Source organism: Pseudarthrobacter sp. Hb11, assembly GCF_059383655.1.
In genome coordinates this window covers 55,343-110,172 of sequence record NZ_JBWZCM010000003.1, presented here as the reverse complement: position 1 = coordinate 110,172, position 54,830 = coordinate 55,343, and the positions used below count along the sequence as shown (strand labels likewise).

Below are 54,830 nucleotides of genomic sequence, written 5' to 3'. Positions count from 1 at the left end.
AACCCCGTGCCCGCCCCGCCGTTCTGGGGCACGCGCATCGTGCGCGGCGTCTCGCTCCACGACTACTCGGCGTTCCTCGACGAGCGCGCCACCTTCATGGGGCAATGGGGGCTCAAGCCCGGCCGCGGCGAGGACGGCGCCTCCTATGAGGAGTTGGTGGAACGCGAAGGCCGGCCGCGCCTGCGCTACTGGCTGGACCGCATCCTCGGCGAGGGCATGCTGGACGCGTCCGTCGCCTACGGCTACTTCCCGGTGGTCTCCGAAGGGGAGCAGGTGGTGGTGCTGCACCACGATACGGATCCCGACGGCGTCCTTGGCACCGCGGGTTTGCTCGCCCCCGACGGTGGTTCAGGCGGTCCGATCGGCACCGACCGGCTGCGCTTCGACTTCCCGCGCCAGCGCCGCGACCGGCACCTGTGCCTCGCAGACTTCGTGAAGTCCCGCGAATCCGGCCAGATCGACGTCCTGCCGGTGCAGCTGGTCACGGCCGGCTCGAAGATCGAAGAGTTCACCTCCAAGATGTTCGCCGCCAACCAGTACCGCGACTACTACGAGCTCAACGGCCTGGTCATGCAGCTCACCGAGGCGCTTGCGGAGTTCTGGCACGCCCGGATCCGCAAGGAGCTGGGCTTCGCGGCCGAGGAGCCGAAGGACACGGCAGGGTATTTCAAGCTGGACTACCGCGGTGCCCGGTTCTCGCTCGGCTACCCCGCGTGCCCGGACATGGAGGACCGCCGCAAGGTGACGGAGCTGCTCAAGCCCGAGCGGATGGGTGTGGTCCTGAGCGACGAGCTGATGCTGCACCCCGAACAGTCCACCGACGCGTTCGTGTTCCACCACCCGGAGGCGAAGTACTTCAAGGTGTGAGCTGAAGCCGGTCCGTGGCCTGGGGGGAGTCTGCCTCCGGGCGCGGCCGGCTCTACCTACGCATTCGAGGACGGCGCGCGTGGGTCTTGCCCCCGACAGGGTGTCGCCTGAGCACTATCAACGAAAAGTCCAACAACCTGTTGGATGCGCTATTTCACCGGCCGCGGCAGGTTTCGGGCCCTCCGTAGTTTCTCCGCCTTGCGTTCCTTGAAATAGCCGGCCCAGCCGCCAAGCAGGGGCACCAGGATGAGCAGGAACATCCACCATGTACGCCCCAGGATGTCCCACTGACCGGTTATGGCGATCTGGACTAAGCCGTAAAGCATCCCGCCGAAGCAAATGCTTACGAGAATGGCGAGAAAGAGCAGCCCGCCTGCGCTGTTGATCGGTTTGACCACGCCCCCACCGTCGTCTTTGCGCACTCCGTATTCGGCAGGGGTATAACTCACCACTTGGCCGTTCTCCGCCCTGCGATGTAGCAGATGTTCGCCGGGCGGGGGCGGCACGTAGCCCGATTCTCGGGGAATGCCTTCGCTGCGCTTACCCACAGCCAGCCTCGAACCTTGGGTATTCGGAGTTATTCATGGCCACAGCCTAAACGACCGTTGAGGCCTGAACGGTCATGAAGTGGGAACACAGAGTGGCAGTATGTGCGGCAGATACGTGGTGTCCAATCACCTCCGCAGTGGTGGCTTAAATCTGCACGGATGCAGGCCGGAGGTGCGAAAATGCAGGTTGCTGAAGCTTCTACTTACCAGTAGTTTTGCTTCTCGGTTGTTTCGCGAATCCCCCAAATTGCGAAACGACCAGGAAGGCCCCGCGGCGTCCCCCCATGTTGCGGGGCCTTTCGCGCAATAGCGCCCGGCCAGCGGACGCGGCTACTCCCGCTGAGAAACGCCGACAAGGGATCTCCGGGCTCATGCCGGAAGGCCGGTGCAGCCAGTGTCAGCGGACGCCGAGGTCGCTGTCAACATACGAATCCGGGCGGTGGTTGCACGCCGGTGGCCAGGAAGGCCCGTGAGGTAAGAATTCACTGAAAGGTGGGGCCGGGGACCGCGAGACCTGCACCAGGTGGTGTTTGCTTCACAATCTCCGGGCCCCACCGTTTGCGGTTCTACGCCTTGACGTATCCGTTCGGATTCAGCACGAATTTCGTTGCCGAACCGGCGTCAAATTCGGCGTAACCGCGCGGTGCATCCTCAAGTGGAATCGCTGTGGCGTTTACTGCCTTGGCGATCTGGACCTTGTCGTGCAGGATGGCCATCATCAGCTGGCGGTTGTACGACATGACAGGGCACTGTCCAGTGGTAAACGACAGGGACTTTGCCCATCCGGTACCCAAGGACAGCGACAGGGAGCCATGCTTGGCGGCGTCGTCGATTCCACCGGGGTCACCGGTGACATACAAGCCGGGAATGCCAAGAGCCCCGCCCGCAGCGGTGATGTCCATAAGAGAGTTCAGCACGGTGGCCGGTGCTTCATGTGAGGCGTCCTTGCCGTGTCCCCGGGCTTCGAACCCTACGGCGTCGACGCCGCAATCCACTTCGGGGACGCCCAGGATTTGCTCGATCTGGTCCTTCGGATCACCGTTGGAGACGTTCACCGTTTCACAGCCGAAGGAGCGGGCCTGAGCGAGGCGGTCCTCGTTCATGTCACCGACAACCACCACGGCTGCACCGAGCAGCTGCGCGCCGACGGCGGCCGCGAGCCCCACCGGGCCTGCACCGGCAATGTAAACGGTGGATCCGACGCCCACTCCGGCAGTGACGGCGCCGTGGAAGCCGGTGGGGAAGATGTCGGAAAGCATGGTCAGGTCCATGATCTTTTCCAAGGCTTGGTCGCGATCCGGGAACTTGAGCAGGTTCCAGTCAGCGTAGGGGACCAGCACGTATTCCGCCTGGCCGCCCACCCAGCCGCCCATGTCCACATAACCGTAGGCGCTGCCCGGGCGGTCCGGGTTGACGTTCAGGCAGATTCCGGTCTTGCGCTCCTTGCAGTTCCGGCAACGGCCGCAGGAGATGTTGAATGGTACGGAGACGATGTCACCCACCTTGATGAACTCCACGTCCGGACCGACTTCCACCACTTCACCGGTGATTTCGTGGCCGAGGACGAGGTCCGTGGGAGCCGTGGTCCGGCCCCGCACCATGTGCTGGTCCGAGCCGCAGATATTGGTGGTCACCGTGCGCAGGATCGCGCCGTGGGGTACTTTTCTGCCCACATTGGCGGGATTGACGCCCGGCCCATCTTTGAGTTCCAACGTCGGGTAGTCGGTGTTGATGATTTCGACGACACCGGGTTCTTTGTAAACTACGGCTCTGTTTCCTGACATGGATACTCCTTTTGGTAGGGGTAGTTGGTGCCGGGCCTTCCAATCAGATGGCCCTGCACTGGTCCGGCAAAGTTGCAGGCGCTGCCCCAAGCCCGAAAGCGGTGCTTCGATCGGGATACCTCCCCAGGTTTCAGGCCACCGAAGCACCCTTCACGGGCACGGGACAACTCCGATGAGACTAGGGTCACAGGAGCTGCAATAAAAGCGTAAGATTTTGGACATAACCCTGCGGAATGAGTGCAAGATTAACCCGCGGCAGGCCCGGCCACTATTTTTGGCAGCACTCAGGCCCTGAGTTGAAACCGATCCCTGGCCGGGGCGGAACGCGCCTTCGCGGCCTGCCCGCTCGCGCTGGAGACCGGCTTCACGCGCCGGAGTGCGGCGAGAATGGCCCGCCCCACCAAGACGATTCCGATTATTGTGGTGACGGTACGCAGGGTGTCCCAGCCCGCCGTCGACGTCACCAGCGAGTAGATCACGAAGCTGCTGAGGTTGGTACCCAGCGGCGCGCCGGCCACGTACGAGATTCCAGTGCCCCCGCCCACCGCAAACGGCCAGAACCACAGGTTCATCAACAGGCCGAACAGGTAGGACGCCGCGGCGCCATAGCCGCACAGCATCCACAGTTCAGCCTTGCCGCGCACCCGGCGGGGGAGCAGCCCCGCTCCTGCGCCCACCCAGGCGCAGGCGAAGAGCTGGAATGGCGTCCAGGGCCCGACCCCTCCCCACAAGACGCTTGAGACGGCGATGGTGGCGGCGCCGAGAAGTAGGCCAAAACGGGGACCGTAAGCCCGGCCGGCAAGAATCAGGAGGATAAAGACCGCTTCAACACCTCCGACGCCGGTACTCGCCACCCGCACCGCCGATCCGATGGCCGCCAGGACGCCGAGCAACGCCACAGTGTGTGCCGATCGGACCGAGCCGTCGAGGGACACCGCGACGAGGACGGCGGCCAGGGGCGCCATCGCCAGCGCCGCGTAGGGAACGGCTGCTGCGGCATCCTGCGGGAGGGCCGTGGCGAGCAGCGGCCAGCAGAATGCCGCCAGCGCCAGGAGGTTTGCAGCTGCGAGAACGGCGAGCTCGACGCCCCGCGGCATCTGGATGCGGGGCTTTCTTGAAGCGTTTACTGAGGCTGTTGGTTCGTCCATAAACCGTGGTGCCGGGACCCGTGAGGCTGCAAAGGGCTCTGCCGCGGGGACGGTTGCCGGGGCAGCTTCTGTTGGGGAAGAGGGCGCGACGCCGTCACGCATCGGGAGGATCCGGGCGCCGAGGCCATGGGCAAAGTCGAGGTCATGGGTGGCGATCAGCACCGCCGTGCCTGAGTCCGCTGCCGCCCGCAGCGCCGCCGACACTGCTGTACGGGCCGCAGGATCGAGTCCGCGCGTGGGCTCATCGATCAGGAGCACCTGGGGGTGGTCCATGGTCTGCAGTGCGATGGCCAGGACCCTGCGCTCGCCGGCAGAGAGGTCCCGGGGATGCTCGTGTCCTATGGGAATCCGGACGTCTCCGCGCAGCCGGGCCAGGTGTGACGCCGCAAAACCGGTCGCTGGCTGTCCGCCGTTCTTTCGACGCGCAAGGCGCCGTTCGGCCGCGCGAAGCTCTGCCGTGACCGTATCCCTGGTGAAAAGGTCGTCCGAGGCGTCCGGCACCAGGGCGACCCTACCGCCGTCGGCCGTGACGCCGTCGACCATTTTTGCGCCGCCCACGCCTTCGCTACCCGTGCCTTCACCGAGGGCGAGCGCCACCAGGAGGGACGACTTCCCGGCTCCGTTAGGCCCCACCAGCGCCACCACTTCGCCGCGGTGCAGGGTCAGGGACGCTTCGTGCACGAGTGGCGTGCCCTTGCGGTGCACCGAGAATTTTGTCGCCGTCAGTACGGGGGCCTGATCGGTGGCCGGAACGGGCGTTGGAAGGGCAGCCGCAGGTGACGAAGGCGGGGACGGCGCAACACCCGGCACCAGGGCACTGTCGTCGATGGTCCACCACGAATCGGCATCCGATACGAGCGCTTCCGCCCGGTGTTCCGCCACGATGATGCAGACATCTTCATCGCGGGCCAGGGCGTGCAGCGCGGCGATGACGCGTGCTCGTGCCGCTGTGTCGAGGTCGGCCAACGGTTCATCCACTAGGAGTAAAGCCGGGTAATCCACGACGGCGGCGGCGATGGCTACGAGCGTTGCTTCACCTGCTGAGAGGGTGCTGGGATCGCGATCCAGGAGCGCGGACACCCCGACGCGCTCCGCCACTTCGAACACACGGGCCTTAGCGGCACCGGACTGCAGGCCCCGCAGTTCCAGGGCGAGGGAGATTTCATCACGGACCCGCGTGGAGGCGAAGGCGGCGCGGGGGTTCTGCAGGACGACGCCGATGAGTCGGGCGGTATCGCGTGGCGGAGTGGTGGCCCGGTCCTTTCCACCGACGCGCAGGGTGCCGGAAATTTTTCCACCGTCAACGTGTGAGAGGAGACCGGCCATGCCGCGCAGGATGGTCGACTTGCCGGAGCCTGTTGGCCCGGTGATCACCGTGATTGAACCACTTGCCGGTGCGAAGGTATCGACCCGCACCTGTGCGTTGCCGATGCGGAAGAGGGCGTCCCGGATGAGGACCGGTGCTTCGTTACTTCGGCTGGGCTGGTGCGTTGCCCTGCTTCCGAAGCCGCGCAGTTCCAGGGCCGCGGCCACCCTGCCCGCGTGCTCAAGGGTTCGCTCAAGTACGGGCACCAGGGCGCGTGGGCCGAAGCGTTCACCCCTTAACCGGAAAGCCAGGCGCACGGAGGTCACGGCGTCGGCAAGAGCAGGGAGCGCTGCCCACGCCACCACAAGCATGCGGGCGATGCCTTGTAGGGGACCGCGCCGGGCCAGGACCACGAAGCCGCGGGACACATCCACCCAGGCGTTAAGGAGCCCGAAACCCAGGATCATGCCGGCAATTGGCACGGCGGACAGAACCGCCGCCCACAGCCCTTCTGCCGTGACTGGCCCGAGGAAGACCACATGCGCGAACGGGGCAGGCAGCCGTAGCGCCGGAAGGTCCAGCAGGAGCGCTTCGCCGGCACCCGTCCCGTTGAAAAAAATACGGTAAATGACCCGCGCCGCGATGAACACGACGGCGAGTGCCGCCGCTGCGCGTAACGGCGCGGGTCGAAAGGTCATGCGGTGGGTGCGGCCGGTTCGCCGTCGACCGCGAAGAGCAGCTCCAGGCTTTCTCCGGGGTTAACCTTCAGGGTGCCAAGGCCTTCCTGGGCGTAGGCCCAGTCGCCAGCGGCGGGCTTAACCCAGAGGGACCAGTAGGCGAAGGCGGCGGGCATGTCCTTGCACTCTTCCCGATACGTGCCGGCCTTGTGAGTGATGTCGAAGTCCGCGGCGGGAACACCGTTCACACGGCACACTACGTCCTTGGGATACTTCGGAGTGCCCTCGGTTTTCACCTCTGCTTCGGCGAGTACCTCCGACGCGAGAGTCGCCGCGTCCACGGCAACGCAGACGGACTTGTCGGCGGCTGACTGCTTCAAGGCGCCGGAATCGACGATGACCTTCACGCCGGCGCAGGGCTCGGAGGCGCTGGTTGAGGCTGCTGCCGTGGAGGCGGGTGCAGAAGTGGTTGGCTGGGGGGTTGCCGGCGCAGAACACGCGGCGAGGGTAAACAGGAGACCGGCGGCGGCGAGCGAGCTCGCGGCGGCGGTGCGGATCTTAGTCAAAGTCACCTGTTAAGGGTAGGGCGTGGCCTGTCTGGATGGGGTTGCCGTCGCGTTGTGTGACGTCAGGTCTCCCGCCGTCGTAGGCCTTTCCCGGGGATTTCCGAGGCACTGGACACCGGTAGCCGCCGGACTTATCGTGCAGAGGTGGCGGCTGCCTGATTGGCAGGATGGCAAGTGCTGCCGGTCTGTCGTTGCGGCCGTCCGATGACAGGAGGAAGCAGATGGAACACGTTGAAGAGACCGTTGATGTCGCAGTTCCAGTGCGGACCGCGTACAACCAGTGGACGCAGTTCGAATCCTTTCCGCAGTTCATGTCCGGTGTGGAATCCGTAACCCAGCTGACAGATACCACCAACCACTGGGTTACCAAGGTGGGTGGTGTTCAGCGGGAGTTCGATACTGAAATAGTTGACCAGGAACCGGACGACCGGATCGCCTGGCGGAGCACCGACGGCAAGTCCCATGCCGGCATCATCCGGTTTACGCCCCTGGATGCCAACCACACGAAGGTCAAGGTCCATTTCGAGTGGGCGCCGGAAACCCTGACTGAAAAAGCAGGCGCGGCACTGAAGATCGACGAGATGCAGGTAAAGGCCGACATGCGCAAGTTCAAGGAGTTCATTGAATCGCGCGGTACCGAAACCGGCGGCTGGCGCGGCGACGTCAAGGACAGCGGTCCCACCGGGCAGTTCTAGGGTGGGCGTTGCCGGCTCCGGACAGAGTGAAGCGGACGACGGCGGGTGGGCGCCCGCCGTCGTCCGCTTCAGGAAGTCTTCCGCCTACAGGCGAAGTTCCATGAACACGCTGTTGGGATCCAGGACGTAGTCGGCAAACGGCGGGCACTCAGTGAAGCCGTTCCGGGCGTACAGGCGCCGCGCGGGAGCAAAGTAGTCCTCGGTGCCGGTCTCAAGATAGACGCGTTCGAAGTTTCGGATCTTAGCGTCGTCGAGGATATGCCTGAGCATGCGGGTGGCCACGCCACGTCCCCTTGCCGTGGCATTGGTGCGCATGGCCTTTATCTCGCCGTGCATGGCTGAGCCGGGCGGGGATTCCAGGAGCTTCAGTGCGCCGCAGCCCAGCAGGCGGCCGTCGTCGCGGGCGGTCCAAAACGTGATGGACGGCGCGGACAGCGCGGAGTGGTCCAGGGCATGGACGCTTTCGGCCGGCGAGGTGGCAAACATGTCTGCCAGGTGCTCACTCAGGAGCTGGTGAACATCGCCCCGTGCGGGATCGTCCCGGTCAATGGAAATCATTGCCATAATTTACCCGCTTGGCGGGACAGGCCACAGCCGGAAGCGTTCGACGGCGGAAGGTTCGGCCGTCGCGCAGGTTCCCACGCTCACAGGGCACCGCGGGCAGCGTCTAGGTGCTGAGTCGCCAGTGGACCTGAATTGCCTCTGCAATGGGGCCAGTGGCGACGTCAACCTGGAAAGCGACGGGCGCGGTTCCTGTTTCTTCAATGACGGTGTCGCGGTACACCCGGCCGCATTTGGGGCACAGGGTGTAGAGATCCTCATCCGCGGGCCAGGCCGCAAGCCCTGCGGGGACTGGGGTGTCTCCTCCCGAGTGAACGGGTACGCCCTGGAAGTTGGCCTGGATCAGTCCGTCCTGGCTGACGGTGTTGCCGCACACGCAGACGATGGTGGTGACATCATGACCGGTCACATCGGCGGTTTCAGTGTCCATGATGACTTCCCGGGTGCTGGAAGGACGTGCTGGTAACAGCTTAAGCCCGCCCGAGTTCCGCAGCATCCATTGCTTGCTTCCACTGCGGGGTTCACCATTAAGGCTGTCGGGAAGGCTGGGGCCTGCTGAAAGCACTCACCGCCCAAGGATCAAGGATTCGAAATGAATAATGGTTCCGTTACGCCGAACCGACGTACGGTGCTCAAAGCGGCCGGGATTGGTGCGGCCGGAGTCGCCTCCATGCCCCTGCTGTCCGCTTGCACCGTCGAATCTGCCCAGCAAGCGTCAGCGACATCGGCACCACTTCTCCCTGCCCCGCCGGGACAGGTTGAACCATTGCTGGACCGGCCGAAGGTCGATAATGCCTTGGGCCGGCTCGACGGACAGATCCAGGGTGCCATGGAGCACACCGGGCTGCCCGGCATGGCTGTCGCCGTGGTGTACCGGGACGAGGTGCTGTACTCCAAAGGCTTTGGGGTGCGGGAGGTCGGGAAGTCCGAGAAGGTCGGTGCTGACACGGTGTTCCAGTTGGCTTCTGTGTCCAAGCCCCTGGCATCCACAGTGGTGGCGGCGTTGGTGGGCCGGGAAGTCTTCAAATGGACCGACGCCGTCGTTGGATATAACAAGAACTTCGCACTCAAGGATGACTACGTCACGCGGAACGCGACCTTTGCGGATCTGCTGGCGCACCGCAGCGGGCTGGAAACGGGTTCGGGTGACCTGCTTGAGGACCTCGGATTCGATCGTGGGTACATCCTCGGCCATCTCAACCAGGAGCCCCTTGATACGTTCCGGTCCAGTTACAACTACAGCAATTTCGGCTTCACGGAGGCCGGCCAGGCAGCAGCCGACGCGATGAAAATGACCTGGGAGGACCTGGCCGACGAGGTCTTGTTCCGGAAACTGGGAATGTCCGCCAGCAGCTACCGCTACTCGGACTACGCTAAAGCCGCAAACAAGGCCATCATCCATGTGCCGCTCGGGAACAAACAGTGGGCGGCGAAATACCAGCGTAACGCCGATGCCGAGGCTCCGGCCGGGGGCGCGAGTTCGTCCGTGCGGGACCTGGCCCAATGGCTCCGGCTGCAGCTCGCCAACGGCAGTTACGAGGGTCAGCCCCTTATTGATGCGGCGGCCCTTCAAACCACCCGCATTCCCCATGCGGTCTCCGGGCCGGCGTCGGCTCCGGCTGCCCGCTCCCGCTTCTATGGGCTCGGCTGGAACGTCTCCTACGACGACCAGGCCCGGGTCCAGCTGGGGCACTCCGGCGCCTTTTATCTTGGCGCCGCCACCGCCGTCTCGATGCTTCCCGGTGAGCAATTGGGCATTGTGGTCCTGACCAACGGACGCCCACAGGGAATTCCTGAAGCAATCGCCGCAGGCTTCCTGGATACAGCCCAGCATGGATCGCCCACGGTTGATTGGCTGGCATTCACCGCCGGCGTATTCAAACAAATAGATGAGTCCGAGAAGCCCAAGGTGGACTACACCAAGATTCCACCCAACCCGGCTCCCGCCAAAGCGATCAGTACTTACACCGGCATTTATGACAACTCCTACTATGGTCCGCTGGTGGTCCTGGAGGAAGGCGGGAAACTGACCATGAGATTGGGACCCACCGGCAGCCCCACCACGTTCCAGCTCACGCACTTTGACGGCGACACGTTCAGTTTCGAATCCATCGGCGAGAACGCCAATGGCCTGGCCGGTGCGCTGTTTGCCGGAGTAAGCGGCGGATCCACGCCAAGCGTCACCCTGGACTTCTACGACAGGACCGGGCTGGGAACTTTCACGCGGGCCTCGTAAGGGTGGGATTCGGACGACGGCGGGACGGCCCGCCGTCGGCCGTTCAAATCATCATTGTGGTGGCTGGCGAACTGCGCCACCATGATGCTATGGATGCTGAAACGCCTCAAACGGTGGAGCTGAACCTTCCCCAGGCCTTCCTGCTTTTGGCCACAAACGACACAAGCGGCAAACCTGAAGTGCCGCTGTTCGCGCTTCGAACCACGGTGGCAGGGGCAATTCTGGCCGAGCTGGACCTGCTCGGTGCTGTGGAGCTGCAGGGGAAGCGCGTCAAAGCAACCGGTGCCACCCCGGCCACTGAGTTCGAGCACGAACTGGAACTCATCCGTGCGAAGTCCCGGCCTCACACTCCCAAGTGGTGGGTGGGCGTGCTGGAGAGCCGCGCCGAAGTGCTGCGTGTCTACGACGGGCTGGTGTCACTGGGCATCGTGGAACACGTGGGTGAAAAGCACCTGGGCCGGTTCCGTGCCGTGCGGTTCCCGGAGAAGGACCATGCTCCTGAGGCGGCGCTGCTGAAAAGGATCGAGGCCGCGCTCAGCGGTCCTGCATCCAACCTCGAGGCGCCGGATACCAGTGAAACTGCTGACGGGACGGGCGTTGTCGGTGGGGCGTCCGGGACGGCCGGGTCCGCGACGCCCGACGCCAAGACGCCTGCTGCCAAGCCCCTAACCAAGGCGCCTGACCCTCGGACCATAGTGCTGATTGCCCTGCTGCAGGCCGCCGGGCTACTCGGCAAGCTTTTCCCCGATGCAGACAGGATCCGGGCCAGCGAGCTGTCGAAGGACTATTGGCCGTCCCGCGCGGTGGAGGACGAGCTTCGCCTGATCAGGCTGGCGGAGGAAGAAACCGCAAACCTGTAACGCTGCCCGAGTCGGATCACCGTCGAGCTCTACGAGCAGGCCAGCATCACGCCGATCAAACTGCCGAAGTAACAGCCGGTCCGTCTCCAGAAATACGAGCATGCCGACATTCCTTGCACCAGGGCGAAGTGACCGGCCGCAACTGCTCCATGAAAACCCGGAAGCCCACCCTGCCCCATGCCAATACTGGCCGGGGTCTTGACCAAACCGACCTGCTGCTGGGATAGTTTGGCACCCGGTGATCAGCACTACACCGGACCGTATCTGCGCAGTATTGGGGGATGACTATGAGCGACCAGATCATCACTGCTGTCACACCTGGTGAGCGGCCAGGCCTGTTCCTTCTGGAGCAAGGCACAACAGCAACGGCTATGCCTGAGTGTGAAGCGGAGCGCCGGAACCGACAGGCGTTACACGCCCTGGAAGTGGATTGGGGCAGAGGTGTGTTCGACTACGGGAAGATTCGGGCGATACTTGCCGGCCCCAGCAGCGAAGAGTGCCACCCTGACCATGCCGTTTGGAGCGCTTGAGGACCTGGCGGATGGTTAGGCCCGAAAACCATGGGGCTGGTACACCAAGTCTCGCGAGTACTGCGTTCGGGTGCTTAGCGGACTGAACGGCCTGGTGCTGGTTTGAAATAGTCAATGAGGAATCCTGCGAGGACGCCTGCCAGGATGACGATGGCTGCCGGCATAAGCGTGACGGGCCCTACGAAGTCGCGGATGTCGATTTTAAAGACAAGCATCAAGAGGGCGACAAGAAGAATGTAAGCAAGCGCCAACGCAGCTCCAAGGGACGTGACATCGCGTCCCAGGGTCTGCCGCTTCTTCTTGGGGAACTGCTTCGCGTACTCCTCAGCTGGGCCGAATTCTGTTGCCGCTGAGGTTCCTGCTGATGCCTGGTGAGCCCGTACCTCGTCGAGAACTTCCGAGATTTCGGGCTCCGACAAGCCGCGGATCCTGAGGTTGAAGGTTAGGTTTCGCTCGTAGGTCATGACTGTTCCTGTCCTGTGAAGCGGGCGCAAGCAGTGCTGGCATCTCCCGGTAAGGAAGCCGCAGCCCCGATTCGGGCAATTTCAGTTTTTGTGCAGCTGCTGACGGAAAATAGAAAAAGCGGGTTTTCGGTCATTATCCAAAAAGCTGCTTGACTGTATCGGTCATTCTTCGGAGCCCTGAACAGTCCGCGCAGTCTCCGGCGGAAGCGGGTTTATCAGGAACTGGATAAATAAATAAAAGTAGGTATGGTATGGGGTAACGCAAAGCATGGAAAGGCGTGATTCCGATGTCAGGAAAATCTCCGAAAAGCAGCGCCGCTAAAAAGGCCGGCAAGTCAATCCTTGAAAAAAGAGCCGACAAAAGAGCAAAAGCCGAAAACAGCGAAATTGCTTTTGTGAAGCCGCGCAAGAACCAGCGCTAAACAAACCAGCGGGCAGCCAAATTTGGGACTCCTAGCCCGGTCGGCTGCCCGCGCCATTCCAACAGAATCCGAAGGCCGCTGCCCCCGCCGCCGGGCCAGGCCGCTTGCTCAGTTACAAGGACCACCGCCATGAACACTTCCTTCAATGCCTTGATTGTCCCTGCCCGCCTCGTCCATCCGGTTCACATCGGACTGGTCCAGTTGGACTTGCCAGCACTGCAACGGCTGGCCGCTGGGGAAGTTGGAGTTGTGGCCGGCGGGGACTGGCACGTGTATCTGGACAGCGGGGGAATCAGATACACGGAGAACCTCCGGGCGGAGGTCCTCATGCGCGAAGCGGGGGTCGAACTGGAAGAAGCCATCCACGGGACGGCCATGTTCCTGGGCCGCGGCGGCCCGGGCGAAGAGGCCGACGCTCCCCGCCACCTCGTCAGGCTGGCCGAGCAGCTGTTCGATCTACCGCTGGCCGCCTGACCGAAGCGCTGCACAGGGCGCGATGGAGGGCCCTGTGCAGGCAGCAGACGGCGGTGGGAAATCCCGCCGTCGGCCGCTGCTGTCCCAGGTACGCAGCGTTACCGCGGGCTCTTGTCAATGACGCAGAAGCGGTTTCCGTCAGGATCGGCCAGGACCGCGAAGTCAAGGTCCTCCGGTAAGGCGTATCCGGGATTTGTTGTCGGGGCTAGGCTGGGGCCATCAAACGTCGGGGGGACGATATGAAACGCCGGATTACCGTAGGTTTTGTCGCTGCCGCCGCCTTCATGCTCGTGTCTTGTGCCGCGCCGCCTCTGCACAGCGCGCCTGGCGCGACGGAGCCCGCAACAGCCGAGTCGCCGCTGGGGCAGGCTACTGAGGATGACATGCCGATGGCCGTCATCACGAGCGCCGCCGGCAAGAAGGCTGTGGTCCACACGGGGGAATCGACCGCGCCCAGGGAACCGGGCCAGCGCCATGGCGTCCTGGAAACCGACGGAGCCGGGTGCATGGTTCTCCGCGACCAGAGTGGCTACGACTACACCCTGATTTTTCCGGCCGGGACCCGCTTCGACGGCAAGGCGGTCGCCCTGCCCGGGGGCACAAACTTTTCGGAGGGGCTCCGGGTGGCAGTAGGCGGGGCACTTGTCCCTGCCAATGTAGGCGTCAGCATGTGTGAGAACTACATGCGGCTCTTCTCTGTAGACACCGCGATACCGACCCCCATGGGTACGGGCGGTGCAACGCCTGTCCCGCGAACCCAACGGCTTTTTCGCCACTGAGGGCGGCCTGGAGTACCCCGCGGTGCTGGGCCTGGCCGCAGCAGCGTTCACCATCGGGGGTTCCGGGCCCTACTCACTGGATGCGCTCACCGGCCATGTCCTGGACCGGCCCTGGATGCGGGTTACCGCGTTGGCTGTGATCCCCGCAGCCATCGGCGCCCAGATCTATCGCCGGCGGAAACCGCTGGCCAGCGACGCTCCTGCACCGGCTCCGGTCGCTGCGACGGAACAAGGCTGAACGCCTGCCGTCCCCGGCGGCGCCTGTGACGCCTTGGTGAGATCACGACGGCGGGACGTCCCGCCGTCGTTCGCCGCCCGGGAACGATGCGTCCGGGTGCGGGGCAGATTTCCGACCCATCGGACGGTAATTTTGCCACTCGGCCCGGAACACGGTAAGGTGTGAGTCGTGTCACCCACCAGTGGCACGTGCTAATGATCTGCGGCGGGAGAGTCCTGCCGGTACGTTCTGCAGGCGCCGTAGGAGCAAATCCTCCCCAGGAATCTCTCAGGCCCACGTACCGCCGCGGCAAGGCAACTCTGGAAAGCAGTCCGGGCAACCGGACTCACCGACGGTGCAAGTGGCGCCCTGCTCAAGAGCAGTGCAACGCAAAACTCTCAGGTCCAATACAGAGCGGGGAGGAACCCGAATCAACGTGGTGCTTAGGCGCCACCTGAATTATGGAGTTCCCCTCATGACGGTTCAATCGTCCCCCACCACCTTCGCAGACCGCCATATCGGCGCACGCCGCCAGTCCGACATCGACACCATGCTCAAGGCCGTTGGCTACGACAGCGTCGATGGCCTGGTAGACAGCGCGGTCCCGGATTCCATCCGCCAGGACAAGCCGCTCAGCCTCGAGAGCGCCCTCAGTGAAGTCCAGGTCCTCGCCGAACTCCGCAAGCTCGCCGGCAAAAACAAGATGGCCGTGCAGATGATCGGCCAGGGCTACTACGACACCGTGACCCCGCCGGTGATCCGCCGAAACATCCTCGAAGCGCCTGCCTGGTACACCGCCTACACCCCGTACCAGCCCGAAATTTCCCAGGGCCGGCTTGAGGCGCTGCTGAACTTCCAGACCATGGTCCAGGACCTCACCGCACTTCCGGTTGCCAACGCCTCCCTGCTCGACGAAGCCACCGCCGTCGCCGAAGCCGTGCTCCTGATGCGCCGCGCCAACAAGGACAAGGCCGCGAAGGACGGCAAGACCGTCCTCGACGCCGACCTCCTCCCGCAGACCATCGCCATCGTCCTCGGCCGCGCCGAAGCCCTCGGCTTCGAGGTGGAGGTCGCGGACCTCACCGACGGACTGCCCGACGGCAGCATCAACGGCGTGGTCCTGCAGCAGCCCGGCGTCTCCGGCCGCGTCTGGGACCAGACCGCCGTCATCGCCGCGGCCAAGGACCGCGGCGCGCTGGTCACCGTCGCCGCCGACCTCCTGGCCCTCACCCTCATCACCCCGCCGGGCGAGCAGGGCGCGGACATCGCCGTAGGCTCCACCCAGCGCCTGGGCGTCCCGCTGTTCTTCGGTGGCCCGCACGCCGCCTACATGGCGGTCCGCCAGGGCATGGAGCGCACCCTCCCCGGCCGCATCGTGGGCGTTTCCAAGGACGACGCCGGCGTCCCCGCCTACCGCCTGGCCCTCCAGACCCGCGAGCAGCACATCCGCCGCGAGAAGGCCACCTCCAACATCTGCACCGCGCAGGCCCTGCTGGCCATCGTCTCCTCCTTCTACGCCGTCTACCACGGCCCCGACGGCCTGAAGGCGATCGCAGAAACGGTCCACAACAACGCCCGCGCCCTGGCCACCACGCTGAAGACCGCCGGCCGCGAACTGGTGTCCGACACCTTCTTCGACACCCTCACCGTCCGTGTGCCCGGCAAGGCCGCCAAGGTGATCACCGCCGCCGAAGCCCGCGGCATCAACCTGCGCCTCATCGATGCGGACACAGTTGGCGTGTCAGTCGATGAAACCACGACGCCGGAGGTCCTGTCCGCGGTTGTTGTCGCCTTTGGCGCCGGCCCCGTTGCGGCGGCTTCCGGGTTCGAGCTGCCTGAGTCCGTGCTGCGCACCTCCACCTACCTGCAGCACCCGGTCTTCAACACGCACCGCTCCGAAACCCAGCTGCTGCGCTACATCCGCCGCCTCTCGGACCGGGACCTGGCGCTGGACCGCACCATGATCCCGTTGGGCTCCTGCACCATGAAGCTGAACGCCACCGCCGAGATGGAAGCCATCTCCTGGCCTGAGTTCGCCTCCATCCACCCGTTTGCCCCGGATTCTCAGACTGCCGGCTGGCGGGAGCTGATTTCCGGGCTCGAAGCCGACCTGGCCGAGATCACCGGGTACGACCAGGTGTCCATCCAGCCCAACGCCGGTTCCCAGGGTGAACTGGCCGGCCTGCTGGCGATCCGCGGTTACCACCACTCCCGAGGCGAGGCTCAGCGCAACGTCTGCCTGATCCCGGCTTCGGCCCACGGCACCAACGCAGCCTCCGCCGTCCTCGCCGGCATGAAGGTGGTGGTGGTGGCTACTGCCGCCGACGGCACCATCGACCACACCGACCTGCACGCCAAGATCGAAGCCAACAAGGACGTCCTCTCGGCGATCATGATCACCTACCCGTCCACCCACGGGGTGTACGACGCCGACGTCCGCGAAGTCTGCGATGCTATCCACGCGGCCGGCGGCCAGGTATACGTCGACGGCGCCAACCTGAACGCACTCGTCGGGCTGGCACAGCCGGGGAAGTTCGGCGGCGACGTGTCCCACCTGAACCTGCACAAGACCTTCTGCATCCCGCACGGTGGCGGCGGACCCGGCGTCGGACCTGTTGCTGCGAAAGCACACCTGGCGCCGTTTATGCCGGGTGATGCCAACAAGGCTGCGCACGAGGCCGGACACGGCGTCGCGATCTCCGCTTCACGCTTCGGCTCCGCCGGCGTGCTGCCCATTTCCTGGGCCTACGTGAAGCTGATGGGCGGACAGGGCCTGACCGAGGCCACCAAGTCCGCGCTGCTCGCTGCGAACTACGTGGCTGCCCGCCTGGACGAGCACTTCCCGGTCCTCTATACCGGGGAGAGCGGCCTCGTGGCACACGAGTGCATCCTGGACCTGCGCGACCTGACCGCCAAGACCGGCGTTACCGCGGAGGACGTGGCCAAGCGCCTCATCGACTTCGGCTTCCACGCACCCACGCTGTCCTTCCCGGTGGCGGGCACACTCATGGTGGAGCCCACCGAGTCCGAGGACCTCGCGGAGATCGACCGCTTCATCGAGGCAATGATCACCATCCGCAAGGAAATCGACCAGGTGGCCGCCGGTGACTACACCGTGGAGAAGTCTCCGCTGCGCAACGCACCCCACACGGCAGCCGCCGTCGTCTCTTCCGACTGGAACCGGACGTATCCGCGTGAGCAGGCCGCTTTCCCGGTGGCCTCGCTCCGGCAGGATAAGTACTTCCCGCCGGTCGGGCGCATCGACGGCGCAGCAGGGGACCGCAACCTGGTCTGCTCCTGCCCGCCCCTCGAAGCGTTCGAGGACAACACTGCATTTGAGAACTAAGGAATTCCGATGACTGAGAACTACACCGCGCTCTACGAGCAGCACAAGATCGCCGGGGCCTCCTTCACCGACTTCGGCGGCTGGCAGATGCCCCTGAAGTACAGCTCCGAACTGGCCGAACACCACGCCGTCCGCAACGCCGCCGGCCTGTTCGACCTCTCCCACATGGGCGAAGTCTGGGTCACCGGCCCCGACGCCGGAGCTTTCCTCGACTACGCCCTGGCCGGCAAGCTGTCCGCCGTGGCTGTGGGCAAGGCCAAGTACTCGCTGATCTGCCAGGAAGACGGCGGCATCATTGATGACCTCATCTCCTACCGCCGCCCGTCTCCTGAAGAAGGAGTGGACAAGTACCTGGTAGTCCCGAACGCGGGCAACGCTGCGGTTGTGGCCGCGGCATTGGCCGAGCGGGCAGCCGGCTTCGATGTCTCCGTGGAAGACGTCTCCGCCGAGACCTCGCTGATTGCCGTGCAGGGCCCGAACGCAGAGGCCATCCTGCTGCAGTTGGTCCCCGCCGGGCAGCACTCGCTGGTGAACGAACTGAAGTACTACGCAGCGGTCGAGGTGGAAATCTCCGGCCAGGAGCTGCTGCTGGCCCGCACCGGGTACACCGGCGAAGACGGCTTCGAAATCTACGTTCCCAATGAGGACGCCGCCCGTTTGTGGGACGCGCTGCTGGAGGTGGGCGCGGGCCACGGACTCATCCCCGCCGGCCTGGCTTGCCGCGACTCGCTCCGCCTGGAAGCCGGCATGCCGCTCTACGGCAACGAGCTCTCCCGCGACGGCAACCCCTACGCCGCAGGCCTGGGCCCGGTTGTCTCGCTCAAGAAGGAGTCCGACTTCATCGGCAAGGCCGTTCTGGCGGAACTCAAGGAACTGGGCGCCGGATCCACGTCCGGCCGTAGGCTCGTGGGCCTCAAGGGCCTCGGCCGCCGCGCCGGCCGCAGCCACTACCCGGTCCTCAAGGACGGCACCGTCGTGGGCGACGTGACCTCCGGCCAGCCCAGCCCCACCCTGGGGTACCCGATCGCTCTGGCCTACGTCGACGTCGAACACACAGAACCCGGCACCAAGCTGGACATCGACCTCCGCGGCAAGCCCGAGCCCTTCGAGGTTGTAGCCCTCCCGTTCTACAGGCGCCAGCAGTAGGCGGACGCTGCCGGCCCGTCGGGTCCGACATCCTCCGCGTGCTCGGTCGCGAAGACGCCCGCTGCGCGGACGTGACGCTCCCTTGGACGCACGCTTCCGGAGGCCGGTCCCGAAGGGGCCAAACGCTCGCTCACTTACTGCGGGGTTTGGGCTAACCCTCTCTCACTTTCAAAACACGAACCTAAGGAAACACACATGGCAAAAGTTGTTGCTGAACTGAAGTACTCCGCCGAGCACGAGTGGGTTGCTGTTGACGGATCCGGGCCTACCAACATCGGCATTTCGGCCGTTGCTGCAGAGGCCCTGGGCGACATTGTGTACGTGGACCTGCCCGAGGTTGGCGCAACCGTGACCGCGGGGGAGACCTGCGGCGAGGTGGAATCCACCAAGTCCGTCTCCGACCTCTACGCCCCGGTGACCGGTGAAGTCGTCGAGATCAACGACGAAGTGGTCTCCGACCCCGCGCTGATCAACAACGATCCCTACGGCGCGGGCTGGCTGTTCAAGGTGGCCGTCACAGAAGAAGGCCCCCTGATGTCCGCTGAAGAGTACGCCGCAGCCAACGGCGGCGAGCTGTGAGCGGCGCGGGCATGACCACCACGGCGGCTTTCGAGCAGGTGGTCTCCCCGTCCCTGGACGCGGACCTCTCCGCGCTGGATCCCGAGGTCGCGGCGAAGATCGACGACGAACTCACCCGCCAGCGCGACGGCCTGGAGATGATCGCCTCAGAGAACCACACCGCCGTCGCCGTGATGCAGGCGCAGGGCTCGGTGCTGACCAACAAGTACGCCGAGGGCTACCCGGGCAAGCGTTACTACGGCGGCTGCGAGCACGTGGACGTCATCGAACAGCTCGCCATCGACCGGATCAAGGCTCTCTTCGGCGCCGGTTTCGCGAACGTGCAGCCGCACTCCGGCGCACAGGCCAACGCCTCGGTGATGCATGCGCTGATCAAGCCCGGCGACACCATCATGGGCCTGAACCTGGCCCACGGCGGCCACCTTACGCACGGCATGAAGATCAACTTCTCCGGCAAGCTCTACAACGTGGTGCCGTACGGCGTCCGCGAGGACACCCACACCGTGGACATGGCCGAGGTGGAGCGCCTGGCGCAGGAAACCAAGCCGGCGCTGATCGTAGCCGGCTGGTCCGCCTACGCCCGCCAGCTGGACTTCGCCGAGTTCCGCCGGATCGCCGACTCTGTGGGCGCCTACCTGATGGTGGACATGGCGCACTTTGCCGGGCTCGTCGCCGCGGGACTGCACCCTTCGCCGGTGCCGCACGCGCACGTCACCACGTCCACCACGCACAAGACCCTGGCCGGTCCGCGCGGCGGCATCATCCTGACGAACGACGCCGACATCGCCAAGAAGATCAATTCGGCTGTGTTTCCCGGCCAGCAGGGCGGCCCGCTGGAGCACGTCATTGCCGGCAAGGCCGTGGCGTTCAAGATCGCAGCGTCGGCCGAGTTCAAGGAGCGCCAGGAGCGCGTTTTGGCCGGTGCCCGGATCCTGGCCGAGCGACTGGTCCAGCCGGACGTCACGGCCAAGGGCATCAGCGTGATTTCCGGCGGCACCGACGTGCACCTGGTCCTGGTGGACCTGCGCAACTGCGAGCTCGACGGCCAGCAGGCCGAGGACCGGCTCGCGGAAATCGACATCACCGTCAACCGCAACGCCGTCCCCTTCGACCCGCGCCCACCTATGGTCACCTCCGGCCTGCGAATCGGCACTCCCGCGCTGGCTACCCGCGGCTTCGGTGAGGCAGCCTTCCACGAGGTTGCAGACATCATCGCCGAAGCATTGACGGCCGACGCCGGCACGGACCTTTCGGGGCTGCGTCACCGCGTTGAGGAGTTGGCGAAAGCCCACCCCCTCTACCCGGGCGTCGCGCCTCTGTCCTGACCTCGGTTGCGTCCGCGACGGCGGACCGGACTTTTCACGCGTGCTGGCTCGTTCCTCGCCTCTGACGCACGCTTTCGAAAAGTCCGGCTCCGCCGGCGCTCGCGGTCCTCTCACTTGGGTGCCGCTCCACCCACCCCACTGTTTTAGTTAGGACAAGTAATGGCTGTTGGAGTCTTCGACCTTTTTTCCATTGGGATTGGGCCCTCTAGTTCGCACACTGTGGGGCCGATGCGGGCTGCTGCTGTCTTTGCGGAGGAGCTCAAGGGCTTCGGCAAGCTCGCGGACGTGGCTTCGCTGCGGGTTGATTTGTACGGGTCGCTCGCGGCGACCGGCCACGGGCACGGGACGATGACAGCGATCCTGCTGGGGCTGGAGGGCTTCCATCCGGAGCTGATCCTGCCCGAAGAGGTGGAGGAACGGCTGGCAACCATCGCCGAAACCGGGGTGCTGCAGCTTGCCGGCGCCGTGCCGCTGCCGTACGGGGTGAAGGACATGGTCCTGCGGCCGCTGACCATCCTCCCGCGGCACACCAACGGCATGACCTTCACCGTGTCCGACGCCGGCGGCAACGTCCTGCACACTGCCACGTTCTTCTCGGTAGGCGGTGGCTTCATCGTCCGCGAAGGTGAGGAGGACGCGGCCCAGCAGGAGCTTGAGGAATCCAAAAAGGAACTGCCGCTGCCTTTCCGCACCGCTGCCGAACTGCTGGAACACTGCCGGGAAACCGGGCTCGGCATAAGCGACGTCATGCGGATCAACGAGGAGGACAGCCGCACCCCTGAGGAGATCCGCGCGGGGCTGCTGCACATCTGGTCCGTCATGGAGGATTGCGTGGCCAGCAGCCTGAAGCGCGAAGGCGTGCTGCCCGGGGGACTGAAGGTCCGGCGTCGCGCCCCGGACTGGTACGACCGGCTGAAAAAGGAAAGTTCACGGCCGGACAGCGAAGGCCAGGACCAGGAGTTCCACGACCCGAAGTATTGGCAGGAGTGGGTTAACTTGATCGCCCTCGCGGTCAATGAGGAGAACGCTACTGGCGGCCGGGTGGTTACCGCGCCCACCAACGGTGCGGCGGGGATCATTCCGGCAGTGCTGTATTACGCGCTGCACTTTGCTCCGGGCATGGAGAACGCCACCCAGGAGGACCGCGACGACGTGGTGGTGAGGTTCCTGCTCGCCGCGGGCGCCGTCGGGGTGCTGTACAAGGAGCAGGCCTCCATCTCGGGTGCTGAGGTTGGGTGCCAGGGCGAGGTGGGGTCGGCATCGTCGATGGCCGCCGCCGGACTGGCCGAAGTGATGGGCGGAACCCCGGCGCAGGTGGAAAACGCCGCCGAAATCGCGATGGAACACAACCTGGGCCTGACGTGTGATCCCATCGGCGGGCTGGTGCAGGTGCCCTGCATCGAACGGAACGCGATCGCCGCCGCGAAGGCGATCAACGCCACGAAGATGGCGCTCTGGGGCGACGGTTCCCACCGCGTCTCCCTGGACGAGGTGATTGTGACCATGCGCGAAACCGGCAGGGACATGAGCTCCAAATACAAGGAAACGGCGATGGGCGGCCTCGCCGTCAACGTCGTCGAATGCTGAAGGAAGAAAACTAATGACATTGGCACCTGATGGCCGGAAGCTTTTGCGCGTTGAACAGCGCAACTCTGCTGTCCCGGTGGAGCGCAAGCCGGAGTGGATCAAGGCCAAGGTCCAGATGGGCCCGGAGTTCGTCCAGCTCAAGAACCTGGTGAAAAAGGAAGGCCTGCACACGGTGTGTGAGGAGGCCGGTTGCCCCAACATCTTCGAGTGCTGGGAGGACAAGGAAGCCACGTTCCTGATCGGCGGCTCCGAGTGCACCCGCCGGTGTGATTTCTGCCAGATCGATACCGGCAAACCGTCCCCGGTGGACCGGTTCGAACCCACCAAGGTGGCCCGCTCCGTGCAGTCCATGCAGCTGCGCTATGCCACCGTCACCGGCGTGGCCCGGGATGACCTCGAGGACGAGGGCGTGTGGCTGTACGCCGAGACGGTCCGCAAGATCCACGAACTGAACCCCGGCACCGGCGTGGAGCTGCTGATCCCGGACTTCTCCGGCAAACCCGAACACATCGCCGCGATCTGCGACTCCAAACCCGAGGTGTTCGCGCACAACGTCGAGACCGTGCCCAGGATTTTCAAGCGGATCCGGCCCGCGTTCCGCTACGAACGGTCCCTGGACGTCATCACGCAGGGCCGGAACCTGGGCATGGTCACCAAGTCCAACCTGATCCTGGGCATGGGCGAAACCCGAGAGGAAATCTCCGAAGCCCTCAAGGACCTGCACGAGGCCGGCTGTGACCTGATTACCATCACCCAGTACCTGCGCCCGTCCGAGCGGCACCTGCCGGTAGACCGCTGGGTCAAGCCGCAGGAATTCGTGGACCTCCAGAACGAGGCCACCGAGCTCGGCTTCCTCGGCGTCATGTCCGGTCCGCTGGTCCGCTCCTCCTACCGCGCCGGCCGGCTCTGGGCCACCGCGATGCGGAAGAAGGGCTGGGAAATCCCCGCCGAACTCGCCCACATCGAGTCCTCCGGCACCACCCGCCAGGAAGCCAGCTCCCTGCTCGCGGCCACGGCCTGAGTTTCCGTACCCGGCTTCCCTGTTGCCCAAGAACCTGATGTTGAGAGAGGACCAATGAAGTTCCCCGTCAGAATCGAAATCATCCCCGTCCAGGGCATCGTTGAGCAAGTCCAGGCCCTCGTGCCCGCGACCACCACGCTGAGCGTCACGTGCCTGCCGCACCACGGCATCGAGCGGACCATGCGTACCGCCGTGGAACTGTCCGACGCCGGCTATAAAGTCATCCCGCACCTGGCCGCGCGGAGCATCCGCACCCGCGCAGAGCTGACAGACATCGTCCGCGGCTGCGATGCGGCCGGAATCCGCGAGGTCTTCGTTATTGGGGGAGACCGGAAACAGCCCGCCGGAGTCTATGACTCGGCCCTTCCGGTCCTCGAGGACATCGCGCAGTACAGCAGCGGAATGATGCGCGCAGGCGTCGCCGGCTACCCCGAGGGGCACCCCCTCGTCAGCCTGGTGGACCTGCTGGACGGGCTGCTGGCCAAGCAGCACCTGGCCTCGCACGTGGTCACCCAGATGTGCTTTTCCGCCGGAAAGATCCATGACTTCGCGGCGCTCCTGCGCCGCGAAGGCGTCCACCTGCCCGTCTGGGCGGGCGTGGCGGGGTCCGTCCCGCGGACCAAGCTTGTGGCACTGTCCACGCAGATCGGCGTCGGAAGTTCCCTGAAGTTCCTGAGCCGCAAGGGCCCTCTGGCCCGCAAGCTCCTGAGCGGGGACCGCTACTCGCCGGACAGCCTGATCACCGGGCTGGAAAGCCAGCCGGGCAATCTCGCCGGTATCCATCTTTACAGCTTCAACAGCCTTGAGTCCGTGCCGGCCGGCCCGGACCAGGCTGCATCTTCAGCACTCCAGACAGCATTGATTCGAGGAGCAGCACGTGACAACTAACCCTGCAACGACGCACCAGGAGCCGCATCTTGAGCGGCAGCTCACCAACAGGCACATCCAGCTGATCGCCATTGGCGGCGCCATCGGCACAGGCCTGTTTATGGGCTCGGGAAAAACCATCTCGGCGGCCGGACCGTCCGTCATTTTCGTCTACATGATTATCGGCTTCATGCTGTTTTTCGTTATGCGGGCAATGGGCGAACTGCTGCTGAGCAACCTGAACTACAAATCCTTCAGTGACTTCGCCGCGGACCTCCTGGGCCCCTGGGCGGGCTTCTTCACCGGCTGGACCTACTGGTTCTGCTGGGTCATCACGGGCATCGCGGACGTCATCGCCATCGCCGGTTATTCAAAGGAACTCTGGCCGGGGCTTCCGCTGTGGATCCCGGGCTTGGCCACCGTGGCCATCCTCCTGCTCCTGAACCTGGTGACGGTGAAGGCGTTCGGCGAGACCGAGTTCTGGTTCGCGCTGATCAAGATCATCGCCATCGCGGCGCTGATCATCGTGGGCATGTTCATGATCTTCACGGGCTTCCAGTCCGACGCCGGCCCTGCCACCTTCTCGAACCTGTGGAGCCATGGCGGGATGTTCCCGAACGAGTTCATGGGTTTTGTTGCCGGCTTCCAGATCGCGGTGTTCGCGTTTGTGGGCATTGAACTGGTGGGCACCACGGCTGCTGAGGCGAAGGACCCGGAGAAGAACCTGCCCAAGGCAATCAACTCCATCCCCATCCGCGTGCTGCTTTTCTACGTGGGCGCCCTCATCATCCTGATGGCCGTCACCCCGTGGACCCAGTTCCAGGCCGGCCACAGCCCGTTCATCGCGATGTTCTCCCTGGCAGGCCTCGGTGCCGCGGCCACCGTGGTGAACCTGGTGGTGCTCAGCTCGGCCATGTCCTCGGCCAACTCCGGCATCTACTCCACGTCCCGCATGGTCTACGGGCTGGCGCAGGAGGGGGACGCGCCGTCGGTCTTCCGCAACCTGTCCAACCGCAAGGTGCCGCAGAACGCCCTGTTCCTCTCCTGCGTGCTGCTGCTCTCCGGCGTCATCCTGATGTACGCGGGCCAGGACATCGGCAAGGCCTTCGAAATGGTGACCACCGTGTCCGCCGTCTGCTTCGTGTTCGTCTGGTCCATCATCCTGGCCAGCTACCTGGCATTCCGACGCCGGCGCCCGCACCTGCACGCGGCGTCCAAGTACCGGATGCCCGGCGGGATTCCCATGGTGTGGGCGGTGTTCGCGTTCTTCGCCTTCGTCCTGTGGGCACTGACCACGCAGCCTGACACCCTGATGGCGCTGCTGGTCACCCCGGTGTGGTTCCTGGTGCTCGGCGCCGCCTGGCTCGTGCTGCGCCGCCGTCCTGCCCACGTGGCCCGTTTCGCGCGGTTCCAGTCGGAGCTGGCGCAGGACATGGACACTGAGGCGTCGGCCATCGGGCGTGACTTTGACGGGGCGAAGAAGTGAGCACGGCACTGGATGCGCCTGTAACCGCCCCTGGACGAGGTGCGACGACGGCGGAGCCGGCCGCCGCCGTCGAGCATGTCCTGACTGTTGACTGTGCAGAGTCGCCGGGCATCATCCACGCGGTGTCGGCATTCCTGCTGGAGCACGGCTGCGACATCATCGACATCAAGCAGTACGGCGACAAGGCGCACGGGCATTTCTTTATGCGCGTGCACTTCTCCTCCGGGTCGTCAGTGTCTCCCACCGGGCAGGAGCCACTCAGCACCGAGGACCTGCGCCGGGACTTCACGCCACTGGCAGAGCAGTGGCAGATGAACTGGCAGCTGGAGCCGCAGGGCCGGAAACGCCGGGTGCTGGTGATGGTGTCCAAGATGGGCCACTGCCTGAACGACCTGCTGTTCCAGGCACGGACGGGCGATATCCCGGTGGAGATCGTCGCCGTCGTCTCCAACCACCGCGACCAGGCGAGCCTGGTGGAGTGGGACGGCATCCCGTTCTTCCACGTGCCGGTCACCAAGGACACCAAGGCCGACGCTGAAGCCCGGCTTCTGGAGCTCGTGGACGAACTCGACGTGGAACTCGTGGTCCTGGCCCGCTACATGCAGGTGCTCAGCGACGAGCTCTCGGCCAAGCTCGCGGGCCGGACCATTAACATCCACCACTCATTCCTGCCCAGCTTCAAGGGTGCCAAGCCGTACCACCAGGCCTACGAGCGGGGAGTGAAAACCGTCGGTGCCACCGCGCACTACGTGAACGCCGAACTGGACGAGGGCCCGATCATCTCGCAGCAGGTTATCGAGGTGGACCACACGTACACCGCCGATGACCTGGTGGCGGCGGGCCGGGATGCCGAGTGCGTCGCGCTGCGCAACGCTGTCCGCTGGCACTGCGAGGGGCGGATCCTGCTGCTGGGCAACCGCACGGTCATCCTGCGGTAAAGCCATGAAGGCAAAGGGCCAGCAGTGGCGCCGGGTGTCGTGGAACGCCCTGTTGATGGGGCAGCCGGTGCGGCTTTCGCAGCACGGGCTGCACATCGGCACGGGTTTTGTTGATGACTCGACGCCTGACGGCTCCATCATCTGGGTTGTACTCGACGGCTGGCAGGAACGGCGGATGTTCCTCAAGGAGGACTATGTACAAGTGGAAATTGCGGCGTAACGGGCCTCAACCTCGAACCAGGCTGCGGCTGGAAGCGTGGGCGGTTGGGGTCACTTTCCTTGTCCTGATCACGGTCACCGTTGCGCAGTCGCTCGCCTTCGGGCGCTGATGGTCCGTGGTTGACCGCACGCCGGCAACGGGCAACGATGAGGTATGACTGACTCAGCTGATATCGCCCGTGCCCCTTTTGATGATGATGACAGCGTGGGGGAGGTTGACGGCGTGGAGACTGCGGAAAGCATTGCGGAAGACGTCAAAGACGAGATCCGCCTGGGCCACGTCCAGGACGACGTGAGCCACGTGCTTGAGGAACGGTTCGACGAAGCCGGCATCAACCTGCGTCCCGAGGCCGTGGACGACCTCGCCGAAGAGATCGAAAGGGACGTGTCGAGCTAGCGGACAGTACTGACGGTGCGGGCCGGAAACGGCAGGCAACAACCTGGATCAGTGCGCTGGCCGTGTTGGGCGCCTGGCTCCCGAAGGAATACCGGGGGAGCAATACCAATGATCCAGGTGGCCCGCACCTTCTTGCCCGCAAACGCAAGCGGGCGACGGCGGGAAGTCCCGGCGTCGCCCGCTGCTTGGCTTAGCTGCTAGTCGTCGTAGGTGTTGGCGATGTAGACATCACAGGGGGCGTTGTGCGCCACGCTGTTGGCGACGCTGCCCAGGAGGCGGCCGATCCCGCGCATCCTGCGGTTACCCACCACGATCAGCCGGGCGTCCAGGCGCATGGCTTCCTTGATCAGGGCATCAGCGGGCTTGCCGCGGGCAGCGGAGTGGGTGATCTCCAAGCCCGGCCCCGTGTTCGAGGCCAGCCAATTGGCGACTCTTTCGGCGCTGTCGGCGTTGGAGATCCGCACCTTGTCCGACCCGACGCCGAAAGTCTCGGCGCTTTCGGTCTCAAACGCGGTCACCACGTGGAGCGACGCTCCCAGCGACGTGGCCAGGTCCTTTGCGGCTTCCGCGGCTTTCCTGGCCGACTCGCTGCCATCAACACCTACAACAACTACTCCGCTCATACCGTGCTCCTTTTGCTGGTATCTGTGATTTAGCGTTCCGTAGCCAGTCTAGGGAACAGGGGCCTGGAAACCCCATGTCATCTTGCGGATAGCCTTGCTTTGCAGTCCGCTTAGCGCCGGGAGCTCAAAGTCGTCCGGGACAGTCCACGGGGACGTACCCGCGGCCTGGCCCAGGCGGGTGACCTTCATGCCCTGCCGGAGAACTGGTCCAACCCCAAGGACTGGCTCGTTCAAGGCGCCCGGTGCGCACAGTTCAGCCGGTGGCGTGAAGGAACCTCTCCAGGTCGTCTTCCCCCGGGGACACTCCGATGTAGACAAAGTCCGGAGGGTCGCGAGGGGGATCATCGGACAGCGTTTGCAGTATGTCGGGCCAGCGGGGTGGTTCCCGGTCGTGATGTTCGGCTTTGTAGTGTCTGCCGGTAGGTGAGGTCCATCCTGGCGGTTGGTCCTTGGTTGCCGGGGTTGGTCTCCAGCCAGTGGCGTGTTTGAGGTGGTGGTGTTTCGGACAGAGTTGGGCGAGGTTGCTGATGCCGGTGGTTCCGCCGTGTTGCCAGGCGGTGAGGTGGTCGGCGTCGTTGTCGAGGGATGGGTTGCTGCAGCCGGGGAAGGTGCATTTGCCGTCCCTGAGCTGCAGTGTCCTTTTCATGGGTTTGGTGAGGCGGTAGCTGGTGCGGCCGATTTCCAGTGGTGCGCCATCGCGGGGGTCGATGAGGACCCGGTAGAACGAGCTGGCGCCATCAGCGACGAGTTTGCGGGCCATGGATGCCGGGATCGGGCCGTAGCCGTCCAGTGTGGCTGGTTCGTCGGTGACGCCGAGCAGCGCGAACACCGGGACGGTGACGAGCGCATCAACCTTAGGTGCAGGGACCTTTCCAACCTCGAGACTGTGGTGCCCGTTGCCGAAGCTGCCCGCAGCGGGAGCGTTGAGGAGCAGGCCGGCGGCGGTGTCGAGCCGTAGTTGTGTGAGCGTCCGGGGCTCATAGGGGCCTTGGAGTCCGCGGGCGAGGGCGGTGGAGCGGTTCCAGATGGCGCAGGCGGTGTCCGCGGGCAGGTACAGCGAGACCCATGCCATCCCGTCCTTGTCCGGCCGGTACTCCACTCGCCGGTCCGCCACACTCTTGGCGTGGCGCTTTTCAATGGACTCGGCGTGGTGGCGTTCCCGCCAGGCGCGGGCTTTGGCTTTGAACCGGTACGCCGGTATTTCTCCGAGCTTGGCCGCCGCGGCAGGTTGCAGCGCGTCCGGGCCCAGGAAGTGGGTCTCAAGGGCCGACGCGCCGGCGGGGTTGAGGGTGGCGGTTTCTTCGACCATGACCTGGGCATGCCGCCAGGAGATCGTCCCTGCTTGGAGGGCGGTCAAGGTCAGCGGCAGCGTGGTGACCAGGGCGTGGGATGCGGCCAGGAAGGCGCCCGCGGCCCTGCCGCTGAGGGCTAGGAGGCTGCCGATTTCGGCGGCGACCGCCATCTCCTGGGCCTGCACCGGCGCGTCCACCGGCGCGACAGCGTAGACAGTATCCGAATACGCGACGGCAGCCCGGGCCTTCAGACCCGCGATCCCGGCCTCGACAACTGCGGCGCCGGCAAGGATGTCCAGGCAGCCATCCGCCAGCGCGGCCAACGGATCAGCTTCATCAACTGCCCCGAAGCCGGCTCCGTCAACCTCGGCATGAAGCACGGCAAGAGCGGCCTTGATGTCCTCAAACGCCTTCGCCACCGCCGCTTTGCCCATGGATTCATCATGGCAAGGGGGTCCGACATTCCGGTCGAAAAGCGATCTCAAGCAGCTCAACCGCCGGTTCGATAAGCTCAACCACCGCTCCGGCCGCCAAACACCATTTGGCGGGCAGTGGCAACCGGTTTTGGCCATTAGTCCCATTCGTTCAGGAGCTGGAACTGATGCCGGCGCCGGACTCCTCCTGTTAACCGTCCCGCAACCATGGGGCCCTCCTGCGTTATTGCGCGGCGACAAAGCTTTTCACGCACCCACTGGCCCGCACCCCCAAGGCCGGCCAGTGAATCCCCATGAGTTGTACCAAGGAGTACTTCGTGTTCGTGAAAAGCACCATCGCCGCCCTCGTTGCCCTGACCTCCCTGACCGGAACGGCCGCAGCCCCCTCCACCGTTACCCAGGCATCCAGCCCGTCTCCCGTAACCCTCGGGCAGCCCCTCGCCGCAGCGCACGCCCACAACGATTACGAGCACGACCGCCCGCTGTTCGACGCCCTGGAACACGGCTTCACCAGCGTGGAAGCCGATGTCTGGCTGGTTGACGGAGAACTCCTCGTGGCCCACGACCTCGAGGACGTCCAGCCCGGCGTCACGCTCGAAAGCCTCTACCTGGAACCGCTGCAAGACCTGGTCCGCGGCCAGCAGGGCCACAGTGTGTACCCCGGATGGGACGGCAGCCTGCAGCTCCTGATCGACATCAAGAGCGACGGCGAAGCCACCTACGCCGCCATTGAGCAGGAACTGGCCGAGCACCGCGACATCATGAGCCGCTACAGCCAGGGCAAAACCAAGACCGGCCCCGTCACCGCGGTCATCAGCGGCAACCGCCCGCTGGCCACGATGCAGGCGCAGGAGAAGCGGTTCTCGTTCTATGACGGCCGCTCCGCCGACCTGACCGCCGGCAAGCCTGCCGGCCTGATGCCGCTGGTCAGCGACAACTGGACCAAGCTCTTCACCTGGCAGGGCGTCGGACCTATGCCCGAGGCCGAGCGCGCCAAGCTGCACGCCTACGTTGCCGCCGCCCACGCTGAAGGTTACCGCGTCCGCTTCTGGGCCACCCCGGACCAGGCCGGCCCCGCCCGCGAGGCCATCTGGAACGAGCTCTTCGACGCCGGCGTGGACCACATCAACACCGATGACCTCGAGGCGCTGCAGCAATTCCTCGCATCCCGCACGCAGTAGCCACCCGGTAGCAGACAGGCAACACCATGACTTCGAAAACCCTTACGGCAACAACGACGACGGCGGCCCTCCTCGCGCTCAGTCTTGTTGCGTCCCAACCCGCCAACGCTGCGGACACCGCGCCCACCAAGGACGCATTCAGCTTCGGCGTCATCGGCGACATCCCTTACGGTGACGCCGAAATCGCCAAGTTCCCCGCCCGGATCACGGACATCAATACGGACAGCGGCCTTGATTTCGTGGCCCACGTGGGCGACATCAAGAACGGATCATCCGTCTGCTCAGACGAATACTTTGCGTCGATCCGGCAGCAGTTCGACACCTTCAAGCACCCCTTGATTTTTACGCCGGGCGACAACGAGTGGGTGGACTGCCACCGCACCAACAACGGTGCCTACAACCCGCTGGAACGGCTGGACAAGCTGAGGGAAGTGTTCTTCAACCAGCCTGGCAAGACCCTCGGCGCCACGATGCCGGTCAAGTCCCAAAAGGAGCTGGGGCTCCCGGAAAACGTCCAGTTTACGCAGAACCGCGTGGCTTTCTCCGTGGTGAACGTCCAGGGCAGCAACAACTCGCTCCTGCCGTGGAGCGGCCTAGGCGAAACCGCCGTCACCCCCGAGCAGCAGGCCGAAGTGGAGCACCGCACGGACGCCGTCCTGGACCAGATCCGTGACACGTTCGCCGACGCCGCCCGCCGCAACGACAGGGCCGTGGTGCTGATGACCCAGGCCGACATGTTCGATCCCTCGCTCCTCGCCGCGGCTACGGCCAACCCGGACTCAATGTCCGGCTTCCGGGAGATTGTGGACACCATCATCGAGGAAACCAACCGGTTCGACGCGCCGGTCTACCTCATCAACGGGGACAGCCACGTCTTTGCCGAAAACCAGCCGCTCGCGGCGGGCTCACCCTGGCTGGAAATCTACGGCCAGCAGGAAGCCGCGGACGATCTGCAGCGAATCACCGTGGACGGCTCGGCCAACGCCACCAACTACGTCAGGTTCACGGTGTCCGGGAACAGCGCCGCCGACGCACCGGTCCTGGCATGGGAGAAGGTCCCCTTCACCCAGTAGCTGGAAGCGGGACGGTAGCAGCTGAACCAGACAATAGCGGCACACAAAGGAAGCGGACGACGGCGGGGGGTCCCGGCGTCGTCCGCTTCTTTTTGTTGGTGCAAGGAAGCTTAGTGGATAGCTTCCGCGGACCGCTGTAACTGTCCCACCGAAACCCATCCTAGGGCCGTGGCTTCCCGCCCCGGGATATTCGCGCCCGCTGGACGTGAGGTCCCGCCGTCGTCCGTTCTTTCGGCTCCTCCGGTACCCTGTTGAGATGGTGCGTGGACTTGCGGATTTGGGGGCAGAGGGCATCCTGCTGGCCGGAGCAGGACGTGCCATCCTGCTGCAGCTCGCCGACCCCGCCGTGGGCCGCGGCGTCGCCGAGCACAGCACATTCACGGACCGCCCGATCAACAGGCTCACAGGCACCCTCACCTACGTCTACGCCGTCGTTTACGGCTCGGACGAACAGCTGAAGGAGGTCCGCCGCCGGGTGAACCGGGCCCACGTGCCCGTTCGCGGCGCTGCCAATGAAAATTCCTCGGGATACAACGCCTACAACGCCGACCTGCAGCTCTGGGTGACGGCGACGCTCTACGACACCGCCTTCACCATCACCGAGAAAATCTACGGACCGCTCGACGACGATGCCGCCGACGCGATGTACCGCGACTACGCGAAACTTGGCACGGCCCTGCAGCTTCCGGAGCGGATGTGGCCCGAGGACAGGGCAGCATTCCGCCGCTACTGGGACGAGCGGATCCGCACGTTGCGCGCCGATGAGAACGCCGTACGGGTGGGCCGGGGCCTCCTTTACCCGAAGCGCGCCGCGCCCTGGTACCGCGCCATCATGCCGTTCGCCCGATTCCTCACCGCGGGTCTCCTTCCCCACCAGTTGCGCAACGACTTCGGCCTGCCCTGGAGCGACCGCCACGAGCGCCGCTTCAACCGCACCATGAAGGCCCTGGCTGCGATCTACCCGAAGCTGCCGCAGCGCATCCGGCACTGGTTCAAGAACTACTGCCTGAACCAACTGGAAACTTCACCCCGCCAGGGAGTCATTGCGTAGTTCCCTCATAAGCCCGCCGCGCAAGATAAGCTTGCTTACTAATTCAGTTCGTGGTGGCGGGAGAGGGCTCAGGGAAATGGTTGCAGGAAAGAATCTGCCGGAAGCCGGGGTGAGCGGCGAAGTCCACCAGGACCGCTTTGTTGGCGGGCAGGACCTGACTCGGTGGGATACCAAACCCGGCCAGCTCCTGGCCTCCACTGTCCAGCGGATCAGCCGGCTGCTGGGTTCACATGCGGCTTTGGTTCTCATCCTTGCCGCCGGTGCGGTGTTGGCCGTTGCGCTTGCCGCGGTGTTCGCCGAGGTGTACGAATCCGTGGTCCAGGCCGACGGCGTTGCGGGGCTGGACCATCCGATCCTGGACGGCGCGAAAACGCTCAGGTCCCCGGTGTTGGACACGGTCATCACCGGATACACGGACGTGGGCGGGACCGTGGGCATGCCCGTGCTGGCGCTGGCCATCATGATCGGGCTCGCGGTGAAGCGGAAGTCCTTTACCCCGGTCATTCTGATGCTTGTTGCCGGCATCGGTTCACTCCTGATGACCATCGCCGGCAAGGAACTGGTGGGCCGGACCCGGCCGGACCTCGCAGACGCCGTGCCGCCGTACGAATACTCCGCCTCATTCCCCAGCGGCCACTCGCTGAACTCAGTGGTCATTGCGGGGATCGTGGCCTACCTGATCATCCTCCGACTCAAGTCCGCCCGCGCTCGGGTCCTGACCGGTGTGGCTGCAGGGGTCTTCGCGGCCACGATGGGGCTGAGCCGTGTTTACCTCGGGCACCACTGGCTCACGGACGTCCTGGGCGCCTGGGCGCTGGGAGCCGCGTGGTTGGCGCTGGTCATCACGGCCCACCGCCTCTACCTCACCACCCGCGTGCACCCTGCCTGATCTGCGTCCGGCAGGTGCACGCCCATCAGAGTGCCGACCCGATCGAGGCCAGTTCTGCGGCCGGTGAATCGGCGAAGCGGTTGTCCGGCCGATCCAGGCCGTAGTGCTCCCGCAGCGTGTGGCCGGTGTACTCGGTGCGGAACAGGCCGCGCTCCTGCAGGATCGGCACCACCTGGTCAACAAAAGCCTCCAGCCCGGAGGGAAGCACCGGCGGCATGATGTTGAAGCCGTCCGCCGCGCCGCCGTCGAACCATTCCTGGATGGCGTCCGCCACCTGGACGGGCGTTCCGGTGAAGGTGCGGTGGCCGCGTCCGCCGCCCAGCCGGCCGATCAGCTGCCGGACCGTGAGCTTCTCCCGGCGGGCGAGCTGGACAATCAGCGTGTAGCGGCTCTTGGCCCCCTCAATCGCGTCCTCGCTGGGCAGGTCGTCCGGGAGTTGGCGGTCCAACGGAAGGTCCTCCGGGTCTACGCGCAGCGTCCTGGCGAGCTGGATCCGTGCGTACTCGGGTTTGATCAGCCGGTCCAGTTCCCGTTCCAGCTCCAGGGCCTCCTCTTCGGTGGCGCCAATGACCGGCACGATGCCCGGCAGGATCTTGATGGTCTCCGGGTTCCGGCCGGCAGCAGCGGTTCGCGCCTTGAGGTCGCGGTAGAAGTCCTGCGCGTCGGCGAGGGTCTGGTGGGCAGTGAAGACGGCGTCCGCGTACCGCGCGGCGAGGTCCTTGCCGTCCTCGGACGAACCGGCCTGCACGATCAGCGGGTGCCCCTGCGGCGGGCGCGGCACGTTCAGCGGTCCGCGGACCTTGAAGTGCTTGCCCTCGTGGTCGATTACGCGGATCTTTCCGGCATCACCCCAGACGCCCTCCTCCTTGTCCGCGAGCACGGCGTCGTCCTGCCAACTGTCCCACAGCTTCTGGGCCACCTCGATGAACTCAGCGGCACGTTCATACCGGACGGCGTGGGCGGGTTGATCGTCCACGCCGAAGTTGCGGGCGGCGTCGGGTCCGGCGGTGGTGACAACGTTCCACCCGGCGCGGCCGCCGCTGACCCAATCCACCGACGCGAACCGGCGGGCAAGATTGAACGGCTCGTTATAGGTGGTGGAGGCCGTGGCGATCAGCCCGATGTGCTCGGTGGCGCCGGCGATGGCGGTAAGGAGCACCGTGGGCTCAAGCTTTCCGGCCGGGCGGCGGCCCACCTCGCCGAAGAGCACGGGCGAGTCCGCGAAGAAAATGGAGTCCAGCTTGCCGCGTTCAGCCGTCCGTGCCAGCTGCTTGTAGTGCTCCACATTCGTGCTGGACTGCGGGTCGCTCCCAGGGAGACGCCATGACGCCTCGTGGTGGCCGGTGCTCATCAGGAAGGCGTTGAGGTGAAGGCGACGCTGGCTTAAAGGGTCTTCGGTAGGGTTTTCGGAAGTCATGCGGTGCTCCTTGGGAAAGTTCGGCGTGGCTAGGTTTGGGAAGGGTGATGGCAGGGCGGGTTAATGACTGACAGCGGGCTCGACGCCGAGGTCGGCCAGGAGGTCGCGGCGCAGCGCCTCGTGCCCGGCGGCGTCTGTATGGGTTCCGGCTGCGGAGCCGACTTCCGGGGCCACCGTACGGATGGTGGCGACACGCCCGCTGTCCAGCACCACGATCCGGTCCGCAAGGGCGATGGCTTCGTCCACGTCGTGGGTCACCAGCAGGACGGCCGGGCGGTGGGCGGCAATAAGATCCTGTAACAACCCGTGCATCTTGATCCGGGTCAGGGCGTCGAGGGCACCGAACGGTTCGTCCGCCAGCAGCAGCTGCGGTTCGCGGACCAGGGAGCGTGCCAACGCCACGCGCTGCTGCTCACCGCCGGACAGCTCGTGCGGCCAGGACTTCTCCCGGCCGGCGAGCCCCACTTCGGTGAGGGCCTTGCGTGCCCGGGCCTCGGCGTCGTGCTCCCGAATACCCAGGGTGACGTTGCCAAGGACGGTGTCCCAGGGCAGGAGCCTGGAGTCCTGGAAGACCACTGACACGCGCTCCGGGACGCTGATCACACCGCTGCCGCGAACGTCGTGGTCCAGCCCGGCGAGCGCCCGGAGCAGGGTGCTTTTGCCGCAGCCGCTGGGACCAAGGAGCGCCACGAACTCACCCGGGGCAATGTCCAGGTCCACGCCGTTCAGCACGCCCTTCGGGCCGAAGCTGCGGATCAAATTACGGACCGACACGGTGCCGCCGGGGAATTCGACGGCAGAAGGTGCTGTGCCGGAAGGGGCGACGGCCGTCAGCCCGCCAGAGTGCGCTGCCATGAGAGGGCCTTTCGTTCGAAGAAGCGGACGGCGCCGTCGGAGATCAGGCCGAGAATGCCGTAGACGGCCAGTCCGAGGACGATGATGTTGGTTTGGCCATAAGTGCGGGCGAGCTCCATCATGTAGCCGATGCCGCTGGTGGCGTTGATCTGTTCCACCACCACCAGGGATACCCAGGCGCCGGTGACCGCGAAGCGCAGGCCCAGGAAGAAGCCGGGCAGGGCGCCCGGGAGGACCACCTTGCGGATGAAGGCGGCGCGGCTCAGCCCGACGGTTTGCGCGAGTTCGACATAACGCAGGTCGATTCCACGCAGCCCGGCATGCGTCTGCAGGTAAATGGGGACGAAAACGCCGAGCGTGATGGTGAGGACCTTCATGGTCTCGTCGATGCCGAACCACAGGATGAGGAGCGGGATCAGGGCGAGGCCGGGAATCGCGCGCTTGATCTGCACCGGTCCGTCGATGAGCGCCTCACCCACGCGGTTCAGCCCGGACAGCAGAGCCAGGAGGGCGCCAACGACGATGCCGAAGAACAATCCCAGGCCGGCGCGCTGGGCGGAAATGGCCAGGTTTTCCTGCAGCCGGCCGTCGGCGAGGAGTTCGCCTGCCGTGGCTACTACTGTCCAGGGCTCGGAGAGGATCCTCGGATCGAGCAGCCCGGTTGCGGAAGAGACTGTCCACAGCGCTAGCAGCACCGAGGGGCCCAGCAGCCAGGCGAACCGGCGTCGTCGTCCGGGTCCCAGCCGGCGGCCCGTGGGCCGCACGTCCTCACGGGTGGCGAGCGCCGGATCCAGGTGCGGTTCGACGGCGGGACGCTCCAGCAAGGCGGCGCTCACGCGGTGACTCCCTTGCCCGCCGCGGCGAAGGCGGTGCCGGCGATGGCCTCGTAGCGGGCGTCATAAAGGTCCGCGGCTGTCAGCTGCGGCTTCTTCTGTTCACGGGAGAGCAGGTCGATGGTCTCTTGGTGCCGTTTAATGCCTTCGGCCCAGGACGTGGGGACGTCCCGCTTGCCAGCTGCCTCGATCAGGTACTGGCCGTCCTCGCGGGAGAGTTCTTGGTCCTTGACGTAGTAGCCCTCGAGCCATTCCTCGGGGTGGTCCTCGATCCACCGCTGTGCCTTGCCCCACACCTTCACGTAGGCGGCCAGGGCAGCGGCCTTGGCGGGGTCGGCCAGGACTTTGGCCGGGGAGTAGAGGTGTCCCGGATCATCGCGCAGGCCGTGCCGGAGGGTAGTGCCGCCGTCGGCCTCGTATTTGGAGAGGTAACGCTTGATCTGCACCCCGCCGAGGGGCGCGGCATCCACCTGTTTGCTGGCCAGCGCGGTGACATAGGTATCTCCTGTGCTGGGCAGTTCCACGAGCTTCACGTCGTCCTGGGCAAGGCCCGCCTTCTCGAGGATCCGCAGGACCAGTGCGCCCTGGGCCTGGCCCGGGCTGTAGGCCACCCTCTTGCCGCGCAGCTCCTCCAGCTTGTCGATGCCGGCGCCCGGAGCGATGCCGAGTTCGTACAACGGGTGGTTCACGGCGTCCTGCCGGTAGGCGCTCGCGATGATGCGGACGTCAAGGCCGGTCCAAGTGGCGTGGATGGGCGGAATGTCGGCCACCGATCCGGCGTCCAGGGCGTTGGCCCGGAAGGCTTCGGTGGTCTGCGGTCCGCCGGAGATGTTGGCGAACTCCACGTTGAAGCCGTCCAGGTCCTTGATCAGGCCGGAGAGTTCCAGGGCCACCTTGATGCTGGGATCGCCTACCTTGATGGTGGTCCCTGCCGGCACTGAGGTGGCGAGCGGTGCGAAGGACGCCTGGCTGGCCTGGTTGCCGGCCGTGGCTGCGCCGCCGCAGGCGGTCAGCAGTCCGACGGCGGGAATCGCCAGGAGTGCGCCCAGCGCCGTTCGCCTCGTAAAGGACGGGCTGCGGTTCAGCTGGGGCGGGGAGGACGCTGCGAGGGACATGCTGAGCCTTTCGAAAGGAAGGTAGGGGGTATCCGGGCGTGATGAATCGCCCGTGGAGGCGGGTCAAGGGATGAAGGCGTGTGCCGCCGTCGTGCGGGTCAGCGGCCGGTGCTTGAGCCTATGGACGGCGGACACAGTCGGCGCGACGGGCACATTCGGAGGCGACAGGAGAGGACCAAGGAGCCGGTGCCTTGCGTGTGGTGGGTTGTGTCCGGCATCGGGTCCTCCTGTTCGTTGCGGGTGCTGTTGGTGCGGCCTGGTTGGAACCGTTGAAACACCTAAGCACGCCGTTCGTGGCCTTGGCCAGCACCGCGAAACGAACGCTCAACGCGAGGAAACGGCGCTACTTATTGCGCTATTCCGGGGTCAAAGCGGGCAACGCGGCGCCATGATCCGCAACGCAGGTTAATGTGACTGGAGCTGCCGGTTCGTACCGGTGCATGGCTCGCTGAGCCTCGTCGAGGCAGCCACCTGCCGGCTCCCGCCGCTGGGGACATCAACGGGTGAAGGGTGCGAGCCGGACAGTGTGGGGCAGAATGTCTACATGGGGAGCAGATGTGGGGAATCAAGTGCCATCGACGATTTTGTGAGCTACTTTCCCGGCGTGCTGCACGCCGTGCTCGCTGAGCAGGCAGCGTGAGCACGCTCCTCCGCCAACGGGTGGCCTTCCCCAACGCCCTGCTTCTCCTGGAAACCGAGGACGACCCCGTGGTGCCCGATATCGACGGCATCGCGAACAAGTGGGAGACGCCGAGCATGCTGGCCATAGCTGTCCAACACGATGTTGACGGCGAGGTGGACCTGCGGATAGCGACGGCAGCGCCGGATTCAGGCCTGGTGCTCCTCTTCGAAGGAACATTGCTCACCAGCCGGCGGCTGGTCAAGCTCATCACCGTTTACCTTGACCCGATTGCCAGCATCAGGACCTTGACCGAGGACGTGCAGTTTCGGGTGTGGGGTGACCACCCCCGGGAGCCGGAAAAAGTCATCATCGAGTGCCTGGACCACGTGGAAGTGGAGGCGGCGTGAAGCACCTTGATGAGCTGGAGGAACACTACACTTCGGTGGTCGGCGCCGAGCCTGAGTTCGGCACCATGACCTCGACGGAAGGCACCACGGTGGGGATCTTCAGATGGCCCAAGGGATCCTCGAGGATGGGGGTGACGGAGCGCGCGGATGACCTGTTACCCGACCTGCAGCTGAAAGACGGACGCCACATAACCTTCCTCGACGCCTTGCCGGTTTTCCCGGAGGAAGCCGAGTTCCGGTACGGCAACCGGGCCGACGAACTGCTGGGAATGTGGGAGGAATGGGAAGTTAAATCCTGGGACCTGGACCGGGAGCTCCACCCGAGCCTCAGGAAGAGCAAAGCCTCAAGGCTGGTGGCTGCCCTCAGGAGACGTCGGCGGTAAGGCACGCAGCTATGTGTGCAGGGTGAAACAGTACAAACCACGCGGTGGATGGTCGCGGGAACAGCAACTGAGGGGAAACAAGGTGCATAAACCAGTGCTTACGGCAGCTGTTATCGGGGCAAGCATTCTGCTCGCGGGCTGCACACCAGCCCCGCCACCCGCGCCTACCGCCAGCAGTTCCCCTGCTCCCAGTACTTCGGCGCCGGCCGCCTCGGCCCCGGCATCCCCTACGCCATCCACCGGAGCCTCAAGCACTGCGGCAGCCACCATCAGCGGCACGCCGCAGACGGTGGCAACGGGCCTGGCCGCTCCCTGGTCCGTGGTGTTCCGCAACGGGACGCCCCTGGTCAGCGAACGGAACAGCGGGCGCATCCTCGAACTTGCCCCGGATGGCTCGGCACGTCCCATCGGAACCGTAGAGGGGGTGGATGCCAGGGGAGAATCAGGGCTTCTGGGCCTTGCCGTTGGAAGCGGGGGAGACCTCTACGTGTATTCGACGGCGGCTGGCGGCAACCGCGTCCAGCGCTTCCCTGTCACCGGACAGCCAGGCTCACTGTCGCTGGGGCAGCCGGACACACTCCTGGAGGGCATTCCGGCTGCGAGCATCCACGACGGCGGCCGGATCGCCTTTGGCCCCGACGGCATGCTGTACGTGACCGCCGGCGACGCGAGCCAGCGTGACAGCGCCCAGGACCGGAACTCCCTTGCCGGCAAAATCCTCCGGATGACTCCTGACGGACAGGCCCCGGCCGACAACCCCTTCCCGGGCTCCCTCGTTTACAGCTACGGGCACCGGAACCCGCAGGGCATGGCGTGGGCAGCGGACGGGACGATGTTCGCTACTGAGTTCGGGCAAAACACCTGGGACGAGTTAAACATCATCACGCCGGGCGCAAATTACGGTTGGCCGATTGTTGAAGGAATCGCGGACAGGGAACGCTTCGTGAACCCGGTGCAGCAATGGCAGCCGACGTCCGCCAGTCCCAGCGGCATGACCTACTCCGGCGGAACCCTGTTCATCGCCAACCTGCGGGGACAAGTTCTGCGGTTGGTGCCCGTCTCTGACCCCACGACCTTCACGGACCACTACAGCCGCGAGTACGGCCGGATCCGCGACGTAACAGTGTCCCCGGACGGGGCGCTGTGGTTTGTCACCAACAACACCGACGGCCGGGGCGACCCCGGCCCTGAGGACGACCGGATCCTCGAAGTAGCGCTGGCCCGGGGATAACTTCGCGGCCGGCTAGACCCGGGCGCCGGCCAGGGCCAGCTCCACGATGTTTTCGGTGACGGCCCAGGAGGCGAGGAGCTTGAGGGCCTCTTCAGAGGGGCTGTCGGGGGTTGCCGGGTAGACCGTGAGTGAGTGCCCGGGATCCTCTTCGAGCCCCAGGACCTGGTAGTTCAGTTCCAGCAGCCCCACCACGGGGTGCTGGAAAAACTTTGTACCGGCGTAGTGGCGGCGGACGTTGTGCGCGGCCCAGCGGGTACGGAAATCATCGCTGCGCATGGAGAGCTCTCCAATGAGTTCGGCGATGCCCTTGTCGTGGGGGCTGCGTCCGGCCTCGCGGCGCAGGATGGCCACGTTGGTGTTCGCCGCCCGCTCCCAGTCCGTGTAGAAGTTGTGGGCACGTGGGTCCAGGAAGATGAACCGGGAATGGTTCGCCGGGCGGGCTGTGCTGCGGTACATATCGGAGTACAAGGCATAGCCCAGCGTGTTGGCAGCGACAATGTCCATCCGGTTGTTCCCGATGAAGGCAGGCGCCCCGGTGATGGTGTCCAGGAGGAACTGAAGCTCGGGCCGCACCCCTGCAGGGACAGGTGCCGTAGCCCGCTTTCGGCCTGACGTGTTGGCGGTGCGCGCGAGGTCGTAGAGGTGGTCATGCTCAGCCCGGTCCAGCTCCAAGGCCCGGGCAATGGCGTCCAGGACACTGTCCGAGACACCTGTCAGGTTTCCGCGCTCCAGCCGGGTGTAGTAGTCCACGCTGACGCCGGCCAGCCGGGCCACTTCCTCACGCCGCAGCCCCGGCACCCGGCGCCGGCCGCCGTACGGTTCCAGCCCTGCCTGTTCGGGGGTGATGCGTCCGCGGCGGGTTGAGAGGAACTGACGTACCTCGGCTCGGTTATCCATACAGACACGTTACGACGGATCCGAAAGGCGCTGGGAGGCTCTGCCAGAACCAGTTTCAGCAGGGCCCTCGCTAGGTCTGACGGCTGCAGGTTTGATGGAAGTATTCCCTTTCAGGCAACCGGATGGAGTACCAACGCATGCGCGGAACCGTCAGTATCGGGACCACCGCGGTGGGGCTGCCCTCACAGGGCGCCGTTCCGGCCACACTGGTTGCGACTGTCATCTTCCTCACGGCCGTGGCACCGCTGGCCACCGACATGTACGTCCCGGCCTTCCCGCGGGTTTCGGAGGAGTTCGGCACCACCGCCTCCGCGGTGCAGCTGACCCTGACCACGTTCTTCGCCGGAATGGGGCTCGGGCAGTTGGTGGGCGGCCCGTTCAGCGACCAGCGCGGCCGGCGGATGCCGCTGGTGGCCGGCACCCTTTTGATGACCTCCGCGTCCATCGCCTGTGCCCTGTCGCCGGATGTCTGGGTCCTGATGCTGGCCCGGTTCCTGCAAGGCTTCGGCGGCGGCTGGGCCATGGTGATCGGCCGCTCCGTCATTGTGGACATGGCCCACGGCCCCCAGTTGGTCCGCGTACTCAACCTGGTGATGGGAATCGGCGGGGTTGCCCCGATCATCAGCCCCCTCCTCGGGGCAGCCATCCTGCAACTGACCGGCTGGCGGATGACGTTCTGGTCGCTGGCCGCCCTCGGCATATTGATGACCCTCTGCGCGCTGTTCGTCGTCCCGGAATCCATGCCGCCGGAAAAGCGGCGCGCAGGCGGGCTGGGCGAATTCGGCCGCGCGGCGAAGACTGTCCTCTCAAACCGCCGCTTCGTCGGCTACGTGGTGGTGGCGTCGTCGGCCTTTATTGCCCTGTTCGCCTACGTGGCGACGTCGGCATTCATCCTGCAGAACATGAACGGGCTCTCGCCCGTGGCATACGCGATCGTCTTTGCGGCGAACGCGGGCGGCATGACCATCGCCGCCCTCGTGTCCGCGCGCCTGGCTGGGCGCGTGCCCACCCGCCGCGTCATCTTCGTGGGGCAGATCATTGCCCTCGCCGCCGGGGTGGCCATGCTTGCCGGGGCCTTGTGGTGGGCCACGCCGTTGCTGGTGGCGGTGGGCAGCTTCTTTGCGCTCATGGTGGCCCAGGGCCTGATCAACACCAACGGAGGCGCCCTCGCCTCGGCGGAGGTGCCCGAACACCCCGGGACCAGTTCGGCGGTCCTGGGCCTCGTGCAATGGACCACCGCCGGCGTCGTCGCACCCATTGCGGGGCTGGGCGGCTCGGATACGGCGGTCCCCATGGCGCTGCTCATGATCGGCGGAGCGCTGCTGTCCCTGTTCGGACTGTTGGTCCTGGCCCGCCCGCATGCAAACCGCGCGGGCCGATGACCAGAACATCCTCGCCAAATAGAACCACACCCTGCGAATGCAGCATAAGTGCTGCTCTTTGGGTAAGTAGCCGTAGGAAAGGAACCGTTATGAACATTGAACCCGCCCGGCGCCCGCACCGCCTGGCACTCGCACGCGCGCTGCCAATACCTGCAGGTTACGTCGGGCGTGGCCCGTTTCGGCACGCGTGACGGCAACATCATCGAAGTCCACCCCAGCCAGACCCTCTACACGCCTCCCGGGGAGGAACACTGGCATGCCTCGGCCGACGGAACCTTCATGGAGCACATCGCCATCCTTGAGAACGATGACGACCCGGCCATGACCACCACCTGGGCTGAGCACATCACCGACGACGAGTACGAAGGCCGCCAAGGGTAGGACTGCCAGAACCAGTTACAACAGGGCCACCGCTACGGGCCCCTGATGCCGGGCTGGCCATCTTCCACCCCGGTAGCATTTAAGAGATCCCCAAAAACCACAGGAGAACCATGACTACCGTCAAGGCCTATGCATCCCCGTCCGCTACAGAGGACCTTATTGCAACCACCATCGAGCGCCGCGAAGTCGGCCCGCACGATGTCCTGATCGAGATCAAGTTCGCCGGCATCTGCCACTCGGACATCCACACGGTGCGCGGCGACTGGGGCCCGCAGCAGTACCCGCTGGTGCCCGGGCACGAGATCGCCGGCATCGTCACCGAGGTGGGCTCCGCCGTCACCAAGCACGCCGTTGGCGACCGCGTCGGCGTCGGCTGCATGGTCAATTCCTGCAAGGGGTGTGCCAACTGCCTGAAGGGCGAGGAGCAGTACTGCCTCAAGGGCAACGTTGGAACGTACGGCGCTGTTGACCGCGACGGCACCATCACCCAGGGCGGCTACTCCAGCCACGTCGTCGTGACAGAAGACTTCGTAGTGCGCATCCCGGAAGGCATCGACCTGGACGTCGCCGCGCCGCTGCTGTGCGCCGGCATCACCACCTACTCCCCGCTGCGCCACTGGGGTGCTGGACCCGGCAAGAAGGTGGCCGTCGTCGGCCTTGGCGGGCTCGGCCACATGGCCGTCAAACTCGCCCACGCCATGGGCGCAGAGGTGACCGCCCTGTCCCAGTCCCTGAAGAAGCAGGAAGACGGGCTGCGCCTCGGCGCCGACGCCTACTACGCCACCAGCGACGAGAACACCTTCAAGGACCTCGCCGGTAGCTTTGACCTGATCATCAACACTGTCAGCGCATCGATCGACATCAGCTCCTACCTGCAGTTGCTGGCCCTCGACGGCGCACTGGTGAACGTCGGCGCACCCGCCGAGCCGCTCCCGGTCAACGCCTTCGCACTGATCGGCGGCCGCCGCTCCTTTGCCGGTTCCATGATCGGCGGCATCCGCGAAACGCAGGAAATGCTGGACTTCTGCGCCGAGCACCACCTCGGTGCCGAGATCGAGGTCATCCCGGCCGAGAAGATTAACGACGCGTACGAGCGGGTTCTCGCCTCGGACGTCCGCTACCGCTTCGTAATCGATACCGCCACCCTCTAATAACAAAACGCGTTCGACGGCGGCCGGCTCCCCAGGGGGCGGGCCGCCGCCGTGCTTAACGGCCCAAAGCTTTTCTGTTATGCGGCACAACGGTTCGGCGCCAATCAGCGGCCACCCGTCCCGAAACCTGCCGGCGGTTCCACAATTGGAGGACAAGTTTTCTGACCTCCGGGAGGGTGAAATGCGTAGGTCCGGCGGGCTGCTACCCGCGATGACTCTGGTTGCTGTTGTACTTGCGGGGTGCGGTTCGCAGGCGGGCCCGCCGACGGCGACAAGCACCTCGCCCGGCGCCTCCGCGTCACCGGGTGCGACGGCGACCCTGACTGCGCCGACTGCGTCGCCGGCAGATTCTTCCCCGCCGGCCACAGCCCCGGCCACGAGTGCCCCTGCCACCACCAACGCCAGCGGCTCCTGGGTGACGTTTACGACGGCGGACGGGCAACTCGCGTTTGACCTGCCCGCTGCCTGGAGCGTGACAGACCCTGCAGGGGAACTGCCAGAAGGCGGCGGGGCGTTCGCCGAAGTCACGAATAGGGCCGGAAAGCCGATGGCTGCTCTCCGCACCAACATGGCCATTGGTTCAACCTGCCTCGAGAAGTACCCGTATGCAGAGCTGGAAACCCAGGAGCTGCCCGCGCTGGCCCAGAACGGGACATCGCCCCGCTTTGTTTTCGAGACCCGTGGCGACGACAGCGCTCCCGGGCCGGCCGATACCCCGGCGGCGGCCTACGGCATCACGTCCGTTCCCGCGCCTACCGGTGATTCGGCGTGCCCAATGGTCCACTTCTTCACCTGGCCACCCACCTCCGCGATGTTCGGTGCGTTCTACAACCCGGAAAACAACGTGACCCCTGGTGCCGAGGACCTGCCGTACCTGGAACAGGCCCGCCGGTACATGAACACGCCGGAGTACCAAAACATCAGGCGGATGATCACGTCGCTCCGGCCGGCGGGGTAAGGATTGACCGAAGCACTTTAGCGGTGCTCTGGCCGCCGGCCCGACATCCTTTCGACGTCCTCGTCGATGCTGGTGGACTGTTCGACGTCCTCCATGTACAGCCGGCCGGCCGTGATTTTTCCGTCCCTGACCTCAAAGAGGGTCACTCCGCGGACCTGGAAGTCCTGTCCGTCAGCGCGGGTTCCAGTCCAGGACCACTCGCTCCACGTCGTGTCGCCGTCATCGGCTGAGCGGATCAGTTCGGCATGGAAATCCGGAATGCCTCCCAGCATCGCCTGCCAATTGGCGTGCATCTGCGCACGGCCCACAAAGGCCCTGCCGGGGTGGGCAGGTTGCTCGCTGCGGTAGTTCTCATGAATAAGCGCCGCCGCGGCTTCGACGTCGTGGGCGTTCAGGGCGGCCAGCAGCTTGTCTATAACCTCACTCATTGTGCCCTCCCGGGCTACGCGCCGTCGTCTTCTTCTTCAAGCTCGGCCAGCACGTCGGCGGCATCAAAGTTGCCTGACGCTGCCATGCGGCGAAGCTCCTCAAGATCGTCCTTTTCCGCCGCCGTTTCAACGAGCTGGGCGGCCGCGTCCCGGCTGCCGGCATCAGCCAGCCGCCGGAGTTCGTCGAGATCCCCGCGCTCGGCGGCGACCTCAATCAGTTCATCCACGGCGTCGGAATCGCCGCGGGCCGCCCGCTGCCGCAGGGCCTCAAGTTCGGGATCTGGTGTCTGCACGCTCCAACTATGTGCTCCTGCCGCCCGCGCGTCCAGAGCCGGTTGCCCCTGATCCAGGACGTTGGGTCAGTAGAGGAAGATGTCGATCCACTCGCGGTTGTGGGCGTGGATGAGGACCAGGAACAGCACGAAGTCGAACAGCAGGTGGACGCTGACAATGTAGGACAGCGACTTGGTAATCGTGAAGAGCCGGGCCTGGAGCAGGGCAAAGGGGAAGATGAAAAACGGTGCCCAGGAGTGGAATCCCAGCTCCCACAGGAATGACGTGAACAGCACGGCCTGGAGCAGGTTTGCCTGCCAGTCGGGAAGGTGCCGGCGCAGGAGCGTGAAGGCCGTGCAGATAAAGAACAGCTCGTCCCAGATCCCCAGCACGTTGGTTCCCAGGAAGAGCCGGGCGATGCCCTCGGTGTCGCTGACCGCAGGCCAGTTGTTGTAGACGCCGGTCCGGATCATGTAGACGGGCATCAGGGCGTACCCAATCAGCAGGACCGCGGGCAGGTACCACTTCTCGGCACGCGTCCAGGGCTGGCCCGTCCGGATGGGGAACCGGATGGCGTGATCCTTGGTCAGGAACCGCGAAACAGCGTAAGGGATGCCGACGGCGAGGATCATGGCCGTGCCCATCACGGCCATGTGTTCAGTACTGATATCAGTGGTGATGGGGACCAGACTCATGGCGGTCAGCCCCACACCAATCAACGCCAGGTCAGTAACAAGGCGGCGGTTGAGCATTGCGGCCAGTATCAGGGCGGCGGCCAGGAGGAGGAAACCGGAGACCCGGTCCTCCCGTGCGAACAGCAGGAAGCCCGACGCCGACACCAGCGCCGCCGGGATGACGTTCAGCGGCGTGCGGGGCAGGTGAGCGGGCGCAGATTCACGCAGTTGTGCTTGCGCCGATTGCTGCTTCACAGCGTCGCCAGGAGTCCGGCTGCGTCGTCGAGCGCGCCGGGAACCAGCGAGAAGTAGGCCCAGGTGCCGCGTTTTTCCCGGTGCAGCAGTCCTGCCTCCACCAAAATTTTAAGGTGGTGCGACACCGTGGGCTGGCCGAGGTCCAGCGGCTCTGTGAGGTCGCAGACGCAGGCCTCTCCCGATTCCCCTGCCTTTACGATGGACAGCAGGCGGAGCCGGTTCGGATCAGCCAGCGCCTTGAAAACCAACGCCCTCTGCCGGGCTTCCTTTGCGCTGAGTGCCGGCTTCGCGGCCGGAGTGCAGCAGGAGGCGTCCACCTCGGGCCCAAGAGTTTGCAGAGCGGTCATGCAACCCATTATGCAGCTAATTGACAGCCGTCGATATGGTTGGTCCTACCCAGCACCCAACCGGTACCCGCTCAGCAGGCGGATGCCCAGTAGCCTTTTCCCATACGCCTGAAGCAAAGGAATCTGCCGTGACCCCTGACGCGAACACCCCCGCAACCGAGCAGCTGATCATTATCGGCTCCGGCCCGGCCGGTTACACCGCCGCCATTTACGCGGCCCGCGCGGGCCTCGAACCGCTGGTGCTGGCCGGATCGGTGACCGCGGGTGGTGCGCTGATGAACACCACTGAAGTGGAGAACTTTCCGGGCTTCCCCGGCGGTGTTCAGGGCCCGGAGCTGATGGACGGGCTGCAGGAGCAGGCCGAGAAGTTTGGCGCCAAGGTAGTGTTCGACGACGTCACTGAGGTTTGGCTGAGGGGCCACCTTAAGCGGGTGGTTACCGGCGGCGGCGAAACTTACGAGGCCCCGGCCGTCATTCTGGCCACCGGTTCTGCTTACAAGGAGCTCGGCCTGCCGGAGGAGAAGAAGTTCAGCGGCCATGGGGTTTCCTGGTGTGCCACCTGTGACGGGTTCTTCTTCCGCGAGCAGGACATCATCGTGGTGGGCGGCGGGGATTCGGCGATGGAGGAGGCGATGTTCCTGACGCGGTTCGGGAAGTCCGTCACCGTCGTTGTCCGCAAGGGTGAATTGCGGGCTTCCCGCATCATGGCGCAGCGGGCCAAGGACAACCCCAAGATCAGCTTCGCCTGGAACTCGGCCGTCACTAAGATCCATGGCGACGGGAAAGTCAGCGGCGTGACGCTCACGGACACCCGCACGGGCGAAACCCGGGAGCACGCTGCCACGGGGATCTTTGTGGCGATCGGGCATGTTCCGCGCACCGAACTGCTGACCAGGCAGGTGGACCTGGACGAGGACGGCTACATCAAGGTGGACTCACCCACCACCGTCACCAACATCTCAGGCGTTTTCGCCTGCGGCGACGCCGTGGACCACCGCTACCGCCAGGCCATCACCGCCGCCGGCACCGGCTGCGCCGCCGCCCTCGACGCCGAACGCTACCTCGCCGCCTTAGAGGATGCGGACAGCATCGCCACCGCCCTGGTCGAGGAGCCCACCCACAGCTGACCCTGCCGGAAAGCACTGAAAGAAGCGGGCGAAGGGGGGAAAGCCCACCATCGCCCGCTTCTGTTAAAGCCGTGGACTTAGGCGGAGGCCAAAGCCAGGTCCTCCCGGACGCTCAGGGTAAAGGTGTTGGGCCCGCTGCAGGTGACGGCGATGCGGCACTTGGTGGTGTTGTGGCGTGCAGAGAGGTCGCTCACTGCGGTTTCCAGCGTGTGGTGGAGGACGGACCTGTCCCAGATCTTAAGGGTCACGGAATCATTGGTATCGAACGTCATTATTCAACTTCCATTTCATGCGGTTGGCATCCCGGAGTCTTCTTTGCCCGGAACGTGTCCTCGTCGATGAGGACGGACTGCAGGTGGGAAAGCGCATTCCCTGTACTTCAATGGTGCAGGCTGCCGGGGAGGATTGGCAACCGCAGCAGGGCTGATGTGACCAAACACACGGGCCGCTCAAGTGTTGGCTCAGAAGTGGCCCGTCCTGCTTTTCCATAGTGCCCAGAGCGCGGGAGGTACCTCAACCAATACGCGGAATGTTGCAGGTGAGCCTCATCACGTGGCCAGGTCACTCCTGACTCTGCTGAGCCGGGTAATCTGCAGGGCCAGCCGCAGCGACCCTGCGGCCTGTTCAGCGAATGCCTCCACGGTTGAGACGTCGTCCGGAGAGAATCCGTTGCTCCTGCCGGAGTACAGGTTCAGGACCCCTTCTGCCTCATCACCGAGGTCCAGCGGAACGGCAAGGATGGAGGATACGCCCTTCTCGGCGGCAGCCTTGACGTAGGCGGGCCAGCGGTGCTCGCAGGTGAGGTCAGGAACCAGGAGTGGCGCTCCGGACCTGAGTGCCGTCAGGCAGGGGCCGTCCCCAAAACCGTTCTGCAACTCGTCCAAGGCACGCGCAGCCGCGTCGCTGCCGGCCAGGGCTTCGGCCTTTTCACGCTGGATAATGGTTATGCCCGTATGGATCCGGTTACCCGGTGAGGACACCCTGGCGGAGGCAATGGCTGCCAGTCCGGCCATCAGGCCAGAGATGTCCGTACCGTCCGGGAACGGATCCTGCGGCTGCGTTTCCTGATGGTCGGACCTGCTGTCCTGGGCCATGCGGCCTCGATCCCTCTGGGTGCGCCATGGGCCACTGCCCCGGCCAACGGCCGCCGCTCTCTTCGCGGGCAGACCGGAGTATTCGACCTCCGGGTTACCCCGTCCCCCCGAAATCTCCTACTACCGAGACTACGCCCGTGCAGGGCCCATTGATATGCCAGGTCCGTCCGTGAATCGACCCAGAGGAACCGAGGTAGGCTTAGGCAATCGTTTGGAAGTGAGCGTCTTAGAACCGCACGGGAAAACTGAAGCGGTAGAAGCCCAACTTCAGGAACGTGCAATGGACGTCTTACCCAATACTGCTGCCGATCCATCCAGCCCTGCTGACGCTGTCTCTCATGCCGCGGCCTTCCAGGACGGTATCGTTTCCCGTCTGCAGGACCTTGTCCTGCAGACCGCTGACGCCCAGGACTTCTTCAAGGAAATCGCCGTTTTCTCGGCTTCCCTCCTGGCCCCGCCCGGCGGTGAGGTCATCTGCAACGTCACCGTGGCCCGCCGAAAGAAGCCGCTGACTATTGCCTCCAGCACACCCCGCGCGCGGGAGATGGATAAGCTGCAGTACGCTTTCGCGGATGGGCCCTGCGTTTCGGCCATGAAAACAGGCAGCACCATCTACGTGGATAACGTCACGAGCGAGCGCCGTTGGCCGGAATATGCGCGGGCGGTCGCAGCCCACGGCGTCGGCTCACTTCTGTGTGTTCCGCTGGAACTGGAGGGGGAATCCTCCGCTGCCCTTAACATCTATTCTTCGGCCGCGTTCGGTTTCTCCCGGGAGGACATGGCGCGGGCTGAACTGTTCGGCGAACAGTCCGCCAAAACCCTAAGGCTTGAGCTGCGCCTGACCCAGTTGAGGGAGGCCAAGGAGGACTTGGAGGCAGCAATGAAGTTTAGGACGGCGATCGATATTGCCGTCGGAGTCATCATGGCGCAGAACCGCTGCAGCCAGGCCGCGGCCATGGGAATCCTGCGGAAGGCGTCCAACAGCCGCAACATCAAGCTGCGGGAGGTTGCGGCCGGCGTGATCCACTCCATTTCGCCCGACCCGGAGTTGCGCACCCACTTCGACGAATAGCTCCGCTCTGGACAGCAGCGCGGTGAGTGCGTACATTCAAAGTGTCCGGCGTCACACCGTGGCGACGTTCCCTCCGGGTCTTGTGCAGGGCCGTCAGGAGAAACCGCTGTAGCAAGACGGCGAATAGATGCACACCAGCGAAAGAGAGCCGACCATGGCTGCCTCGCACTTCACAAAATTCCTTGACGAAGCCACAGTTCACGAATTTGACACGGACTGCCCCATGTCCGCTGACTGCCTGTACGGGCTGTACGTCAGTTGGTGCCTCCTGTACGGCATGGAAGCGGAGCTCGATGTCACTTTCCGCGCCGCCATGCACCGGGCAGGCATCGACGTCCACGATCGCAGGCTGCGTATGGTTGGGCCGGCGGCAGCTGACTACATCCTGTCCAGCTACCCTGCTGCCGCGTAGCATGTCAATCCATTTCGAAGGCCCCGGCAGCCGCATGGATGGCGAGTGGACAGGGGGGCGTCCGCTCCTGTGCACCAAATGCGGTGCCGACCGCAATCTTGCCCTGCACTCCATTGCCGCTCTGGCTCCCCCTTCCGATGGTTTCGTGGAAGTGAGCTATTCCTGCAGGACATGCAGCCTCCATTACCTCCATCGTGCAGACGTGACTGCTGTCGCAGCAGTGCTGAATGGTGTCCGAAGCTCCGAGGATGTCCTCGCCTTTGGCGGGCAGTATGTCCACTGCGGCCGGCCTATGCAAAAGACCGGCTCCGAACTCCGTCGGCTCACCGCACCTGCTTTTACCGACCAGGCTATGGAAAACGCCCTGGACGTCTACCTCACTACGCAGGTACTGCACTGTCCATGCGGCTTTCAAATGGAGGTACCGGAGTAGCGTCCGCTTTACTCCCGCCAAGTGTCCACAGAAGCAGGGGCGACCAGGCATGGGCGTCCCGCTGGTTCATATAAATCAACTGCGTCCCCCCTTTCCTAGGTGGGACATAGGATAGGCGCATGTCGAATTCACCAGAGAGCGAACCCGTCGAGCAGCTTCAGAGCATTCTCGTGGGCACGGAAAATGCCGCTGAGTTCCTCTCCGGGCTCTCCAAACTGGCTGCCGCTGCGGTTTCGGAGGCGGCAGGCGACGAGGTCGAATGCGCAGTCACCATCAAGATCAGGCGAAAGCCCTCAACGGCCGCGGGCAGCAGCACCCGGGCCGTCGAGCTGGATCACCTGGAGCAGGCAGTGGGTGACGGCCCCTGTATCAAGGCGCTGCGGGACATGTCTCCGGTGGTTATCGACGACGTCGCCTCGGATCTGCGGTGGCCCGAGCTGTCGCGGAAGTTCATGGAGGCCGGCGTCCACAGCTCCTTGGGTGTGCCCCTCGAAATCGGCAATGGAGCCAGTGCCGCACTGAACTTCTTTGCGTCAAAGCCCAACGTCTTCACCCCTAACGTTTATGACAAGGCTGTTGGTTTTGCTGCGGCCGCGCACAGCACGCTGCAACTGTCGGTCCGCATCAACTCGGCACAGGACCGGGCTGAGGACCTGGAGGCGGCAATGGAAAGCCGCACCGCCATCAACCTCGCCTGCGGAGTCATCATGGCGCAGAACAGGTGCTCGCAGGCAGAAGCGATGGAGATCCTCACCAAGGTTTCCAGCAACCGCAACCGCAAACTGCGCGACATCGCAACCGAACTGATCGAACAGCTTTCGGGCACCAGCATCCAGACCCACTTCGACTCGTAACCCAAGCCCCGCGCCAGCCAGACCGTACTCGTTCAGTTGACGGCGGGGCGGACAGAAACACTGCAGCCTGTCCCGGACCTGCGGATATCCCAGCAGTTGCCGCTGCCGATCACGTCGAAGTCCCCGCCGCCGTCGCGCAGGACTAATGCGGTGTCCTCATCTACGGCGACGGCCCTGTCCGCGAGTCCCGCCGACACGGCACCCACGGCCCTGCTCAGGGTGCCGGCCTGGGCGGCGTGGACGTCCACTGCGAACGGAACCAGCCCCAATCCCGCCCGGACCTCTACTTCGTCCAGGTCCTCTGAACACTCTTCAGCGCACACCTCGACGCCCCCAATCCGGTAACCGCCCACTATGCCGGCCCCGGGAGCAATCATGGCGCCGGCGGAAAACCCAAGGTAGGGGACGCCCTCGGCCACCCTTGCCGCGATGGCACTCCCGCAACCCTGCAGCCCTGTGAGGTACGCCGGGGTCAGCCCGCCGCCCACCACCACAGCGTCCACACGGTCGAAAACCGCGGGATCCGCAGGGCCGCCGGCACGCAGCAGGACCGGGACCACCTCGCAGGAGGTCAGGGACCGAAGTGGCGCGGCGTAATCCTGCAGCACGCTTTCGGGGTAGCCGCCGCGGTGGTGCACCACTACCGCGATTCGGAGGAGCCGCCCCTCGACGCCCGGCCTCGGGATGTCCTGGACGAAGCGCTTGAAGACGTCAGGAAAGGAGTCATAGTCGGGTCCGGCGCCGGCCAGGAAAATGCCCATGGGCTACAAGATACCCTGCCGGAAGGTTCCTCCCGGTGAGGACAAAAGCCGGAAGCAGGAAGCATTGACACCTGCGCCGGCCGCGACTATCGTACAACCAAATGGTTGTAGATCAGATCCGCGAAACTGAACTTGACCGCCTCTTCCAGGCGTTCGCCGATTCCACCCGCCGCGACATCGTCCGGCGAGTGACCGTGGGCGAATATACGGTTTCCGGCCTCGCGGGCCTTTACGCCATGAGCTTCGCCGCCGTCCAGAAGCATGTGGCGGTGTTGGAACGCGCCTCCCTGGTCACCAAGGAAAAGCGCGGAAGGGAGCAGATCGTGCGGGGTAATCATGAAGGGCTGCAGAAAGCCCGCCGGCTGCTCGATGAGTACGAGGCGATCTGGCGGCAGCGCGTAGGCCGCATCGCTGACATTTTGGCTGAAGGATAAGGAAGGGTTCTGCAATGTCGGTTATCAGTTCCACCAAGAATCTCGAGGCGCTCAGCTTCACCCTCGTGGCCGAATTCGACGCCGGTGTCGAACGTGTCTGGCAGCTTTGGGAGGACCCGCGCCAGCTGGAACGCTGGTGGGGTCCGCCCACCTGGCCCGCCACTTTTGAGCAGTTTGAATTCCAGTCCGGTGGTAAGGCCGGCTACTACATGACCGGTCCCGAGGGCGAAAAGGCCGGCGGCTGGTGGCGCTTCACCGCCATCCAGGCACCCAACAAGCTGGAGTTCGACGACGGTTTCGCCGACGAAAACGGGGCGCCCGTCGACGACCTGGGCATCACGCACGCAACGGTCTCGTTGGAGGAGACCGGCGGCCGTACCAGGATGACCATTGTTTCCACCTTCGAGTCCGAAGAGCAGATGGAACAGATGGTCCAGATGGGCATGGAGGAAGGCATGAAGGAAGCCGTTGGCCAGATTGACGCCATCCTCTCCGAACACGCCAACGCCTGAGCGGCTAACCCGCCCAGCAACATAAGGAAGGCGGACGACGACGGGACCTCCGCCGTCGTCCGCTTCGTTGTGTGCGCGGCACCAGCGAACCAGCGGGCAGGGCGGGCGCGGCGCTTTGTGGTGCCGGTTCAGGGCAGCTGCGGCGGGGCCCCCGCGGCGATCACAAGCAGTGAGCTGGTGGCTGTGGCCAGCAAGTCGCCGGCCGGGCCGAGGATGCGTCCCTCGGCAAAGATGACGCGCTGCCCTTGCTTGACCACCAAACCCGCCGCCCGGAGGACGCCGTGGTCAGCCGTGATGGGCCGCAGGTAGCTGACCGAAAGGTCAATGGAGGTGTAGCCGAACCCCGCGGCCAGGGTGCTGTGGGCGGCGCACCCCGCCACGGTATCCAGCAGCGTGCATGCCAGGCCGCCGTGCACCATGCCCAGCGGATTGTAGTGGGCTTCAGTAGGCCGGCATTCGAACTCGACCTGCCCGGCGTCCACCGCCACAAGGGTCAGATTCATCAGGGCTGCCATGGGCGGACGTGGAATCGTCCCGTCCCGCATGCCGGAGAGGAACTCCAGGCCGGACATGCGCGGCAGGTGTTCCAGCCCGACGCGCGGATCCGTCCAGCTGAAGGTCTCTGTCCGTACTGCTGATTCGCTGGCATCCATGGAATGCTCCTCTCTGATCGGTCCGAGTGACCAGCGTAAACCTCCAGGGTTGGAATGCACGGCTGGCGTTGAACCGGACGAAAAGCTTCTGAATACTGGAAGGAAGGACCGAAGGGTAAGGCGGTGGCAGCAATGGGCAGCGGTGAGGACTTCCGGAAGCGGCTGGAGCGTGCGGCCGAAGTCCGGTCCTACCGGGGAGCCGGCATCAGCGCCGAGGAGGAAGCCGCGCTGGACGCCCTCGACGCAAAGGAGCGGGAGAAGCGCCGGAAGGTGGGCGATGC

Annotated in this window: 59 protein-coding genes, 1 pseudogene and 2 riboswitches (2 of these 62 running past the window's edge); of the genes and pseudogenes, 38 read left to right on the top strand and 22 right to left on the bottom strand. The window is 65.0% G+C overall.

Going from position 1 to position 54,830, the window contains the following annotated elements; genetic code table 11:
* A protein-coding gene (gene metH / locus AC50X7_RS07145; protein WP_494978358.1) for a methionine synthase crosses the window boundary here: on the top strand, positions 1-867 show its 3' portion. It extends 2,772 nt beyond the left edge of the window; the window shows 867 of its 3,639 coding nt (coding positions 2,773-3,639); its start codon lies off the left edge, out of view; it ends in the stop codon at positions 865-867.
* 149 nt (positions 868-1,016) lie between these two features.
* Here the strand turns inward: metH and AC50X7_RS07140 are convergent, their stop codons facing one another.
* The 4 genes from AC50X7_RS07140 to AC50X7_RS07125 form a co-directional block, all read right to left on the bottom strand.
* On the bottom strand, positions 1,017-1,415 hold the full coding sequence (locus AC50X7_RS07140; protein WP_494978357.1) for a hypothetical protein: 399 nt from the start codon (positions 1,413-1,415) through the stop codon (positions 1,017-1,019).
* Positions 1,416-1,981: 566 nt separating this feature from the next.
* Positions 1,982-3,199 (bottom strand): formaldehyde dehydrogenase, glutathione-independent, encoded by a 1,218-nt coding sequence (gene fdhA / locus AC50X7_RS07135; protein ID WP_494978356.1) that lies wholly within the window; start codon positions 3,197-3,199, stop codon positions 1,982-1,984.
* A gap of 284 nt (positions 3,200-3,483) precedes the next feature.
* A complete protein-coding gene (locus tag AC50X7_RS07130; RefSeq protein ID WP_494978355.1) occupies positions 3,484-6,351 on the bottom strand; it encodes an ATP-binding cassette domain-containing protein in 2,868 nt (955 codons plus the stop codon).
* Positions 6,348-6,902 carry a hypothetical protein gene (locus AC50X7_RS07125; protein ID WP_494978354.1) on the bottom strand — a complete coding sequence of 185 codons (555 nt, stop codon included), beginning with the start codon at positions 6,900-6,902 and terminating at the stop codon, positions 6,348-6,350. Before AC50X7_RS07125 ends, AC50X7_RS07130 begins: the two co-directional genes overlap by 4 nt.
* 215 nt (positions 6,903-7,117) lie before the next feature.
* On the opposite strand from AC50X7_RS07125, the gene AC50X7_RS07120 reads away from it, so the two are divergent.
* Positions 7,118-7,591, top strand: a complete 474-nt coding sequence (locus AC50X7_RS07120; protein WP_494978353.1) for an SRPBCC family protein — start codon at positions 7,118-7,120, stop codon at positions 7,589-7,591.
* An 84-nt stretch (positions 7,592-7,675) separates the two neighbouring features.
* Here AC50X7_RS07120 and AC50X7_RS07115 read toward each other — a convergent pair whose 3' ends face one another.
* A complete protein-coding gene (locus AC50X7_RS07115) occupies positions 7,676-8,149 on the bottom strand; it encodes a GNAT family N-acetyltransferase (protein ID WP_494978352.1) in 474 nt (157 codons plus the stop codon).
* A 109-nt stretch (positions 8,150-8,258) separates the two neighbouring features.
* On the bottom strand, positions 8,259-8,582 hold the full coding sequence (locus tag AC50X7_RS07110; RefSeq protein WP_494978351.1) for a hypothetical protein: 324 nt from the start codon (positions 8,580-8,582) through the stop codon (positions 8,259-8,261).
* 162 nt (positions 8,583-8,744) lie between these two features.
* Between AC50X7_RS07110 and AC50X7_RS07105 the strand changes: the two genes are divergently transcribed.
* Both AC50X7_RS07105 and AC50X7_RS07100 read left to right on the top strand, forming a co-directional pair.
* Positions 8,745-10,388 (top strand): serine hydrolase, encoded by a 1,644-nt coding sequence (locus AC50X7_RS07105; protein WP_494978350.1) that lies wholly within the window; start codon positions 8,745-8,747, stop codon positions 10,386-10,388.
* A gap of 89 nt (positions 10,389-10,477) precedes the next feature.
* Complete coding sequence (locus AC50X7_RS07100) at positions 10,478-11,248, top strand: GOLPH3/VPS74 family protein (RefSeq protein ID WP_494978349.1); 771 nt, start codon at positions 10,478-10,480, stop codon at positions 11,246-11,248.
* Positions 11,249-11,852: 604 nt separating this feature from the next.
* Here AC50X7_RS07100 and AC50X7_RS07095 read toward each other — a convergent pair.
* Complete coding sequence (locus AC50X7_RS07095; protein ID WP_494978348.1) at positions 11,853-12,242, bottom strand: hypothetical protein; 390 nt, start codon at positions 12,240-12,242, stop codon at positions 11,853-11,855.
* A gap of 287 nt (positions 12,243-12,529) precedes the next feature.
* Here AC50X7_RS07095 and AC50X7_RS07090 point away from each other — a divergent pair, with 287 nt between their 5' ends.
* The 15 genes from AC50X7_RS07090 (at position 12,530) to AC50X7_RS07020 (ending at position 27,045) form a co-directional block, all read left to right on the top strand.
* On the top strand, positions 12,530-12,664 hold the full coding sequence (locus AC50X7_RS07090; protein WP_494978347.1) for a hypothetical protein: 135 nt from the start codon (positions 12,530-12,532) through the stop codon (positions 12,662-12,664).
* Positions 12,665-12,793: 129 nt separating this feature from the next.
* Positions 12,794-13,138 carry a hypothetical protein gene (locus AC50X7_RS07085; RefSeq protein ID WP_494978346.1) on the top strand — a complete coding sequence of 115 codons (345 nt, stop codon included), beginning with the start codon at positions 12,794-12,796 and terminating at the stop codon, positions 13,136-13,138.
* A gap of 239 nt (positions 13,139-13,377) precedes the next feature.
* Positions 13,378-13,917 carry a hypothetical protein gene (locus tag AC50X7_RS07080; RefSeq protein WP_494978345.1) on the top strand — a complete coding sequence of 180 codons (540 nt, stop codon included), beginning with the start codon at positions 13,378-13,380 and terminating at the stop codon, positions 13,915-13,917.
* A complete protein-coding gene (locus tag AC50X7_RS07075) occupies positions 13,874-14,155 on the top strand; it encodes a hypothetical protein (RefSeq protein ID WP_494978344.1) in 282 nt (93 codons plus the stop codon). Before AC50X7_RS07080 ends, AC50X7_RS07075 begins: the two co-directional genes overlap by 44 nt.
* Before the next feature lie 195 nt (positions 14,156-14,350).
* A riboswitch (glycine riboswitch) is annotated at positions 14,351-14,448 on the top strand.
* Position 14,449: 1 nt separating this feature from the next.
* Positions 14,450-14,557, top strand: a riboswitch (glycine riboswitch).
* A gap of 52 nt (positions 14,558-14,609) precedes the next feature.
* Entirely contained in the window at positions 14,610-17,480 is a 2,871-nt protein-coding gene (gene gcvP / locus AC50X7_RS07070; protein ID WP_494978343.1) for an aminomethyl-transferring glycine dehydrogenase, read from the top strand.
* A gap of 9 nt (positions 17,481-17,489) precedes the next feature.
* Entirely contained in the window at positions 17,490-18,626 is a 1,137-nt protein-coding gene (gene gcvT / locus AC50X7_RS07065; protein ID WP_494978342.1) for a glycine cleavage system aminomethyltransferase GcvT, read from the top strand.
* A gap of 195 nt (positions 18,627-18,821) precedes the next feature.
* Positions 18,822-19,205, top strand: coding sequence for a glycine cleavage system protein GcvH (gcvH, locus tag AC50X7_RS07060; protein ID WP_494978341.1), 384 nt, complete (start codon positions 18,822-18,824; stop codon positions 19,203-19,205).
* Positions 19,206-19,216: 11 nt separating this feature from the next.
* Positions 19,217-20,530: a serine hydroxymethyltransferase gene (glyA, locus tag AC50X7_RS07055; protein WP_494978340.1), complete on the top strand. Its 1,314-nt coding sequence runs from the start codon at positions 19,217-19,219 to the stop codon at positions 20,528-20,530.
* Between the two features lie 159 nt (positions 20,531-20,689).
* Positions 20,690-22,117 carry an L-serine ammonia-lyase gene (locus AC50X7_RS07050; RefSeq protein ID WP_494978339.1) on the top strand — a complete coding sequence of 476 codons (1,428 nt, stop codon included), beginning with the start codon at positions 20,690-20,692 and terminating at the stop codon, positions 22,115-22,117.
* 13 nt (positions 22,118-22,130) lie between these two features.
* Positions 22,131-23,138, top strand: coding sequence for a lipoyl synthase (lipA, locus tag AC50X7_RS07045; RefSeq protein ID WP_494978338.1), 1,008 nt, complete (start codon positions 22,131-22,133; stop codon positions 23,136-23,138).
* A 54-nt stretch (positions 23,139-23,192) separates the two neighbouring features.
* Positions 23,193-24,026 (top strand): methylenetetrahydrofolate reductase, encoded by an 834-nt coding sequence (locus AC50X7_RS07040; protein WP_494978337.1) that lies wholly within the window; start codon positions 23,193-23,195, stop codon positions 24,024-24,026.
* The gene (gene cycA, locus AC50X7_RS07035; protein WP_494978336.1) at positions 24,016-25,491 is read left to right on the top strand and encodes a D-serine/D-alanine/glycine transporter; all 1,476 of its coding nucleotides are present in this window, start codon (positions 24,016-24,018) and stop codon (positions 25,489-25,491) included. Before AC50X7_RS07040 ends, cycA begins: the two co-directional genes overlap by 11 nt.
* A gap of 8 nt (positions 25,492-25,499) precedes the next feature.
* Positions 25,500-26,429, top strand: coding sequence for a formyltetrahydrofolate deformylase (purU, locus tag AC50X7_RS07030; protein WP_494978597.1), 930 nt, complete (start codon positions 25,500-25,502; stop codon positions 26,427-26,429).
* 4 nt (positions 26,430-26,433) lie between these two features.
* A complete protein-coding gene (locus AC50X7_RS07025) occupies positions 26,434-26,649 on the top strand; it encodes a hypothetical protein (RefSeq protein WP_494978335.1) in 216 nt (71 codons plus the stop codon).
* 153 nt (positions 26,650-26,802) lie between these two features.
* Complete coding sequence (locus AC50X7_RS07020) at positions 26,803-27,045, top strand: hypothetical protein (RefSeq protein WP_494978334.1); 243 nt, start codon at positions 26,803-26,805, stop codon at positions 27,043-27,045.
* Between the two features lie 197 nt (positions 27,046-27,242).
* On the opposite strand, the gene AC50X7_RS07015 is transcribed toward AC50X7_RS07020, so the two are convergent.
* Positions 27,243-27,668: a universal stress protein gene (locus tag AC50X7_RS07015; protein ID WP_307093851.1), complete on the bottom strand. Its 426-nt coding sequence runs from the start codon at positions 27,666-27,668 to the stop codon at positions 27,243-27,245.
* Positions 27,669-27,921: 253 nt separating this feature from the next.
* Complete coding sequence (locus tag AC50X7_RS07010; protein ID WP_494978333.1) at positions 27,922-29,394, bottom strand: HNH endonuclease signature motif containing protein; 1,473 nt, start codon at positions 29,392-29,394, stop codon at positions 27,922-27,924.
* Between the two features lie 317 nt (positions 29,395-29,711).
* Here AC50X7_RS07010 and AC50X7_RS07005 point away from each other — a divergent pair, with 317 nt between their 5' ends.
* The 4 genes from AC50X7_RS07005 to AC50X7_RS06990 all read left to right on the top strand — a co-directional run bounded on the left by AC50X7_RS07005 (position 29,712) and on the right by AC50X7_RS06990 (position 33,588).
* Positions 29,712-30,575 (top strand): phosphatidylinositol-specific phospholipase C/glycerophosphodiester phosphodiesterase family protein, encoded by an 864-nt coding sequence (locus AC50X7_RS07005; protein WP_494978332.1) that lies wholly within the window; start codon positions 29,712-29,714, stop codon positions 30,573-30,575.
* Positions 30,576-30,601: 26 nt separating this feature from the next.
* Entirely contained in the window at positions 30,602-31,648 is a 1,047-nt protein-coding gene (locus tag AC50X7_RS07000) for a hypothetical protein (RefSeq protein ID WP_494978331.1), read from the top strand.
* A gap of 256 nt (positions 31,649-31,904) precedes the next feature.
* Entirely contained in the window at positions 31,905-32,699 is a 795-nt protein-coding gene (locus AC50X7_RS06995) for an oxygenase MpaB family protein (protein WP_494978330.1), read from the top strand.
* A gap of 76 nt (positions 32,700-32,775) precedes the next feature.
* A complete protein-coding gene (locus tag AC50X7_RS06990; RefSeq protein ID WP_494978329.1) occupies positions 32,776-33,588 on the top strand; it encodes a phosphatase PAP2 family protein in 813 nt (270 codons plus the stop codon).
* Between the two features lie 25 nt (positions 33,589-33,613).
* On the opposite strand, the gene AC50X7_RS06985 is transcribed toward AC50X7_RS06990, so the two are convergent.
* From AC50X7_RS06985 to AC50X7_RS06970, 4 genes are read right to left on the bottom strand one after another with little or no spacing between them, the layout of a single operon-like run.
* Complete coding sequence (locus AC50X7_RS06985) at positions 33,614-35,005, bottom strand: LLM class flavin-dependent oxidoreductase (RefSeq protein WP_494978328.1); 1,392 nt, start codon at positions 35,003-35,005, stop codon at positions 33,614-33,616.
* 60 nt (positions 35,006-35,065) lie between these two features.
* A complete protein-coding gene (locus AC50X7_RS06980; RefSeq protein ID WP_494978327.1) occupies positions 35,066-35,860 on the bottom strand; it encodes an ABC transporter ATP-binding protein in 795 nt (264 codons plus the stop codon).
* The gene (locus AC50X7_RS06975) at positions 35,836-36,696 is read right to left on the bottom strand and encodes an ABC transporter permease (protein WP_494978326.1); all 861 of its coding nucleotides are present in this window, start codon (positions 36,694-36,696) and stop codon (positions 35,836-35,838) included. The genes AC50X7_RS06980 and AC50X7_RS06975 overlap by 25 nt, the downstream gene beginning before the upstream one ends.
* On the bottom strand, positions 36,693-37,808 hold the full coding sequence (locus AC50X7_RS06970; protein ID WP_494978325.1) for an ABC transporter substrate-binding protein: 1,116 nt from the start codon (positions 37,806-37,808) through the stop codon (positions 36,693-36,695). Before AC50X7_RS06970 ends, AC50X7_RS06975 begins: the two co-directional genes overlap by 4 nt.
* Positions 37,809-38,444: 636 nt before the next feature.
* On the opposite strand from AC50X7_RS06970, the gene AC50X7_RS06965 reads away from it, so the two are divergent.
* From AC50X7_RS06965 to AC50X7_RS06955, 3 genes are all read left to right on the top strand, one after another.
* A complete protein-coding gene (locus tag AC50X7_RS06965; protein ID WP_494978324.1) occupies positions 38,445-38,837 on the top strand; it encodes a hypothetical protein in 393 nt (130 codons plus the stop codon).
* Positions 38,834-39,220: a suppressor of fused domain protein gene (locus tag AC50X7_RS06960; protein WP_494978323.1), complete on the top strand. Its 387-nt coding sequence runs from the start codon at positions 38,834-38,836 to the stop codon at positions 39,218-39,220. Before AC50X7_RS06965 ends, AC50X7_RS06960 begins: the two co-directional genes overlap by 4 nt.
* Before the next feature lie 94 nt (positions 39,221-39,314).
* Entirely contained in the window at positions 39,315-40,451 is a 1,137-nt protein-coding gene (locus tag AC50X7_RS06955) for a PQQ-dependent sugar dehydrogenase (protein WP_494978322.1), read from the top strand.
* A 12-nt stretch (positions 40,452-40,463) separates the two neighbouring features.
* On the opposite strand, the gene AC50X7_RS06950 is transcribed toward AC50X7_RS06955, so the two are convergent.
* Entirely contained in the window at positions 40,464-41,348 is an 885-nt protein-coding gene (locus AC50X7_RS06950; RefSeq protein WP_494978321.1) for a helix-turn-helix transcriptional regulator, read from the bottom strand.
* 122 nt (positions 41,349-41,470) lie between these two features.
* Between AC50X7_RS06950 and AC50X7_RS06945 the strand changes: the two genes are divergently transcribed.
* The 4 genes and pseudogenes from AC50X7_RS06945 to AC50X7_RS06930 all read left to right on the top strand — a co-directional run bounded on the left by AC50X7_RS06945 (position 41,471) and on the right by AC50X7_RS06930 (position 45,220).
* Positions 41,471-42,730, top strand: a complete 1,260-nt coding sequence (locus AC50X7_RS06945; protein WP_494978320.1) for a multidrug effflux MFS transporter — start codon at positions 41,471-41,473, stop codon at positions 42,728-42,730.
* Between the two features lie 105 nt (positions 42,731-42,835).
* A pseudogene (locus tag AC50X7_RS06940) lies at positions 42,836-43,111 on the top strand (cupin domain-containing protein); the annotation flags it as partial.
* 110 nt (positions 43,112-43,221) lie between these two features.
* On the top strand, positions 43,222-44,262 hold the full coding sequence (locus AC50X7_RS06935; RefSeq protein WP_494978319.1) for an NAD(P)-dependent alcohol dehydrogenase: 1,041 nt from the start codon (positions 43,222-43,224) through the stop codon (positions 44,260-44,262).
* 181 nt (positions 44,263-44,443) lie between these two features.
* Positions 44,444-45,220: a hypothetical protein gene (locus tag AC50X7_RS06930; protein ID WP_494978318.1), complete on the top strand. Its 777-nt coding sequence runs from the start codon at positions 44,444-44,446 to the stop codon at positions 45,218-45,220.
* Positions 45,221-45,237: 17 nt separating this feature from the next.
* Here the strand turns inward: AC50X7_RS06930 and AC50X7_RS06925 are convergent, their stop codons facing one another.
* The 4 genes from AC50X7_RS06925 to AC50X7_RS06910 form a co-directional block, all read right to left on the bottom strand.
* The gene (locus tag AC50X7_RS06925; protein WP_494978317.1) at positions 45,238-45,648 is read right to left on the bottom strand and encodes a nuclear transport factor 2 family protein; all 411 of its coding nucleotides are present in this window, start codon (positions 45,646-45,648) and stop codon (positions 45,238-45,240) included.
* A 14-nt stretch (positions 45,649-45,662) separates the two neighbouring features.
* The gene (locus tag AC50X7_RS06920) at positions 45,663-45,941 is read right to left on the bottom strand and encodes a hypothetical protein (RefSeq protein WP_494978316.1); all 279 of its coding nucleotides are present in this window, start codon (positions 45,939-45,941) and stop codon (positions 45,663-45,665) included.
* A gap of 66 nt (positions 45,942-46,007) precedes the next feature.
* Positions 46,008-46,850, bottom strand: a complete 843-nt coding sequence (locus AC50X7_RS06915; protein WP_494978315.1) for a CPBP family glutamic-type intramembrane protease — start codon at positions 46,848-46,850, stop codon at positions 46,008-46,010.
* Positions 46,847-47,197 carry an ArsR/SmtB family transcription factor gene (locus tag AC50X7_RS06910; protein ID WP_307093864.1) on the bottom strand — a complete coding sequence of 117 codons (351 nt, stop codon included), beginning with the start codon at positions 47,195-47,197 and terminating at the stop codon, positions 46,847-46,849. Before AC50X7_RS06910 ends, AC50X7_RS06915 begins: the two co-directional genes overlap by 4 nt.
* A 128-nt stretch (positions 47,198-47,325) precedes the next feature.
* Between AC50X7_RS06910 and trxB the strand changes: the two genes are divergently transcribed.
* Entirely contained in the window at positions 47,326-48,324 is a 999-nt protein-coding gene (gene trxB, locus AC50X7_RS06905; protein ID WP_494978314.1) for a thioredoxin-disulfide reductase, read from the top strand.
* Positions 48,325-48,401: 77 nt separating this feature from the next.
* Here trxB and AC50X7_RS06900 read toward each other — a convergent pair whose 3' ends face one another.
* Complete coding sequence (locus AC50X7_RS06900) at positions 48,402-48,596, bottom strand: hypothetical protein (protein WP_494978313.1); 195 nt, start codon at positions 48,594-48,596, stop codon at positions 48,402-48,404.
* 276 nt (positions 48,597-48,872) lie between these two features.
* On the bottom strand, positions 48,873-49,418 hold the full coding sequence (locus AC50X7_RS06895) for a GAF domain-containing protein (RefSeq protein WP_494978312.1): 546 nt from the start codon (positions 49,416-49,418) through the stop codon (positions 48,873-48,875).
* 280 nt (positions 49,419-49,698) lie between these two features.
* On the opposite strand from AC50X7_RS06895, the gene AC50X7_RS06890 reads away from it, so the two are divergent.
* From AC50X7_RS06890 to AC50X7_RS06875, 4 genes are all read left to right on the top strand, one after another.
* The gene (locus AC50X7_RS06890; protein WP_494978311.1) at positions 49,699-50,490 is read left to right on the top strand and encodes a GAF and ANTAR domain-containing protein; all 792 of its coding nucleotides are present in this window, start codon (positions 49,699-49,701) and stop codon (positions 50,488-50,490) included.
* Between the two features lie 154 nt (positions 50,491-50,644).
* Positions 50,645-50,902, top strand: coding sequence for a hypothetical protein (locus AC50X7_RS06885; RefSeq protein WP_494978310.1), 258 nt, complete (start codon positions 50,645-50,647; stop codon positions 50,900-50,902).
* Positions 50,903-51,104: 202 nt separating this feature from the next.
* On the top strand, positions 51,105-51,335 hold the full coding sequence (locus tag AC50X7_RS06880; RefSeq protein WP_494978309.1) for a hypothetical protein: 231 nt from the start codon (positions 51,105-51,107) through the stop codon (positions 51,333-51,335).
* A 119-nt stretch (positions 51,336-51,454) separates the two neighbouring features.
* A complete protein-coding gene (locus AC50X7_RS06875; RefSeq protein WP_494978308.1) occupies positions 51,455-52,189 on the top strand; it encodes a GAF and ANTAR domain-containing protein in 735 nt (244 codons plus the stop codon).
* A 32-nt stretch (positions 52,190-52,221) separates the two neighbouring features.
* Here AC50X7_RS06875 and AC50X7_RS06870 read toward each other — a convergent pair whose 3' ends face one another.
* The gene (locus tag AC50X7_RS06870) at positions 52,222-52,950 is read right to left on the bottom strand and encodes a Type 1 glutamine amidotransferase-like domain-containing protein (protein ID WP_494978307.1); all 729 of its coding nucleotides are present in this window, start codon (positions 52,948-52,950) and stop codon (positions 52,222-52,224) included.
* Positions 52,951-53,051: 101 nt separating this feature from the next.
* On the opposite strand from AC50X7_RS06870, the gene AC50X7_RS06865 reads away from it, so the two are divergent.
* Positions 53,052-53,384, top strand: coding sequence for an ArsR/SmtB family transcription factor (locus AC50X7_RS06865; protein ID WP_494978306.1), 333 nt, complete (start codon positions 53,052-53,054; stop codon positions 53,382-53,384).
* 14 nt (positions 53,385-53,398) lie between these two features.
* Positions 53,399-53,896, top strand: coding sequence for an SRPBCC family protein (locus tag AC50X7_RS06860; protein ID WP_494978305.1), 498 nt, complete (start codon positions 53,399-53,401; stop codon positions 53,894-53,896).
* 128 nt (positions 53,897-54,024) lie between these two features.
* Here AC50X7_RS06860 and AC50X7_RS06855 read toward each other — a convergent pair whose 3' ends face one another.
* Positions 54,025-54,549, bottom strand: coding sequence for a PaaI family thioesterase (locus AC50X7_RS06855; protein WP_494978304.1), 525 nt, complete (start codon positions 54,547-54,549; stop codon positions 54,025-54,027).
* 132 nt (positions 54,550-54,681) lie between these two features.
* Between AC50X7_RS06855 and AC50X7_RS06850 the strand changes: the two genes are divergently transcribed.
* A protein-coding gene (locus AC50X7_RS06850; RefSeq protein WP_494978596.1) for a DnaJ family domain-containing protein crosses the window boundary here: on the top strand, positions 54,682-54,830 show its beginning. It continues 445 nt past the right edge of the window; 149 of the gene's 594 nt are visible here — the first part of the coding sequence; the start codon lies at positions 54,682-54,684; the stop codon falls past the right edge of the window.

Coding starts and splice junctions, on each gene's coding strand:
- fdhA (WP_494978356.1), bottom strand. CDS start 3,199: ATGTCAGGAAACAGAGCCGTAGTTTACAAAGAACCCGGTGTCGTCGAA.
- AC50X7_RS07130 (WP_494978355.1), bottom strand. CDS start 6,351: ATGACCTTTCGACCCGCGCCGTTACGCGCAGCGGCGGCACTCGCCGTC.
- AC50X7_RS07120 (WP_494978353.1), top strand. CDS start 7,118: ATGGAACACGTTGAAGAGACCGTTGATGTCGCAGTTCCAGTGCGGACC.
- AC50X7_RS07115 (WP_494978352.1), bottom strand. CDS start 8,149: ATGATTTCCATTGACCGGGACGATCCCGCACGGGGCGATGTTCACCAG.
- AC50X7_RS07110 (WP_494978351.1), bottom strand. CDS start 8,582: ATGGACACTGAAACCGCCGATGTGACCGGTCATGATGTCACCACCATC.
- AC50X7_RS07105 (WP_494978350.1), top strand. CDS start 8,745: ATGAATAATGGTTCCGTTACGCCGAACCGACGTACGGTGCTCAAAGCG.
- AC50X7_RS07100 (WP_494978349.1), top strand. CDS start 10,478: ATGGATGCTGAAACGCCTCAAACGGTGGAGCTGAACCTTCCCCAGGCC.
- AC50X7_RS07095 (WP_494978348.1), bottom strand. CDS start 12,242: ATGACCTACGAGCGAAACCTAACCTTCAACCTCAGGATCCGCGGCTTG.
- AC50X7_RS07090 (WP_494978347.1), top strand. CDS start 12,530: ATGTCAGGAAAATCTCCGAAAAGCAGCGCCGCTAAAAAGGCCGGCAAG.
- AC50X7_RS07085 (WP_494978346.1), top strand. CDS start 12,794: ATGAACACTTCCTTCAATGCCTTGATTGTCCCTGCCCGCCTCGTCCAT.
- AC50X7_RS07080 (WP_494978345.1), top strand. CDS start 13,378: ATGAAACGCCGGATTACCGTAGGTTTTGTCGCTGCCGCCGCCTTCATG.
- gcvP (WP_494978343.1), top strand. CDS start 14,610: ATGACGGTTCAATCGTCCCCCACCACCTTCGCAGACCGCCATATCGGC.
- gcvT (WP_494978342.1), top strand. CDS start 17,490: ATGACTGAGAACTACACCGCGCTCTACGAGCAGCACAAGATCGCCGGG.
- gcvH (WP_494978341.1), top strand. CDS start 18,822: ATGGCAAAAGTTGTTGCTGAACTGAAGTACTCCGCCGAGCACGAGTGG.
- glyA (WP_494978340.1), top strand. CDS start 19,217: ATGACCACCACGGCGGCTTTCGAGCAGGTGGTCTCCCCGTCCCTGGAC.
- AC50X7_RS07050 (WP_494978339.1), top strand. CDS start 20,690: ATGGCTGTTGGAGTCTTCGACCTTTTTTCCATTGGGATTGGGCCCTCT.
- lipA (WP_494978338.1), top strand. CDS start 22,131: ATGACATTGGCACCTGATGGCCGGAAGCTTTTGCGCGTTGAACAGCGC.
- AC50X7_RS07040 (WP_494978337.1), top strand. CDS start 23,193: ATGAAGTTCCCCGTCAGAATCGAAATCATCCCCGTCCAGGGCATCGTT.
- AC50X7_RS07025 (WP_494978335.1), top strand. CDS start 26,434: ATGAAGGCAAAGGGCCAGCAGTGGCGCCGGGTGTCGTGGAACGCCCTG.
- AC50X7_RS07020 (WP_494978334.1), top strand. CDS start 26,803: ATGACTGACTCAGCTGATATCGCCCGTGCCCCTTTTGATGATGATGAC.
- AC50X7_RS07015 (WP_307093851.1), bottom strand. CDS start 27,668: ATGAGCGGAGTAGTTGTTGTAGGTGTTGATGGCAGCGAGTCGGCCAGG.
- AC50X7_RS07010 (WP_494978333.1), bottom strand. CDS start 29,394: ATGGGCAAAGCGGCGGTGGCGAAGGCGTTTGAGGACATCAAGGCCGCT.
- AC50X7_RS07000 (WP_494978331.1), top strand. CDS start 30,602: ATGACTTCGAAAACCCTTACGGCAACAACGACGACGGCGGCCCTCCTC.
- AC50X7_RS06995 (WP_494978330.1), top strand. CDS start 31,905: ATGGTGCGTGGACTTGCGGATTTGGGGGCAGAGGGCATCCTGCTGGCC.
- AC50X7_RS06990 (WP_494978329.1), top strand. CDS start 32,776: ATGGTTGCAGGAAAGAATCTGCCGGAAGCCGGGGTGAGCGGCGAAGTC.
- AC50X7_RS06985 (WP_494978328.1), bottom strand. CDS start 35,005: ATGACTTCCGAAAACCCTACCGAAGACCCTTTAAGCCAGCGTCGCCTT.
- AC50X7_RS06980 (WP_494978327.1), bottom strand. CDS start 35,860: ATGGCAGCGCACTCTGGCGGGCTGACGGCCGTCGCCCCTTCCGGCACA.
- AC50X7_RS06970 (WP_494978325.1), bottom strand. CDS start 37,808: ATGTCCCTCGCAGCGTCCTCCCCGCCCCAGCTGAACCGCAGCCCGTCC.
- AC50X7_RS06950 (WP_494978321.1), bottom strand. CDS start 41,348: ATGGATAACCGAGCCGAGGTACGTCAGTTCCTCTCAACCCGCCGCGGA.
- AC50X7_RS06945 (WP_494978320.1), top strand. CDS start 41,471: ATGGAGTACCAACGCATGCGCGGAACCGTCAGTATCGGGACCACCGCG.
- AC50X7_RS06935 (WP_494978319.1), top strand. CDS start 43,222: ATGACTACCGTCAAGGCCTATGCATCCCCGTCCGCTACAGAGGACCTT.
- AC50X7_RS06930 (WP_494978318.1), top strand. CDS start 44,444: ATGCGTAGGTCCGGCGGGCTGCTACCCGCGATGACTCTGGTTGCTGTT.
- AC50X7_RS06925 (WP_494978317.1), bottom strand. CDS start 45,648: ATGAGTGAGGTTATAGACAAGCTGCTGGCCGCCCTGAACGCCCACGAC.
- AC50X7_RS06910 (WP_307093864.1), bottom strand. CDS start 47,197: ATGACCGCTCTGCAAACTCTTGGGCCCGAGGTGGACGCCTCCTGCTGC.
- AC50X7_RS06900 (WP_494978313.1), bottom strand. CDS start 48,596: ATGACGTTCGATACCAATGATTCCGTGACCCTTAAGATCTGGGACAGG.
- AC50X7_RS06895 (WP_494978312.1), bottom strand. CDS start 49,418: ATGGCCCAGGACAGCAGGTCCGACCATCAGGAAACGCAGCCGCAGGAT.
- AC50X7_RS06890 (WP_494978311.1), top strand. CDS start 49,699: ATGGACGTCTTACCCAATACTGCTGCCGATCCATCCAGCCCTGCTGAC.
- AC50X7_RS06885 (WP_494978310.1), top strand. CDS start 50,645: ATGGCTGCCTCGCACTTCACAAAATTCCTTGACGAAGCCACAGTTCAC.
- AC50X7_RS06875 (WP_494978308.1), top strand. CDS start 51,455: ATGTCGAATTCACCAGAGAGCGAACCCGTCGAGCAGCTTCAGAGCATT.
- AC50X7_RS06870 (WP_494978307.1), bottom strand. CDS start 52,950: ATGGGCATTTTCCTGGCCGGCGCCGGACCCGACTATGACTCCTTTCCT.
- AC50X7_RS06865 (WP_494978306.1), top strand. CDS start 53,052: ATGGTTGTAGATCAGATCCGCGAAACTGAACTTGACCGCCTCTTCCAG.
- AC50X7_RS06860 (WP_494978305.1), top strand. CDS start 53,399: ATGTCGGTTATCAGTTCCACCAAGAATCTCGAGGCGCTCAGCTTCACC.
- AC50X7_RS06855 (WP_494978304.1), bottom strand. CDS start 54,549: ATGGATGCCAGCGAATCAGCAGTACGGACAGAGACCTTCAGCTGGACG.